At 66.3% G+C, this 56,397-nt stretch carries 54 protein-coding genes and 1 pseudogene (2 of these 55 running past the window's edge); 36 read left to right on the forward strand and 19 right to left on the reverse strand.

Annotation, left to right across the window (positions count from 1 at the left end):
* The 7 genes from eutB to NA2_RS07050 all read left to right on the forward strand — a co-directional run.
* Positions 1-906, forward strand: partial view of a hydroxyectoine utilization dehydratase EutB gene (gene eutB / locus NA2_RS07020; protein ID WP_008595782.1) — the 3' portion only. The gene continues 108 nt to the left of window position 1, outside the view; the window shows 906 of its 1,014 coding nt (coding positions 109-1,014); the start codon falls outside the window, past its left edge; the stop codon is at positions 904-906.
* Positions 896-1,888 (forward strand): cyclodeaminase, encoded by a 993-nt coding sequence (locus NA2_RS07025; RefSeq protein ID WP_008595784.1) that lies wholly within the window; start codon positions 896-898, stop codon positions 1,886-1,888. Before eutB ends, NA2_RS07025 begins: the two co-directional genes overlap by 11 nt.
* 2 nt (positions 1,889-1,890) lie before the next feature.
* Positions 1,891-2,379, forward strand: coding sequence for an Lrp/AsnC family transcriptional regulator (locus tag NA2_RS07030; protein ID WP_008595787.1), 489 nt, complete (start codon positions 1,891-1,893; stop codon positions 2,377-2,379).
* Positions 2,380-2,505: 126 nt separating this feature from the next.
* Complete coding sequence (locus NA2_RS07035) at positions 2,506-3,990, forward strand: NAD-dependent succinate-semialdehyde dehydrogenase (protein WP_008595788.1); 1,485 nt, start codon at positions 2,506-2,508, stop codon at positions 3,988-3,990.
* A 12-nt stretch (positions 3,991-4,002) separates the two neighbouring features.
* Positions 4,003-5,217 (forward strand): M24 family metallopeptidase, encoded by a 1,215-nt coding sequence (locus NA2_RS07040; RefSeq protein WP_008595789.1) that lies wholly within the window; start codon positions 4,003-4,005, stop codon positions 5,215-5,217.
* Between the two features lie 12 nt (positions 5,218-5,229).
* A complete protein-coding gene (locus NA2_RS07045; RefSeq protein WP_040677104.1) occupies positions 5,230-6,603 on the forward strand; it encodes an aspartate aminotransferase family protein in 1,374 nt (457 codons plus the stop codon).
* 82 nt (positions 6,604-6,685) lie between these two features.
* Positions 6,686-7,393, forward strand: coding sequence for a fumarylacetoacetate hydrolase family protein (locus tag NA2_RS07050; protein WP_008595793.1), 708 nt, complete (start codon positions 6,686-6,688; stop codon positions 7,391-7,393).
* A gap of 12 nt (positions 7,394-7,405) precedes the next feature.
* Here NA2_RS07050 and NA2_RS07055 read toward each other — a convergent pair whose 3' ends face one another.
* Complete coding sequence (locus NA2_RS07055; RefSeq protein WP_008595796.1) at positions 7,406-7,864, reverse strand: MaoC family dehydratase; 459 nt, start codon at positions 7,862-7,864, stop codon at positions 7,406-7,408.
* 369 nt (positions 7,865-8,233) lie between these two features.
* Here NA2_RS07055 and rirA point away from each other — a divergent pair, with 369 nt between their 5' ends.
* Positions 8,234-8,695 carry an iron-responsive transcriptional regulator RirA gene (gene rirA / locus NA2_RS07060; RefSeq protein ID WP_008595800.1) on the forward strand — a complete coding sequence of 154 codons (462 nt, stop codon included), beginning with the start codon at positions 8,234-8,236 and terminating at the stop codon, positions 8,693-8,695.
* 18 nt (positions 8,696-8,713) lie between these two features.
* Here rirA and NA2_RS07065 read toward each other — a convergent pair whose 3' ends face one another.
* From NA2_RS07065 to hemP, 5 genes are all read right to left on the reverse strand, one after another.
* The gene (locus NA2_RS07065) at positions 8,714-9,508 is read right to left on the reverse strand and encodes a heme ABC transporter ATP-binding protein (RefSeq protein ID WP_008595802.1); all 795 of its coding nucleotides are present in this window, start codon (positions 9,506-9,508) and stop codon (positions 8,714-8,716) included.
* Positions 9,508-10,614 (reverse strand): FecCD family ABC transporter permease, encoded by a 1,107-nt coding sequence (locus NA2_RS07070; RefSeq protein WP_008595804.1) that lies wholly within the window; start codon positions 10,612-10,614, stop codon positions 9,508-9,510. Before NA2_RS07070 ends, NA2_RS07065 begins: the two co-directional genes overlap by 1 nt.
* 1 nt (position 10,615) lies before the next feature.
* The gene (locus NA2_RS07075; RefSeq protein ID WP_008595805.1) at positions 10,616-11,536 is read right to left on the reverse strand and encodes a heme/hemin ABC transporter substrate-binding protein; all 921 of its coding nucleotides are present in this window, start codon (positions 11,534-11,536) and stop codon (positions 10,616-10,618) included.
* A 79-nt stretch (positions 11,537-11,615) separates the two neighbouring features.
* A complete protein-coding gene (locus NA2_RS07080; protein ID WP_040677033.1) occupies positions 11,616-12,674 on the reverse strand; it encodes a hemin-degrading factor in 1,059 nt (352 codons plus the stop codon).
* 14 nt (positions 12,675-12,688) lie between these two features.
* Positions 12,689-12,847, reverse strand: a complete 159-nt coding sequence (hemP, locus tag NA2_RS07085; protein ID WP_051011585.1) for a hemin uptake protein HemP — start codon at positions 12,845-12,847, stop codon at positions 12,689-12,691.
* Between the two features lie 312 nt (positions 12,848-13,159).
* On the opposite strand from hemP, the gene NA2_RS07090 reads away from it, so the two are divergent.
* From NA2_RS07090 to NA2_RS07115, 6 genes are read left to right on the forward strand one after another with little or no spacing between them, the layout of a single operon-like run.
* Positions 13,160-15,154, forward strand: coding sequence for a TonB-dependent receptor domain-containing protein (locus tag NA2_RS07090; RefSeq protein ID WP_008595811.1), 1,995 nt, complete (start codon positions 13,160-13,162; stop codon positions 15,152-15,154).
* A 6-nt stretch (positions 15,155-15,160) separates the two neighbouring features.
* Positions 15,161-15,622 carry a hypothetical protein gene (locus NA2_RS07095; RefSeq protein WP_008595812.1) on the forward strand — a complete coding sequence of 154 codons (462 nt, stop codon included), beginning with the start codon at positions 15,161-15,163 and terminating at the stop codon, positions 15,620-15,622.
* 31 nt (positions 15,623-15,653) lie between these two features.
* Complete coding sequence (locus NA2_RS07100; protein ID WP_040677112.1) at positions 15,654-16,367, forward strand: MotA/TolQ/ExbB proton channel family protein; 714 nt, start codon at positions 15,654-15,656, stop codon at positions 16,365-16,367.
* A 34-nt stretch (positions 16,368-16,401) separates the two neighbouring features.
* Positions 16,402-16,746, forward strand: coding sequence for a biopolymer transporter ExbD (locus tag NA2_RS07105; protein ID WP_244423599.1), 345 nt, complete (start codon positions 16,402-16,404; stop codon positions 16,744-16,746).
* 6 nt (positions 16,747-16,752) lie between these two features.
* Positions 16,753-17,160 (forward strand): ExbD/TolR family protein, encoded by a 408-nt coding sequence (locus NA2_RS07110; RefSeq protein WP_244423600.1) that lies wholly within the window; start codon positions 16,753-16,755, stop codon positions 17,158-17,160.
* Positions 17,157-18,101, forward strand: coding sequence for an energy transducer TonB (locus tag NA2_RS07115; RefSeq protein WP_008595821.1), 945 nt, complete (start codon positions 17,157-17,159; stop codon positions 18,099-18,101). Before NA2_RS07110 ends, NA2_RS07115 begins: the two co-directional genes overlap by 4 nt.
* A 160-nt stretch (positions 18,102-18,261) precedes the next feature.
* Here the strand turns inward: NA2_RS07115 and NA2_RS22455 are convergent, their stop codons facing one another.
* Together NA2_RS22455 and NA2_RS22460 are read right to left on the reverse strand one after the other, a co-directional pair.
* Entirely contained in the window at positions 18,262-20,553 is a 2,292-nt protein-coding gene (locus NA2_RS22455) for an L-glutamate gamma-semialdehyde dehydrogenase (RefSeq protein WP_420798700.1), read from the reverse strand.
* A pseudogene (locus tag NA2_RS22460) lies at positions 20,514-21,938 on the reverse strand (proline dehydrogenase family protein); the annotation flags it as partial. The pseudogene NA2_RS22460 and the gene NA2_RS22455, both read right to left, overlap by 40 nt.
* Before the next feature lie 100 nt (positions 21,939-22,038).
* On the opposite strand from NA2_RS22460, the gene NA2_RS07125 reads away from it, so the two are divergent.
* Positions 22,039-22,491, forward strand: coding sequence for an Lrp/AsnC family transcriptional regulator (locus tag NA2_RS07125; RefSeq protein WP_008595824.1), 453 nt, complete (start codon positions 22,039-22,041; stop codon positions 22,489-22,491).
* Here the strand turns inward: NA2_RS07125 and NA2_RS07130 are convergent.
* The 4 genes from NA2_RS07130 to NA2_RS07145 all read right to left on the reverse strand — a co-directional run bounded on the left by NA2_RS07130 (position 22,488) and on the right by NA2_RS07145 (position 26,717).
* A complete protein-coding gene (locus NA2_RS07130) occupies positions 22,488-23,699 on the reverse strand; it encodes a cytochrome-c peroxidase (RefSeq protein WP_008595825.1) in 1,212 nt (403 codons plus the stop codon). The two genes, NA2_RS07125 and NA2_RS07130, sit on opposite strands and share 4 nt — an antisense overlap.
* 2 nt (positions 23,700-23,701) lie before the next feature.
* Complete coding sequence (locus NA2_RS07135; RefSeq protein ID WP_008595827.1) at positions 23,702-24,121, reverse strand: FixH family protein; 420 nt, start codon at positions 24,119-24,121, stop codon at positions 23,702-23,704.
* A 120-nt stretch (positions 24,122-24,241) separates the two neighbouring features.
* Positions 24,242-25,699 carry an NAD-dependent succinate-semialdehyde dehydrogenase gene (locus tag NA2_RS07140; RefSeq protein WP_008595829.1) on the reverse strand — a complete coding sequence of 486 codons (1,458 nt, stop codon included), beginning with the start codon at positions 25,697-25,699 and terminating at the stop codon, positions 24,242-24,244.
* A gap of 73 nt (positions 25,700-25,772) precedes the next feature.
* Positions 25,773-26,717 carry an AEC family transporter gene (locus NA2_RS07145; protein WP_040677039.1) on the reverse strand — a complete coding sequence of 315 codons (945 nt, stop codon included), beginning with the start codon at positions 26,715-26,717 and terminating at the stop codon, positions 25,773-25,775.
* 345 nt (positions 26,718-27,062) lie between these two features.
* On the opposite strand from NA2_RS07145, the gene NA2_RS07150 reads away from it, so the two are divergent.
* The 6 genes from NA2_RS07150 (at position 27,063) to NA2_RS07175 (ending at position 32,550) form a co-directional block, all read left to right on the forward strand.
* On the forward strand, positions 27,063-27,614 hold the full coding sequence (locus tag NA2_RS07150) for a histidine phosphatase family protein (RefSeq protein ID WP_008595833.1): 552 nt from the start codon (positions 27,063-27,065) through the stop codon (positions 27,612-27,614).
* A gap of 108 nt (positions 27,615-27,722) precedes the next feature.
* Positions 27,723-28,001 (forward strand): acyl carrier protein, encoded by a 279-nt coding sequence (locus NA2_RS07155; RefSeq protein ID WP_008595835.1) that lies wholly within the window; start codon positions 27,723-27,725, stop codon positions 27,999-28,001.
* Between the two features lie 49 nt (positions 28,002-28,050).
* Complete coding sequence (locus NA2_RS07160) at positions 28,051-29,238, forward strand: beta-ketoacyl-ACP synthase (RefSeq protein WP_008595837.1); 1,188 nt, start codon at positions 28,051-28,053, stop codon at positions 29,236-29,238.
* 99 nt (positions 29,239-29,337) lie between these two features.
* The gene (locus NA2_RS07165) at positions 29,338-30,558 is read left to right on the forward strand and encodes a beta-ketoacyl-ACP synthase (protein WP_051011569.1); all 1,221 of its coding nucleotides are present in this window, start codon (positions 29,338-29,340) and stop codon (positions 30,556-30,558) included.
* 34 nt (positions 30,559-30,592) lie between these two features.
* On the forward strand, positions 30,593-31,621 hold the full coding sequence (locus tag NA2_RS07170; RefSeq protein WP_008595842.1) for a zinc-binding dehydrogenase: 1,029 nt from the start codon (positions 30,593-30,595) through the stop codon (positions 31,619-31,621).
* Between the two features lie 8 nt (positions 31,622-31,629).
* Positions 31,630-32,550: a lipid A biosynthesis lauroyl acyltransferase gene (locus tag NA2_RS07175; RefSeq protein WP_040677046.1), complete on the forward strand. Its 921-nt coding sequence runs from the start codon at positions 31,630-31,632 to the stop codon at positions 32,548-32,550.
* A gap of 25 nt (positions 32,551-32,575) precedes the next feature.
* On the opposite strand, the gene NA2_RS07180 is transcribed toward NA2_RS07175, so the two are convergent.
* Complete coding sequence (locus NA2_RS07180; protein WP_040677049.1) at positions 32,576-33,007, reverse strand: L,D-transpeptidase; 432 nt, start codon at positions 33,005-33,007, stop codon at positions 32,576-32,578.
* A 306-nt stretch (positions 33,008-33,313) separates the two neighbouring features.
* Here NA2_RS07180 and NA2_RS07185 point away from each other — a divergent pair, with 306 nt between their 5' ends.
* From NA2_RS07185 to NA2_RS07205, 5 genes are all read left to right on the forward strand, one after another.
* The gene (locus tag NA2_RS07185) at positions 33,314-34,597 is read left to right on the forward strand and encodes an acetylornithine deacetylase/succinyl-diaminopimelate desuccinylase family protein (protein WP_008595849.1); all 1,284 of its coding nucleotides are present in this window, start codon (positions 33,314-33,316) and stop codon (positions 34,595-34,597) included.
* A gap of 82 nt (positions 34,598-34,679) precedes the next feature.
* The gene (locus NA2_RS07190; RefSeq protein WP_008595850.1) at positions 34,680-36,161 is read left to right on the forward strand and encodes an ABC transporter substrate-binding protein; all 1,482 of its coding nucleotides are present in this window, start codon (positions 34,680-34,682) and stop codon (positions 36,159-36,161) included.
* A gap of 34 nt (positions 36,162-36,195) precedes the next feature.
* Complete coding sequence (locus NA2_RS07195) at positions 36,196-37,143, forward strand: ABC transporter permease (RefSeq protein ID WP_008595851.1); 948 nt, start codon at positions 36,196-36,198, stop codon at positions 37,141-37,143.
* Complete coding sequence (locus NA2_RS07200) at positions 37,140-38,012, forward strand: ABC transporter permease (protein WP_008595854.1); 873 nt, start codon at positions 37,140-37,142, stop codon at positions 38,010-38,012. The genes NA2_RS07195 and NA2_RS07200 overlap by 4 nt, the downstream gene beginning before the upstream one ends.
* Positions 38,009-39,649, forward strand: coding sequence for an ABC transporter ATP-binding protein (locus NA2_RS07205; RefSeq protein WP_008595857.1), 1,641 nt, complete (start codon positions 38,009-38,011; stop codon positions 39,647-39,649). The genes NA2_RS07200 and NA2_RS07205 overlap by 4 nt, the downstream gene beginning before the upstream one ends.
* Here the strand turns inward: NA2_RS07205 and NA2_RS07210 are convergent.
* Positions 39,638-40,000, reverse strand: coding sequence for a hypothetical protein (locus tag NA2_RS07210; protein ID WP_210161289.1), 363 nt, complete (start codon positions 39,998-40,000; stop codon positions 39,638-39,640). The genes NA2_RS07205 and NA2_RS07210 overlap by 12 nt on opposite strands.
* Positions 40,001-40,156: 156 nt before the next feature.
* Between NA2_RS07210 and NA2_RS07215 the strand changes: the two genes are divergently transcribed.
* From NA2_RS07215 to NA2_RS07225, 4 genes are all read left to right on the forward strand, one after another.
* On the forward strand, positions 40,157-40,942 hold the full coding sequence (locus NA2_RS07215) for a TSUP family transporter (protein ID WP_008595861.1): 786 nt from the start codon (positions 40,157-40,159) through the stop codon (positions 40,940-40,942).
* A 52-nt stretch (positions 40,943-40,994) separates the two neighbouring features.
* Positions 40,995-41,165, forward strand: a complete 171-nt coding sequence (locus tag NA2_RS22145; RefSeq protein ID WP_008595862.1) for a hypothetical protein — start codon at positions 40,995-40,997, stop codon at positions 41,163-41,165.
* 261 nt (positions 41,166-41,426) lie between these two features.
* Positions 41,427-42,203 (forward strand): helix-turn-helix domain-containing protein, encoded by a 777-nt coding sequence (locus NA2_RS07220; protein WP_244423601.1) that lies wholly within the window; start codon positions 41,427-41,429, stop codon positions 42,201-42,203.
* A 104-nt stretch (positions 42,204-42,307) separates the two neighbouring features.
* Positions 42,308-42,739: a VOC family protein gene (locus tag NA2_RS07225; RefSeq protein WP_008595865.1), complete on the forward strand. Its 432-nt coding sequence runs from the start codon at positions 42,308-42,310 to the stop codon at positions 42,737-42,739.
* Here the strand turns inward: NA2_RS07225 and NA2_RS07230 are convergent.
* Complete coding sequence (locus NA2_RS07230; protein WP_008595867.1) at positions 42,736-44,205, reverse strand: cobyric acid synthase; 1,470 nt, start codon at positions 44,203-44,205, stop codon at positions 42,736-42,738. The genes NA2_RS07225 and NA2_RS07230 overlap by 4 nt on opposite strands.
* 122 nt (positions 44,206-44,327) lie before the next feature.
* On the opposite strand from NA2_RS07230, the gene NA2_RS07235 reads away from it, so the two are divergent.
* Together NA2_RS07235 and mmsB are read left to right on the forward strand one after the other, a co-directional pair.
* A complete protein-coding gene (locus NA2_RS07235; RefSeq protein WP_008595869.1) occupies positions 44,328-45,494 on the forward strand; it encodes an isobutyryl-CoA dehydrogenase in 1,167 nt (388 codons plus the stop codon).
* A gap of 42 nt (positions 45,495-45,536) precedes the next feature.
* Entirely contained in the window at positions 45,537-46,430 is an 894-nt protein-coding gene (mmsB, locus tag NA2_RS07240) for a 3-hydroxyisobutyrate dehydrogenase (protein WP_008595871.1), read from the forward strand.
* Positions 46,431-46,676: 246 nt separating this feature from the next.
* On the opposite strand, the gene NA2_RS07245 is transcribed toward mmsB, so the two are convergent.
* Both NA2_RS07245 and NA2_RS22150 read right to left on the reverse strand, forming a co-directional pair.
* Positions 46,677-48,056, reverse strand: coding sequence for an aspartate aminotransferase family protein (locus NA2_RS07245; protein ID WP_008595873.1), 1,380 nt, complete (start codon positions 48,054-48,056; stop codon positions 46,677-46,679).
* Positions 48,057-48,104: 48 nt separating this feature from the next.
* Positions 48,105-48,230 carry a capsid protein gene (locus tag NA2_RS22150; protein ID WP_086005955.1) on the reverse strand — a complete coding sequence of 42 codons (126 nt, stop codon included), beginning with the start codon at positions 48,228-48,230 and terminating at the stop codon, positions 48,105-48,107.
* A gap of 155 nt (positions 48,231-48,385) precedes the next feature.
* Here NA2_RS22150 and NA2_RS07250 point away from each other — a divergent pair, with 155 nt between their 5' ends.
* Entirely contained in the window at positions 48,386-49,954 is a 1,569-nt protein-coding gene (locus tag NA2_RS07250; RefSeq protein ID WP_008595875.1) for a trimethylamine methyltransferase family protein, read from the forward strand.
* Between the two features lie 58 nt (positions 49,955-50,012).
* Entirely contained in the window at positions 50,013-52,610 is a 2,598-nt protein-coding gene (locus tag NA2_RS07255; protein WP_040677053.1) for a GcvT family protein, read from the forward strand.
* Here NA2_RS07255 and NA2_RS07260 read toward each other — a convergent pair.
* Positions 52,561-53,289, reverse strand: coding sequence for a phosphate/phosphite/phosphonate ABC transporter substrate-binding protein (locus tag NA2_RS07260; RefSeq protein WP_008595879.1), 729 nt, complete (start codon positions 53,287-53,289; stop codon positions 52,561-52,563). The genes NA2_RS07255 and NA2_RS07260 overlap by 50 nt on opposite strands.
* Positions 53,290-53,357: 68 nt before the next feature.
* Positions 53,358-54,371, reverse strand: coding sequence for a fatty acid desaturase (locus NA2_RS07265; protein WP_008595880.1), 1,014 nt, complete (start codon positions 54,369-54,371; stop codon positions 53,358-53,360).
* A gap of 202 nt (positions 54,372-54,573) precedes the next feature.
* On the opposite strand from NA2_RS07265, the gene NA2_RS07270 reads away from it, so the two are divergent.
* Positions 54,574-55,410, forward strand: coding sequence for a helix-turn-helix domain-containing protein (locus NA2_RS07270; RefSeq protein WP_040677118.1), 837 nt, complete (start codon positions 54,574-54,576; stop codon positions 55,408-55,410).
* A 113-nt stretch (positions 55,411-55,523) separates the two neighbouring features.
* Positions 55,524-56,397, forward strand: the 5' portion of a protein-coding gene (bmt, locus tag NA2_RS07275) for a betaine--homocysteine S-methyltransferase (protein ID WP_008595884.1). 146 nt of this gene lie beyond the right edge of the window; only the first 874 of its 1,020 coding nucleotides appear in the window; it begins with the start codon at positions 55,524-55,526; the stop codon falls past the right edge of the window.

Below are 56,397 nucleotides of genomic sequence, written 5' to 3' on the forward strand. Positions count from 1 at the left end.
GGCGGCCCTTTCCTGCTCAAGCTGGAGATCGGCCAGGCGACGGGCGCTTTCAAGCTGCGCGGCGCGGCCAACGCGGTGTTCAGCCTTTCCGACGACGCCACGGGGGTCACATGCTGTTCGACGGGCAATCATGGCCGGGCCGTCGCCTATGCCGCGCGGGCGCGCGGCCTCGGCGCGGTCGTCTGCATGTCGAGGCTGGTGCCGCAGGCCAAGGTCGACGGCATTCGCGCGCTGGGAGCGGAAGCCCGCATCATCGGCGGCAGCCAGGACGAGGCCCAGCTCGAAAGCCGGCGGCTGGCGGAAGAGGAAGGGTTCTGCGAGGTCTCCCCCTTCGACGATCCTCACGTGATCGCCGGACAGGGCACGATCGGCCTCGAGCTTCTGGAACAGTGTCCGGACCTCGCGACCGTTCTCGTTCCCCTGTCAGGCGGCGGCCTCGCTGGCGGCATCGCCGCCACCGTCAAGCAGATCAAGCCGTCGATCCGCGTGATCGGCATCACCATGGAGCGGGGCGCGGCCATGTACCAGTCGGTCAGGGCGGGACATCCCGTGCCGGTCACCGAAGTGGCCAGCCTGGCGGATTCGCTGGGCGGCGGGATCGGCGAGGACAACCGCCACTCGTTCGGGCTTTGCCAAAAATACCTGGACGAGATCGTCCTCGTCACCGAGGAAGAGATCTACCGGGCCATGCAGGCGCATTACTTCGAGGACCGGATCGTCTGCGAGGGAGCGAGCGCGGTCGGAGCCGCCGCCCTGATCGCCGGCAAGATCGGGCCTACGCTCGGCCCCGTGGCCAGCATCATCACCGGGCGCAATGTCGACATGGCCGTGTTCACCGACATCGTGTCCGGCCGCGACGTGACGCTCGGCGACTGGACCCTCAGAGGAAAACCCCATGCCGCATGACATTCTCGTCCTCACCGAGCCGGAACTGAAACGGGCCGTCGCGCTCGATCTCGACGCCATCGACGTGGTGGAAAGCGCCTTTGCCGCCCTTGCTTCGGGAAAGGTGGTCATGCCACCCATCCTGTCGATGGAGATCCCGGGCGCCAATGCCGAAGTGGACGTGAAGACCGCCTATATTCCGGGCTTCGACGGGTTTGCGATCAAGGTCAGCCCCGGCTTCTTCGACAATCCCAGGATCGGCCTACCGAGCCTCAACGGGCTGATGATCCTGTTCTCGGCGAAAACCGGACTGGTGGAGGCCCTGCTTCTCGACAACGGTTTCCTGACCGATGTGCGCACGGCGGCAGCCGGCGCCGTCGCCGCGCGGCATCTTGCACCGTCTGTCGTCACGACGGCCGGCGTGATGGGAACCGGTGTGCAGGCGCGCCTGCAGATGTTTGCCGCTCATCAGGTCCGGCCGTTCGAACGGGTCCTCGTGTGGGGGCGCGACGCCACCAAGGCCGCCGCCTGCGCTTCCGACATCGCCGGCCATCTCGGCATCGACGCGCGGGCGGAAACCGATCCGGCGCGGCTCGTCGCGGAAAGCCAGCTCGTGGTCACGACCACGCCGGCGCGCGCGCCTATCCTGAAGGCCGACTGGCTGCATCCGGGCCTGCATGTCACCGCAATGGGGTCCGACCAGGAAGGCAAGAACGAGATCGACCCCGCGGCGCTTGCCCGCGCCGACCTCTATGTCGCCGACAGAGTCAGCCAGTGCGAGAAGCTGGGGGAACTCGCCGCGGCGATCGGAGCGGGTGTCTGGAACGGAAAAACCCCTGCGGAGCTCGGTGAGATCGTTGCCGGCGCGAAGACGGGACGCACGGACGACAGCCAGGTCACCATCTGCGATCTGACCGGGACCGGTGCGCAGGACACGGCCATCGCGACGTTTGCGCGGCAGCAGGCCTTGACAGCGGGAGCCGGCACGACGATCCAGAGCTGACCATGCTCAAGCTCGACCACCGCGACATCAAGATTCTCTCGATCCTGCAGAAGGAGGGCCGCATCTCAAAGGCGGCGCTCGCCGAGCGGGTGAACCTGACGCCCGCGCCCTGCTGGGAAAGGCTGAAGCGGCTGGAGAAGGCCGGGATCATCACCGGCTACCGGGCCGAGATCGCCCTGTCGAAGGTCATGCCGTCCATCACCGTGTTCATGGCGGCGGAGCTGGAAGGACATCGCGCCGAGGATTTCCAGCTTTTCGAACGCAGCGTCCAGACCATCGATGCAATCGTCGGCTGCTGGGCTGTCGGCGGCGGCTTCGACTACATCGTGCAGATTATCGCCCGCGACATCGACGCCTACCAGCGGCTGATCGATCAGCTTCTGGAGGCGCGCGTCGGGCTGGCGCGCTATTTCACCTATATCGTGACCAAGCCGGTCAAGCAGCCCGGCGCCCTGCCACCGGGCCTTCTCGGCGCCGCGCCGAAGGAATAGCAGGCGAAGGGACGAAAGTTCGAACGATTCATTGGCGGCGGGGCGACGCTTCTGCGGAAAATTCTCCGCCGCGCCGGGCATGATCGGAGCAGTTTCCTTGACGAGACCTGCTTCGGGAGTGAGCCGATGTCCGCATTCGCAGCGCTGCAGAAAACCTCGCTTACAGATCTGGCTGACCCGCGCCTGTTCCGTGAATACGCCTATGCGGACGGCCAGTGGATCGCCGCGCCGGGCGACCCGGTGATCGACGTTCTCAATCCCGCCGACGGCGCGCGCATCGGCTGCGTGCCGGCGCTGTCCTCGGCACAGGTCGACGAGACCATCGCGGCGGCGCAGGCGGCCTTCCCCGCGTGGTCGGCCCTGCTGCCGCAGGAGCGCGCGCGCCTGCTGACGGCGTGGCACGGCTTGATCCTCGAGGCCCGCGAGGACCTGGCGCAACTGATGGTCCTTGAACAGGGCAAGCCCCTTTCCGAGGCGCGCGGCGAAATCGACTACGCCGCCTCCTTCGTGTCCTTCTATGCCGAGGAAGCAAAACGCGTCGCCATCGAAAGCGTGACCTCGCACCTGCCCGACGCCGACATGCAGGTTTCGCGGGAGCCGGTGGGCGTGGCCGCCCTCATCACACCCTGGAATTTCCCGAGCGCGATGCTGACGCGCAAGGCGGCGGCTGCGCTCGCCGCCGGCTGCACGGTCGTCGCCCACCCCTCATCCGAGACGCCGTTCTCCGCCCTGGCGCTGGCGGAACTCGGCGAGCGGGCGGGACTTCCCGCGGGGGTCTTCAACGTGCTGACGGGCAAGGCGGCCGAAGTGGTCGGCGCTATGACGGCCTCGCCGCATGTGCGCGCCCTCTCCTTCACCGGCTCCACCGAAATCGGCCGTCTGCTCTACGCACAATCCGCGCCGACGGTGAAGCGGCTGGTGATGGAACTGGGCGGCCATGCGCCCTTCATCGTCTTTGCCGACTGCGATCTGGAACGGGCCGTGGACAGCGCCATGTCGGCGAAGTTCGCGACATCGGGACAGGATTGCCTGGCGGTGAACCGGTTCTATGTCGAACGCCCGATCTACGATGCCTTCGTTGCAGCCTTCGCGCGCCGCGTCGAGGCGCTGAGCGTGGGGGCCGGGCTCGCCGATCCCGATATCGGCCCGCTGATCCACGAACGGGCCGTCGCGAAGCAGGAAGAACATGTGGCCGATGCGCTGAAGAAGGGCGCGCGGCTGGTTGCAGGTGGCGGGAAGGCGCCGCACGGGCCGAACTTCTTCCTGCCCACCGTCCTGGCGGATGTCCCCGAGACGGCCCTGCTGTTCCGCGAGGAGACCTTCGGTCCCGTCGCCGGTTTCGCGCCGTTCGATGGCGAGGACGAGGTTCTGCAGAAAGCCAACGCAACGGAAACCGGGCTTGCCGCCTATCTCCACACGCGCGATCCCGGCCGCATCGCCCGCTTCTCGCGCGGGCTGACCTTCGGCATGGTGGCGGTCAATCGCACCAAGATCACCGGCGCGCCGATCCCCTTCGGCGGGGTCAAGCAGGCGGGTCTCGGCCGAGAAGGGTCCAGGCATGGGCTCGAAGCCTTCACCGACATCAAATATGTCTGCCGCGATACGAACTGAACCGGGGCGCGCATGTTCGACAATCCCTTCAGCGACGCGGAATTGAGCGGCAGGCTCTCGGCGGTGCGCGGCGCGATGGCCGCGCGCCGGCTCGACATGGCCCTGCTGTCGACGCCGGAAAACATCTTCTATCTGACCGGCCTCGACCATTGGGGCTATTTCGCGCCGCATCTGCTTATCGTGCCCATGGAGGGCGAGATGATCCTCGTGACGCGGCAGATGGAGCGCGTGTCGATCGAGAAGCAGGTGCGCAACGCGCTGTTCCAGGGGCATGGCGACCACGAGACCGCTGCCGACCTGGCGGTGCGCGTGCTGAAGGATTCCTTCGCGGCGAAGGAGCGCTCGCGCGCCGTCCTTGAAACCGTGGTGTCGCAGATCGAGAAGCAGACCGCTGGCACGGTCCGCATCGGCGTTGAGACCTGGTCGTCGGGCCATTCCTACGGATTCGGCAAGGCGCTTCGCGACAGTCTGGATACGGTGGAGTGGGTCGACATCACGGAACTGGTCGACCATCTGCGGCTCGTCAAGTCGCCGGCCGAGCAGGCACTGATGCGCAAGGCTGCGGCGGTGTCCGACGCGGCGGCGGAAGCCGCCATCGCGATGATCGCCGATGGGGCGGCCGAACGCGACGTGGTGGCCGAATGCCATGCTGCGATGATCCGGGCCGGCGGAGAGGCTCCGGGTTTCGGTCCCTTCATCCGGCCGGGCGGGCGGCTCGGCGAGGAACACGCCACCTGGGGCAACGGCGCCTATCGCGACGGCGAGCCCGTGTTCATCGAGCTGTCCGGCTGCGTTAGCCGTTATCACGCCCCCCTCGGGAGGCTCGTTCATGTGGGCTCGATCCGCGACGAGGATGCGCGCATGGCGGAAACGGTTCTGAAGGCCTTCGATGCGGTGCTTCGCGCCCTGAAGCCGGGTGTCAGGGCGCGCGACGTCTATGCCGCCTGGCAGGCCGTCGCCGACGATGCGGGGCTTGCCGAGTATCGCCGCCACCATTGCGGCTACTGCGTCGGCATCGGATTCCCGCCCTCCTGGACCGGCGGCAACCGGGTGACCGGACTGCGCCACGACAGCGACCTCGAGATCCGCGAGGGCATGAGTTTTCACATTCTTTCCTGGCTGATGGGAACGGGTAAAGGTGACTTCTTCCTCTCCAATGCGGTGCTGCTTAGTGCCGACGGCGCGGAAGTGCTGACCCGGACCCCCAACGGCCCAACCATTCGATAGGAGGCAGACATGCTGTTGAAGAACGACCAGCTCGACCAGTGGGACCGGGAGAACTTCTTCCATCCCTCGACCCACCTCGCCCAGCATGCGCGCGGCGAGAGCCCGACGCGCATCGTGACCGGCGGCAGCGGCGTCCATATCGAGGACCGCGACGGCAACCGGCTGCTCGATGCCTTCGCGGGCCTCTATTGCGTCAATGTCGGCTACGGCCGCACCGAGATCGCCGACGCGATCGCCGAGCAGGCGAAGGAGCTGGCCTATTACCACGCCTATGTCGGGCACGGCACGGAGGCCTCCATCCGCCTGGCCAAGATGATCCTCGACCGGGCGCCCGAGACCATGTCCAAGGTCTATTTCGGCCTCGGCGGCTCGGACGCCAACGAAACGAACGTCAAGCTGATCTGGTACTACAACAACATTCTCGGGCGACCCGAGAAGAAGAAGATCATCTCGCGCTGGCGCGGCTATCACGGCTCCGGGCTGATGACCGGCTCGCTGACCGGCCTCGAACTGTTCCACAAGAAGTTCGACCTGCCGCTGGCGCAGGTTCTGCACACGGAAGCGCCCTATTACTACCGGCGCCCCGACCTCGCCATGAGCGAAGCGGACTTCACCGCCCATTGCGCCGCCGAACTCGAGGCGCTGATCGAGCGCGAGGGCGCCGACACGATCGCCGCCTTCATCGGCGAGCCGGTGCTGGGCACCGGCGGCATCGTTCCGCCGCCCGCCGGCTACTGGCAGGCGATCCAGAGGGTGCTCAAGAAGCACGACATCCTGCTTGTCGCCGACGAGGTGGTGACGGGCTTCGGCCGTCTCGGCTCCATGTTCGGGTCGCTGCACTACGACATCGAGCCGGACCTGATCACGATCGCCAAGGGCCTGACTTCGGCCTATGCGCCGCTGTCCGGTTCCATCGTCGGCAAGAAGATGTGGGACGTGCTGGAGCGCGGCACGGACGAGAACGGTCCCATCGGTCACGGCTGGACCTATTCCGCGCATCCCATCGGTGCGGCCGCCGGCATCGCCAATCTGGAGCTGGTGGACAAGCTCGGCCTCGTGAAGAACGCGACGGAGACCGGCGGTTATCTGCTCGACGCGATGCGCGACGCCCTGGGCAACCATGCGCATGTCGGCGAAGTGCGCGGCGAAGGCATGCTGTGCGCTATCGAGTTCGTCGAGGACCGGGATGCGCGCCGCTTCTTCGATGCCTCGCGCAAGATCGGCCCGCAGATGGCGGCGGCTCTGCTCGAACGCGGCGTCATCGGCCGCGCCATGCCGCAGGGCGACATACTGGGCTTTGCGCCGCCCCTGTGCCTGACGCGGGAGGAAGCCGACATCGTGGTCGATGCGACCGTGAAGGCCGCGAAGGCTGTGTTCGGAGACTGACCTGCCGCATCGGGCGGGCTGGACCTTGCCCTGAACCATCAATTCGGCCATGTCTCTCCGCATCGTCTTGTCGGAGAGCATCATGGCCGAATTTGCGTTTCCCCCCGCCCCCCAGCCCAGCGTGGCCATCGCCGGCAGCCCGGACCGCTTTCCGGTGCGACGCATCTTCTGCGTCGGGCGCAATTATGCGGCGCATGCGCGCGAGATGGGCGCGGATCCGAACCGCGAGCCGCCCTTCTTCTTCACCAAGCCGGCCGATTCAGTCGTCGGCGACGGCGCGACGGTCCCCTATCCGGCGCTGACGGAGGATCTGCATCACGAGATCGAACTGGTGGTCGCCATTGGCACGGGCGGGCGCAACATCGCGAACGCTGATGCGCTCGGCCACGTCTTCGGCTACGCGGCCGGCATAGACCTGACGCGCCGCGACCTGCAGGGCGAGGCGAAGAAGACCGGACGCCCGTGGGACTGGGGCAAGGCTTTCGACAACTCCGCCCCCTGCGGAGCCGTCGCCCCCGTCGGCGTCACCGGGCACCCGGCAAGCGGCGGCGTCTGGCTGAAGGTCAATGATGAGATTCGCCAGCAGGGCGATCTGGCGGAACTGATCTGGCCGGTGGCCGACGTCATCGCCATCTGCAGCCGCGCCATGGAGTTGAAGGCCGGCGACCTCATCTACACCGGGACGCCGGCTGGAGTCGGCGCCGTCAAGGCGGGCGATCGACTTTCAGGCGGGATCGACGGCGTCGGCACGATCTCCATCACCATCATCGGCGCGCGCCTGGCGGGCTGAGCGGGTTCATCCCTACTGATCGTCTACGATGAGGAGAACGATGGTCTCGGCGGCGAGCGCCGGCGTCTCCCCGCCTTCGATCTCGACTTCGCTGTGATGGCGGATCAGAAGGCGTCCCGGCGCCTTCTCCTCGACCCCGCTCAGACGGGCACGCAGGCGCACGCGGGCGCCGGCCTTGACGGGTGCCAGAAAGCGCAGCCTGTCGAGACCATAGTTGATCACCGTGCCCAGGCGAACCGGCCATGCACCGCTGTCGTAAGACAGGCTGGACAGGAGCGACAGGGTCAGGAAACCGTGGGCGACCGGTACGCCGTAAGGGCTTTCGCACCGCGCGCGCTCGCGGTCGACATGAATCCACTGGCGGTCGTTCGTGCAGTCGGCGAAACCGTCGATCATCGACTGATCGACCTCGACCCATTGCGAAACCGTTTCCGTGGCGCCGATATGCTGTTCCAGGACATGCGCGTTCATGGGATTGCCTTTCTGCCGTTTCGACGGACGGATGACGCCGCACGGCGCGGCCGTTGCCTACCGAGTTCCGCTCCCGCACCGTCCGGATCGCGATCCCTGGATGGCCGGGACTGAACGCAGGCGAATAGCGTCGAACTCACTCACATGCCGTTTTCGCAGCGCAGCGGCCGCTCCCATGGCGCGGCGAATATTGTGCATTGCAGCAGACTTGGCAAGAAAGAAGCGTGATCGGAGCAATCATGGGTTGCCGAATCGAGCAGACGGCAAACCACAAAAAGTTGATTTTTTTTCTCAGATTTTTTGCGCGACACTCTGGAATTGTTCTAAATGATAGGCCATAATACATGACAGTCATGCAAGAGGATCGTTATGCGGTTAACCAGACAGACCAACTATGCCATCAGAATCCTGATGTACTGCACGGCCAATGAAGGCCGCCTGAGCCGCATCTCGGATATCGCCGAAGCCTACACGCTCTCCGACCTTTTCCTGTTCAAGATCCTGCAACCCCTCGTGGAGCACGGTTTTGTGGAAACAGTGCGCGGCCGTCACGGCGGCGTGCGCCTGGCCAAGCCGGCGGAAGCGATCTCGCTTTTCGATGTGGTGCGGATCACCGAGGACAATTTCGCCATGGCGGAGTGCTTCGAGAACGACGCCGCCGACTGCCCGCTGGTGGAAAGCTGCGGGCTGAACGCGGCCCTGCGCGAGGCGTTGAACGCATTCTTCGACGTGCTCGCGCGCTACACGATCCGCGATCTGGTGGATGCGAAGCCGAACATGCGCGACCTGCTCGGCATCGACAACCTGCCCGAACGCGTCGCCGCCGGCTGAGACGCCGGAGCGCGGCGTTCAGGCCTGCGCCGCCTGCGGCAGGACGAACGGACCGCCGTTCGCGGGCGTCGCGCCGATCCTGATCCTGCATTCGAAGACGTCCGACACGAGCGCGTCGGTGAGGACGTCGGAAACCGACCCGGCCGCTGCAAGGCGGCCGCGGTGCATCATGGCGACGTGATCGGCGAACTGCGCCGTCAGGTTGAGATCGTGCAGGACCGCGATCACCCCCCCGCCCGCGGCGGCGAAGGCGGCAGCGATGTTCATGATGATCAGCTGATGCTTGATGTCGAGGCTGGAGACCGGCTCGTCGAGCAGCAGATAGCGCGGCATGCCGTCGAGCACCGGCCTCCAGACCTGACAGAGGACGCGGGCAAGCTGAACGCGCTGCTGTTCGCCGCCTGAAAGCTCCTGATAGTAGCGGCCGGCAAAGCCCGCCAGATCCACCCTGGCCAACGCCTTGTCCGGCAGGTGCACGGCCTCGTCGTCGCGAACGCCCGATCGGCCGCTCATCAGGCCGAGCCGGACGATCTCGCGAACGGTATAGGGAAAGGACAGGGTCGTCGACTGCGGCAGGACCGCCCGATGAACCGCCGCCTGCCAGGGCTTCATCGCGCTCAGCGCGACACCGTTGATGCGGATATCCCCGCTGAACGCCAGATCCCCGGCCAGGGCCTTGAGCAGAGTGGTCTTGCCCGAGCCGTTCGGCCCGACGATCGCCGTGAGCTGACCCGGCCGCGCCGTCAGACCGACATCGGACAGGATGGGCCGGCTGCCGAAGCTGACGGAAAGGTTGCTGATCTCGATCGACATCACAAATCCAGCAAGCCGCGCTGCCGCAGCAATATCCAGAGGAAGAACGGTGCGCCGATGGCGGCCGTGACGATGCCTATGGGAAGCTCGGCCGGGGCCACGATCATCCGGCTGATGGCGTCGGCGACGAGCAGCAGGCATGCCCCGAGCAGCGCCGAGGCCGGCAGAAGATAGCGATGCTCCGGCCCGATGGTCAGGCGCAGGAGATGCGGAACGACGATGCCGATGAAGCCGATGCCGCCGGCCACCGCCACGGACGCGCCGGTGGCCGCGGCGACGGCAACGATCGCCGCGTTCTTCACGCGCTGCACCGGGATGCCCAGATGGTTGGCCGAGGCCTCCCCCAAAACCATGCCGTCCAGCCCGCGCGCCAGAAAGGGCGTCGCGAGCAGCGCCAGAACGATGATCGGCCCTGCCGCCCAGATCTTGCTCCACGTGGAGCCGGCAAGCGACCCCAGCCCCCAGAAGGTCAGGTCGCGCAATTGCTGGTCGTCCGCCAAGTAGACCAGCACGCCGGAGAAGGCGCCCGCCATCGCCGCAAGCGCGATCCCGGCGAGCAGCATGGTCGCAATGGAGGTCTGGCCGCGCCGCGTGGCGACCCGATAGAGAAGGAGCGTCGACGCCAGGCCGCCGAAGAAGGCGGCGAGCGGCAGCGCATAGATGCCGGCCAGAGGGACCGCGGGTCCAAGGACCGTGCCTCCGAGCACGATCACCGTGATCGCGCCCAGTCCGGCGCCGGAGGCGACACCGACGATGCCCGGATCGGCGAGCGGGTTGCGAAACAGGCCCTGCATCACCGCGCCGGAAACGGCCAGGGCCGCGCCCACGAGGCTGCCGAGCAGGATGCGCGGCAGGCGGATGTCCATGACGATGATGCGGTCGCGCTCGGACAGCACGCCGGTTTCGGCGCCGCCGATGCCGAGCCAGCCGACAACCAGATCCCGGAGGGAGGCGTCCGACGCGCCGGAGGCAAGGCTCGCGGTGCAGATGACGCCGTAAAGTCCGATCAGAAGCAGGATCGCCACCCGTGCGCGCGCCGTGCGATCCCCTGGCAGGTGGATCGAAAGTCCGGCGGATGCCGGAGCCGTCTGCTCGCCTAACGCCATCTCATTCAGCTGCCGTCTTGATCTCCGCCAGCCGGGCCGACAGGTCGCGCACGGCATCCGCCGTGCGGGGCCCGAAGCCCAGAAGATAGGAGCCGTCCATGCGCATGATCGCCCTGTTTCGCCCGGCCGGCGTGCCGGCTATAGCCGGGTGGGCGAAGAGCTTCTCGTCGGCAAGTCCCGGACTGCCGCCCCGCTCCATCATCAACACCACATCCGGACGGGCTTCCAGCACCGCTTCTTCCGAAACCTGCCGATAGCCCTTGAAAGCACCCATGGCATTGACGCCGCCGGCCATTCCGATCACGCCATCGGCCCCGGTGTCGCTGCCTGCGGCCATGATACGTCCGCCCTGCATGCTGAGCACGAACAGCACTCGTTTGCCGCCGGAAGCGGATCGGGCCGCATCTTCGGCAGCCTGCAGGTCGGCCTCCACCTTGCGGGCAAGCTCCTCGGCCTTCTCGCTCACGCCCAGCGCCGCGCCGGTGATGCGGATCTTGCGCAGGATGGCGTCGCGGTCATACCCCTCCGGCACCAGGATCAACGGCACGGTGGCCTTTTCCAGGACATCCATCGTGGCGGGCGGGCCGCTGCCCTCCATGGCGAGCACGGCGCTCGGAGCGACCGACAGCACGCCTTCCGGCGACAGCGCGCGCATATAGCCCACGTCCGGCAGGGCTTTCGCCACCTCGGGATAGGTGCTGGTCGTGTCGCGCGCGATGAGCCGGTGCTCCTCGCCCAGCGCATAGATGATCTCCGTGATTGCCCCGCCAATGCTGACGAGGCGCGAAGCATCGGGAAAGCGCTCAGGGGTCTCGGAGGCAATGGCGACCTGCGCAGCCGCGCCGGCGGAAACGGCGATGGCGCAGGCAATCAGCCAGGCACGCGCACGGCGGACGGGCGTGCGAAAACGGGGTATGGGCACAACAAGGCTCCTTATGCGGCGCGAAAGATCAAAGTCCGGAACAAGAAGAAGTGCGGGCGCTTTCCGCCCGCACTTCTTCTCAGCCGGCTCTGGGCAGGGACTGCAGCCGTTCGACCATCAGCCGCCAGTCGGGCCGCTCGTCGTGTCCTTCGTGCCGTTCGCCGAAGAACTGCGCGATCAGCTCGCCGTCGGCGCCATAGGCCTCGATCGACGTGACATGACCTTCCTTGGTCGGCTTGCGCACGGCCCACAATTCGCTGACGTGGTCTGTCCGCAGATGCAGGTTGAAACCCGGATCGAGAATGTTGATCCATGGCCCCATCGGCTTGACCGTGTGAATGGTGCCGGTGTGAATCTGGACGCAACCGGGGCTTCCGACAAAGCACATGATCGGCACTTCGTCGCGCACCGCCTGATAGAGCATCGCCGTCAGCGCCTCGTTCTCGAGACGCCAGGCGTAATCCTCGCCGATCAGGTGAACGGCCTGGTGGCGGGTGAGCTTCAGCTTGCGCAGGATGTTGAACAGCTGGTGCACGTCCGTCATCGCGGCCCAGCGCTCGCGCAGGATCTCCGCCGAAGGCAGCGCCTCGGGCGCTTCCTGTACCGGCGGTTCGGCACGTCCCACGGTGATCGCTGCGCCCTGATCCGGCGAGACAAGCTCATCGATGAGCGCCCGGTAGGCCGCCTGATCCGACTGCGGGCGCAGGTGAATCTTGTGAACCGCCTCCCCCGCATGATCGAAGAACTGGAGGCTGTGACGCACCGCGCCGGACTCCTCGTCACGTTTCTCGACGGCGAAGCCGAAGGCCCAGCGCGACGGGAAAATGCGCAGGTCGATATCGGCGCCGAGCACGAGGGCATGTTCGGAGCCCGTCATCGTCTTCTCGTAGATGCCGACCTTCTCGTGCACGGCGCTCTCGTTGCGCGTCAGCGCCATGACTTCGCCGACAGCCTCCAGGGACGGCAGCAGATCGCTGACGCGCGGCTCGATCCGCGTGACGCCGTGGCCGACATGCGCCGCCAGCAATTCAGCCTCGGAAATACCGAGCTGCGCAGCGAGGTCGCGCTCGCGCATCTTCGGGTTCTCGCTCCTGGCGCGCCTGATCCCCTCAGGCGCGCGTCTCGCTTGAATGTTCATTCCTCATCCCTGTCCTACTTGTTCAAGATCAGCTTTCCCTGGCGCGTGATCTTCAAGCGGTAATAGGCACCGTGATGCTCTATTCCGATCTCCCGACGCCCGCAGAAAAGGTCGACGCTGGAAATGGTGCGGTCAGGCGTTATCCCGGCGTGAGCACCCGTCCACTGCTGCATGTCGGCCTGCCCCGTAGGGTCGATGGACATATACGTCTTCATGGAGAAACCCTCCTCTTTCAGTTCGGCTCGCATCGGCTGGCACAACGGTGCATTTTCGTATTCCGCTTTCTTGACTTTCATTATCATATTTTATAGCCACCGCAATACCGGAGTGGAATTCTCAAGAAAAAATTCTTAGCCGGTTCACAATCGGCAAGCCAGCGCCAGCCGATCAGGTTTCTTCTCATTTCGGGGAACGTTGTAATGTTGAGGTATATTGCGCGCAGGAACACCTTGCTCCTTTGCGGAACTGCGCTGGTTCCATTGCTGATGTCCGATTTTTCAAGCGCTCAGGAAGCGCAGACCTCGCCGGAGCGCATTGCAGCTCCCGGAGACACGACGACACTCGACCGGATCACGATCGTGAGCAGGACGGGAGAAACGCCGATCGAGACGATGGCCTCGGTGAGCCAAGTCAGCGGCGAGCAGCTGGCCCGCCGGATGGCCGCAACGCCGGGCGAGATTCTGTTCGGCGTGCCGGGCGTCAACATCTACTCCCAGGGCCGCCCGTCGGTGGCCAATGTCAATATTCGCGGCCTGCAGGACGCCGGACGCGTTTCGGTCATCGTGGACGGCGCGCGGCAGAATTTCCACAAGACGGGGCATGAGGTGTCCCGCATGTTCTGGCTCGACCCCGAACTGGTGAAGCAGGTGGACGTCATGCGCGGACCGAGCGCGAACACGTTTGGATCGGGAGCGATCGGCGGTGTCGTCTATTTCGAGACGAAGGATGCCGAGGATTTCCTCCGCGACGACGAGACCTATGCGCTTTCCACGACCGGACGCTACGATTCGAACGGTTCCGGCTGGACCGTCAGCACCACGGGGGCGTTCCGCTTCAACGAGAGCGCGTCGGTCCTGGGCAACATCGTCTGGCGGGATTTCGGCGACTACAAGGACGGCGGCGGCACCCGGGTGGACCATTCCGGCTTCGATGTGCTGAGCGGACACCTGAAGGGAACCGTCAGGCCGACCGAGTTCAGCAAGCTGACGCTCGGCTGGACCGGCGCCAGCAACGAGTGGTCCAGTTCGGCGATCCAGGACAACAGCCTGAAAAGCAACACCTTTACCGGCGCATTCGAAATCTCGGATGCGGAAGAGAAATGGCTGAATCTCAGCATCAAGGGCGCCGTGAACTCCATGGGCCTCGAGGAAGTACGGTCCGGCACCACCACCGACTACGATCTGCGCACCTCCAGCCTCGACGTGTGGAACACCTCCCATTTCGACACCGGTCCGGTCCAGCATCAACTGACCTTCGGCGGTGACTGGGTTTATGACGACTTCACCTCGCAGACCGCATCCGGCGGAGCGAACTTCTTCAATCCCAACGGCAAGAGAACGGTCTGGGGCGGCTACGTACAGGACAAGCTGCGCTACGACTGGCTCGAAGTCGTCGCCGGGCTGCGCTACGACGCCTATGATCTCGAAGGATCCTCGGAAAGCTCCGGCAGCCGCCTCTCGCCGCGTGTTTCGGTCGGCATCTCCCCGTTCAGCGAGGGGACCCTTGCGGGGCTGCAGGTCTACGGTTCCTATGCGGAAGGGTATCGGGCGCCGACCACCTCGGAAGCGTTCATCAGCGGCATGCACGCGGGCGGAGCGCCCTTCCCTTTCCTGCCCAATCCGGACCTGAAACCGGAAACGGGCAAGACCTGGGAAGCCGGCGTGAACTACGCGGCGGAAGGATTGATGTCGGCGGACGACACGCTGCGCATCAAGGCGGCGTATTTCCACAACGATGTGAAGGACTACATCACCTTCGCCCGCGTCAACGTGGTGCCGGGAACGTCGTGTTCCTTCTCCCCTATGGGGTTCTGCATGCAGAACCAGAACATCCAGTCGGCGGAGATCCACGGCTTCGAGCTGGAAAGCTACTATGACGCCGGCCGTTATTTCGGCGGCATCAGCGTATCGATCGTCGACGGCGAGGAGATCGACCTCAACGGCGTGCGCAGCGACCTGACCCGCATTCCCGCAACCAGCGTCACGCTCGACGGCGGAATGCGGTTCCTGGAGAGGCGCCTGACCGTTGGCGGCGAAGTGCAGTTCAACAAGGCGCCCAAGGGGTCGAGCTTCGCCGACGACTACACGCTGGTCAATCTCTACGCCAACTACCAGGCGACCGACAATTTGCGCTTCGATTTCCGCGTCGATAACCTGCTCGACGAGAAATACATGCTTCCCATGGCTGATGTCAGCGCAGGGAGTTACAACCAGCCGGGCCTCACCGTGAAGGTCGGCGCGACCATGAGACTGGGAGGCTGATCAGCCGTGTTATCGAATATCCCGTTCCGCTCGTTCGTCTCCGCCGCCGCCCTCGGGCTGGCGGCGGGACTGACCGTGACGACACCCTCGGACACGCTGGCGCAGGAAACCGCGCCGGCGAAGGCGATCAACCTGGAACTCAACGCGCTGGAACCGAGCGACAAGGGCTGCCGCATCGCCTTCGTGGTCCAGAACGGCCTGGCACAGGACATCGACAAGGCGGCGTTCGAGATCGCCCTGTTCGATGGCCAGGGCTTGGTCGACCGGCTGCTGGTTCTGGATTTCCAGGACCTGCCTGCAGAGAAGACCAAGGTGCGCCGCTTCGATCTTGCCGAAGCGGACTGCGCGCAGATCAGCCGCGTGCTGGTCAACGACGCCACCGCCTGCGAGGGCCAGGGCGTCGAGGCGGGGACCTGCATCGCCGCCCTGGCGCCCACCACCCGCACAAAGATCATCTTCGGCAAGTAGCACGCCGACCAACGCAACGGGAATGCTCATCATGATCGACGGTCTCGCCGCCTCAATCGGCTCCTTTCTCAAGCTCGGCGGCCCGGTCGTGGCGATCCTGCTGGTGCTCTCCGTGTTCGCCCTGGCGCTGGTTCTCCTGAAACTCGTGCAGTTCCAGCGCGAGCGCATCGGCCGGCACGGGAAGGCCAGGCGCGCGCTGCATGCGTGGTTCCATCGCAATCAGGGCGAGGCACGCGCTGCTCTGGCGACGGCGCGCTCGCCGCTCGAGGAGGCTCTGGCAGCCGCCATGCGGCTCGGCAGCGCCGGTGCGCCGAGGGACGCGGTCGAGAACGAGGTGGGCCGCATCGCGCTTGCCCGGCTGCACGAACTGCAACGCGGTTTCCGCGCCCTCGACGCCATCGTCCAGGTGGCCCCGCTGCTCGGCCTGTTCGGCACGGTGCTTGGCATGATCGAGGCCTTCCGGGAACTGCAGGCGGCCGGCAACGCGGTCGATCCGTCGCTGCTGGCCGGCGGCATCTGGGTGGCCCTGCTGACGACGGCCTGCGGGCTTGCGGTGGCGATGCCCGTTTCGCTGATGCTCACCTGGTTCGAAACCCGTCTGGAGAATGAGCGGGTGGCCATAGAGACGATGACCAGCGCCGCCCTGTCGCAGGCGCTGCCCCGCGATGCGGAAAGGACGGAGGCAACGACCGGCACGGCCCGCGACGCCCCCGCCGTTCTGCACGGAGCCCGCCATGCGCATTGAGGTGAATGCGATACGCAGGCGCAAACCCTTGTCCATGACCTCGCTCATCGACGTCATCTTCCTGCTGCTCCTGTTCTTCATGCTGTCGTCGACCTTCACGCGCTTCGCGAGGGTGGAGGTCTCCGGCGGGCCGGCTTCGGCCGCCGCGGGCGGAAAGACGCCCGACATTCTCATCCGAGTCGATGCGGCGAACGACTGGCGCGTCAACGGCATGGCGCTGCAGGAAGCCGCGGCGCTAGCGGAGCTGACGCGGCTCGATGCGTCCGGCGCCGACACCGCGGTTCTCCTGGTGCGCGGCGCGCTGACGTCGCAGGCGCTGGTGAGCGCCGTCGAGCAGATCCGCAAGAACACAACGCTAACCCTTTCGATCGCGAGGTAGACCATGATGCGCCTTGCCCGCCCTCGCGCCGCGCGCGAGCGTGAAAGCACCGTCACCCTGATCAACATCGTCTTCCTGATGCTGATCTTCTTCCTCGTCGCCGGCACGCTGACCCCGCCGCTCGACGGCGAGGTGACGCTGATCTCCACCACGGACGCCGAGCGGTCCGAGCCGCCCGGCGCACTCTTCGTCACCCGTGACGGCGCGTTGCGCGTCAAGGGCGCCGAGGTCGATGCCGCCGGCTTCGTCGCGCAGCGCCGGGCCCAAAGCGAAGCGCCGGACAGCGAAACGCTGGAAATCACGGTGGCGGCCGATCGCGACCTGCCGGCCTCACGTCTGGTCGACATCGTCGGCGCACTGAAGGCGGCCGGCGCCAGCAAGATCAGCATCATCACGGAACGCGCCGGACAATGAACGCCAGGGCATTGAAGTGGACGGCGGCGATCGTCGTTTCGCTCGGTCTGCACACCGCAGCAGGCGGCTTCGCCGTTTCGCGTTTTCCGGAGGCCGAAGTCGCCGGAGGCAGCACGACCGAGTTCGCCATCGCCGGCGATGCATTCGCCGACCAGGTGGCGTCGGGCGAAACGCTGGAGACGGTGGCCCCCGTCTCGCAAGACGCACCGGAAACGGTGCAACCGGACACCACCGCCGAGATCGCGCCCGAAGCCCCCGCAACGCTGGTGCGGAGCGACGTGGCGGAGGTCGCTCCGACCGTGACCGCGCAGGAAACGGCGATCCCGCAGCCTGCGGACACGCCGGAGCAGCCCGTCGAACAGGCGGAAACGGTCATGCCTGTTGAACAATCGGAAATGGTCGTCGCCGCACTCGATGCGCCGTTGCCCACGCCCCGGCCGGCCTACACGCCACCTAAGAAACCCAAGACCGCGAAGCAGACCGCGCCGCGCGAGACGCGCAAGGCGACCAGGAACACCCGCAAGCCGCCCAGTTCGGGATCGCGCGGCCGGGACGAGCAGGACGCCCGGCGCGGCAGCGCGACAAGCAGCCGGGACGCGGGAGAAACGGCGCGCGGACGGCAGACCGCGCGTGCCTCGCAAAGCGGCAATGCCCGGGTTTCGAACTATCCGGGCAAGATCATCGCCAAACTGCGCCGTGCACGGCGCTATCCGAGTGAAGCCAAGCGAGAGCGGCTGCGCGGTCAGGTGCGTATCAGCTTCACCGTCACCAGCGGCGGCGCGGTGAGCAGCATCCGCGTCTTGCGCAGTTCCGGCTCGCCGATCCTCGACCGGGCGGCGCTCGACACGGTGCGCCGCGCCGCCCCCTTCCCGCCGATCCCCCAGGAGGCCCGCCGCTCAACCTGGCCCTTCGACGTGCCGATCGACTTTTCGACGCGGTAGGAGAACGCGCAGGCACCAACCTGCGCGTGCCTCGCCTGGAGCGTTTGCAGTCAGGTGGAATCGCCCGACGCCCGCATAAACACGGAAAAACACGGAAAAACAATGAGATAGACCCGTTGTGCGTTTCGATGAAACGATGAACGGGTCTATCGGAGAGCTTTCAGACCGCCGCAAGCAGGCTGGCATTGCCACCGGCCGCCGTGGTGTCGACGCAGATCGCCCGTTCATGCACATAGGCCGCCGGATAGAGCGCTTCCGTGATGAGCGGCACGATCGGGCCACTGCGCCCGGCCAGAGCGAGACGCAGGGCTCGTAGCCAGCCATCGTCCCCGCCGGCGGCAACGGCATCGAGCGGCAGGGACTTCAGGCTTGCCGGGTCGATGACGCCATCGGCGGCAGCGACTGGCAGCCCCTGGCCAAGCAGCGGCTTCAGGATGCGGGATGCGTCGGGGTGCACGGCAAGCACGACATTGCCCACCGCCAGCGCCTGAACCGCCTGCGCGAGCAGCGCCGGCTCGTCGGCGCCGAGGCACAGAACCGCACCACGCGGCGTCAGCATCAGCGTGTTGCCCTCGCCCGTCGGTCCCGGCAGGTCGACCGGCCCCTGGTCGAGCGCCGCAGCCGCGGCCATGGCCTCCGTCGCCTTGCCGCGCAGGAGCCGGCGCAGCGCTGCGAGACGGTCGCTGCGCCCAACCCATGCCCCGTCGCGCTGCGGCATCAGGCTTGCGACGAAATCGGTGGACAGAACCGAGCCTTCCGCGCTTGCCACCGTGTCCGGAATGGCCCGGCGGAAACGGCGCAGATAATGGGGGCCACCCGCCTTTGGGCCGGTTCCGGACAGGCCCTCGCCGCCGAAAGGCTGCGAGCCGACAATGGCGCCGATCTGATTCCGGTTGACGTAGATGTTGCCGGCATGGACGCGGTCGATGATGTGCTGGGCGCGCGCGTCGATGCGCGTGTGAAGCCCGAAGGTAAGACCGTAACCCTTTGCGTTGACGGCTGAAATCACCTCGTCGATGGCATCGGCATCGAAGCTCGCCACATGCAGAACGGGGCCGAAAACCTCGCGTTCCAGCTCGTCGATGCCGGAAACCCTGAATGCTGCCGGCGCCACGTGTCGTCCACCCTGCGGCGCGTCGAGCGCGGTGATGAGACGCCCCTGGTCCGTCATCCGCCGGTTGTAGCCGGCGATGCCCTCCAGCGCCTCGCTGTCGATGACGGGGCCGACATCGGTGGAGATCTCCCACGGATCGCCGACCGTCAGCGCATGCATCGCGCCTTCCAGCATCTCAAGCACGCGCTTCTCCACGTCCTTCTGGACGTAGAGCATGCGCAGGGCCGAGCAGCGCTGACCGGCGCTCTGGAAGGCGGAGGCGACGATGTCGCGCACCGCCTGCTCCGGCAGCGCGGTCGAATCGACGATCATGGCGTTCAGGCCGCCCGTCTCGGCGATCAGCATCGCGTCCGGCGCGGCATTGCGGGCAAGCTGCCCCTCGATCAGACGGGCCACCTCGGTCGAGCCGGTGAAACAGACGCCGGCGATGCGCGGATCGGCGGTGAGCGGACCGCCCACCGTCGGGCCGTCGCCGGTCAGGAGCTGGATCACGTCCTGCGGGATGCCTGCCTCGTGCATCAATACCACGGCCCGCGCGGCGATCAGTGACGTCTGTTCGGCCGGCTTGGCGATCACCGTATTGCCGGTGACCAGCGCGGCGGCAATCTGCCCGGTGAAGATGGCGAGCGGGAAGTTCCAGGGGGAGATGCAGACGATGACGCCCCGCGCCGCGGTATCCTTCTCGGCCTGCCTCGCCTCATTGGCGTAGTAGCGCAGGAAGTCGACCGCCTCGCGCACTTCGGCGATGCCGTCAGCCAGCGTCTTGCCCGCCTCGCGCGTCGCCAGGGCGAAGAACTCCGCCGCATGGGTCTCATACAGATCGGCGATGCCGCGCAGGATCGCCGCACGCTCGCCGACCGGCCGCGCCGCCCAGGCGGGTTGCGCCGCTAGCGCGAGGCCCACAGCCTCGGCCGCCTGTTCCTCGGTGGCGTCGCGCACGGTGCCGACCTGCTCCGACACGCTGGCCGGATTTGCAACGGGACGCGTCGCGCCCTTGCCCTTGGCCCGGGTGATCGGTTCGGCCTGCCAGGCGTGCGGCGCGGCAAAGGGCGCGCGCGCGCCGCCTCGAGCGCGGCCAGGGTCAGCGGATCCGTGATGTCCCAGCCCCGGGCGTTGACCCGGCCGGCGCCGAAAATCGCCTGCGGACGCTGGATCGCGGGATTGGTGGCGGGCTGTCCCTCGAGGCTCGCGAAGGGATCGCGGGCAATCGTCTCGGCGCTGACCGCCGTATCGACGATCTGGTGCACGAAGGAAGAGTTGGCGCCGTTCTCCAGCAGCCGGCGGACCAGATAGGCCAGCAGGTCCTGATGCGCGCCAACCGGCGCATAGATGCGGCAGCGCGTGCCCTCCCGCTTGCGGACAGCCTCGTGCAGCGCCTCGCCCATCCCGTGCAGGCGCTGGAACTCGAAAGCGGCGCGGTCGGGCGCCATGGCGAGGATCGCCGCCGCCGTATGGGCGTTGTGGGTGGCGAACTGCGGGTAGATGCGGTCTGTCATGCCGATCAGCTTGCGCGCGCAGGCAATGTAGCTGACATCGGTGTTCACCTTTCGGGTGAACACCGGAAAGCCGTCCAGCCCCATCACCTGGGCGCGCTTGATCTCCGTGTCCCAGTAGGCGCCCTTGACGAGACGCACCATGATGCGCCGGTCGAGCCGCTCAGCCAGTTCGTAGAGCCAGTCGAGCACGTAGGGGGCGCGCGGCCCATAGGCCTGGACGACGACGCCGAAACCGTCCCAGCCGGCCAGCGCCTCGTCGGCCAGAACCGTCTCGATCACGTCGAGCGACAGGTCGAGCCGGTCCGCCTCCTCCGCGTCGATGTTGAGGCCCATGCGGGCGTCGCGCGCCGCCAGCGCGAGGCTTTTCAAGCGCTCGACCATGACCGGCAGCATCCGGGCCTTCTGTGCCTCCTCATAGCGCGGATGAAGCGCCGATAGCTTGACCGAGATGCCGGGATTGGCCCGGATGTCGTCGCGGTTCGAATGCCGCTTCAGGGCCGCGATCGCGTCCGCATAGGCCTTGTGGTAGCGCAGCGCGTCCGCTTCGGTGCGGGCCGCCTCGCCCAGCATGTCGTAGGAATAGGAATAGCCCTTCGCGACCATGGACTGACCGCGCTTGATCGCCTCGTCGATGGTGCGGCCGAGGACGAACTGCTCGCCCATCTCGCGCATCGCCTTCGATACCGCCTTGCGGATGACCGGCTCGCCCAGCCGACGCACGAGGCCGCGGAGGGTCGCCTCGACGCCCTCGCCTTCCTCGTCCAGGACGCGCCCGGTCAGCATCAGCGCCCAGGTGGAGGCGTTGACGAAGATCGAGGCCGATTCACCCGAATGCGCCGACCAGTCATGCGGCGCGATCTTGTCGCGGATCAGGTCGTCCATGGTCTCGGCGTCGGGGACGCGCAACAGCGCCTCGGCGAGGCACATCAGCGCGACGCCCTCGCGCGTCGACAGCCCGTATTCCGAGAGGAACGCCTCCATCAGATGCATGTCGCCCGAGCCACGCACGGCGCGCACCAGCTCGGCGGCGTCCGCCGATATCGCCTGCCGGTCGGCCTGCGACAGGGCCGCGAGCCGCACCAGATCGTCCACGGCCCGCGCCTCGTCGGCCAGGTAATGGGCGCGGATGGTGTCTCGTCTTCCGGCAGGGGCAGTGTTTGGCATGGGGACCTCGAACGATTTTTGCGGGCCGCGCGGACTGCACGGCACTGGTTTCGGCCGCAACATAACACAGCCGCTGCACCGCTTCGGGCTGTATGATTGCGCATGGCAGGTAATTTGGACTAAGTTTTGGACGCAATCATTCTCAATGAGACCTCATTTCCCCATGTCAACAGAACGAATAGACCGCATCGACCGCAACATTCTCGACGCGCTGACGCAGGACGGGCGCCTGTCCATCGCGGAACTGGCGCGCCGGGTCGGCCTGTCCAAGACGCCGGTTCAGGCGCGACTGCGCCGGCTGGAGAAGGAAGGCTATATCCGCGGCTATTCCGCGATCATCGACCGGGCGCGCATCGGCGAGGGTCACATCGCCTTCGTGCAGGTGGAACTGTCCGACACGCGCTCCTCGGCGCTCGCTGCCTTCAACAAGGCGGTGCTCGCGGTGCCGGAGATCGAGCAGTGCCACATGACCGCCGCCGGCTTCGATTATCTCCTGAAGGTGCGCACGCGCGACATCGCCAGCTACCGGAAGATTCTCGGCGAGAAGATCTCCGCCCTGCCGCACGTGGCGCGCACATCGACATTCGTCACCATGGAAACGGTCAAGGACCGCTAGGGTATCGGGTCGAGGGTCTTCAGGAAGGCGATCAGGGCCTTGCGGCCGCGCTCGGTGAAGACCACGCCGCGCAGCTCGCTCGTGCCGGACGGCGCATCGGGTGCCCGGCTGTAGTGATCGATCACCGCGTCGAGCGTGGCGATCTGGCCGGCATGCATATAGGGCGGCCGGCTCGCGGCACCGCGCAGCGACGGGGTCTTGTAGGCCCGCTCCATCGCAGGATCGTCGGACCGCATGAAGCGGAGCGCGGTGCAGGCCGCCGCCGGTGCATCGCTGAAGGTGCCGAAGCAGTTGAACGGATCGGCGGCCAGTTCCGCGACGGCCCCGGCGCGGCCCCGATCGGGCGGCGCGCCGGCAAGCGCCGGCACGCCCGTATTGTGAAAATGATCGTCGGTTAAGCGCGGCCCGTTGTGGCATTCAAGGCAGTTCGCCTTGCCGATGAAGAGCCTTAGCCCCTCGCGCTCCAGCGGCGTGAAGGCGGCGATGCCTGCCGGCTCCTCCCCCTTACCCACCGCCTCGGCGAACAGGTCGAAGCGTGTCCGCGGCGGATGGATCGTCCGTTCGAATGCCGCGAGCGCCTTGCCGATATTGGCGAAGACCCGATCCACCGCCCGGCGATCCTCCTCGGACATCGCCTGCCAGGCGGCCTGCTGGGCGGGCGAGCCTTTCGGCCCCGCCTCGGCGGGAAGATGCGCCAGCGGCGGCAACGGGCCGAAGATCGCGCCATAGCGATCCCCGTGGGCATCGGCGACATGGTGGGCGAACGCGGTTCGATTGCCCGCATGCTCGCGCGGGTCCTCGAGGGGCGCGAGCGCCTGCGCCCAGAAACTGTCGCGCCGTCCGTCCCAGAACAGGAACGGGCTCCAGCCGACGCCGGCGAGCGGCATGGTGCGGCGGTCCGTCCGCGCGACCCCGACGCCGCGCGGCAGGTGGTCCTGAAACTGGCGCTCGGCCTTGTGACAGGTGGCGCAGGAGATGTCGCCGCCGCCGCTCAGCCCGGCATCGAAGAACAGGGTTTTGCCAAAAGCGGCTGCCGGCGGGTCGTCCGCGAAGCGGTTGCTCGGATCGTCCGGCAGAGGCGACAGCTCGGCGAGCGACAGGGAGCGGATGATCTTCCTTTCGTCGTCGCTGAAATCATCCGGCCCGCAGGCCGCCAGGATCAGGCTCGCCAGCAGCGCCGCGACAGCCGCTCCCGCGCGCGGCGCCATCGCTACAGCTCGAGATTGAACACCGCCGAATCGTCGCCCGGCGGCGCGCTGATCGCGATGCGGATCTCCCAGTGGCCGCCCATGTTGAAACGCATGCCTTCAATCCGGTAGCGGCCCTCGCCGAGATTCTCTGAGACCTGCGGCGCGGTCGGGAGGCCATGGCCGTGCGCCGGCATCCCGCCATCGATCAGGATGGTCGCGTCGCTGACCGGCGCGCCCTCCGGGGTCGTCAGGCTCAGCACCCACGAATGGGTCTCGCCGACCGGGACCGGCTCGACATCCGTCTCGAACATCACCTGATAAAGCCCGTCAGCGCTGACCGTGTTGTACGAAACGTCGATCTCGGGCGGCGGCGGCGCGAGCAGTTTCCAGCCCGCATAGACGGCAAGCACGGCGACCAGAACGCCCAGAACGGACCTCATGACACGGCGGCTTCCGGTCGCTGGCTGCGCTGGCATTCTCATCCTCCGATTCGCTCAGGCGTCATCTAACCCAGCGTCAGGCGAATAGGCCATAGAGGTCCGGCAGGAAAACGCTTCCGTTCAGAGGCCGAGGCCGCCGATGCAGACATATTTGGTGTCGAGATAGTCATCGATGCCCTGGTGGCCGCCCTCCTTGCCGAGACCCGATTCCTTCAGGCCGCCAAAGGGCGCCTCCACCGTCGTGATGATGCCTTCGTTGACGCCGACCAGGCCGTATCTCAGCCCTTCCATGACGCGGAAGGCACGACCCAGATCACCCGTGTAGAAATAGCAGGCCAGGCCGTACACCGTATCGTTGGCGAGACTGACCGCTTCTTCCTCCGTCTCGAAGCGGAAGACGGGCGCGACGGGGCCAAAAATCTCCTCCTGCATGAAGCGCATGTCCGGCGTGGCATCGGAAATCACGGTCGGCTGGAAGAAGGTGCCGCCCAGTGCATGGCGCGCGCCGCCGGCCACAACCTTGCCGCCCTTTTTGGTGGCATCGCCGATCAGTTCCTCGACCTTGGCGACCGCGTTGTCGTCGATCAGCGGGCCCTGCTGCGTCCCCTCGTCCATGCCGGGACCGACGCGTAGCTTTTCGGCCTCCGCCGCCAGCCGCTCGACAAAGCGGTCGTAGATGCCGGCCTGCACGAAGAAGCGGTTCGTGCAGACGCAGGTCTGGCCGGAATTGCGGTATTTTGCGGCGACGGCGCCTTCGACCGCCCGGTCGATATCCGCATCGTCGAAGACCAGGAACGGCGCGTTGCCGCCAAGCTCCATCGAAACCTTCTTCACCGTGCCGGCGGTCTTCCGGATCAGCGTCTTGCCGACCTCGGTCGAGCCGGTGAAGGTGATCTTGCGCACGAGCGGGTTTGTGCAGAGTTCATCGCCGATCTCGGAGGCCGAACCGGTGACGATGTTCACGACGCCGTTCGGAAAGCCCACCTCCTCGCACAGAACGCCCCAGGCGAGCCCCGAATAGGGCGTCTGGGAGGCGGGCTTGGCCACCGCCGTGCAGCCTGCGGCGAGCGCCGGCCCGAGCTTGCGGGCGAGCATGGAGGACGGGAAATTCCATGGCGTCACGGCGCCGACGACGCCGACCGGTTCGCGGGTGACGAGGATACGTCGGTCGGCCCAGGGAGACGGGACCAAATCGCCATAGACCCGCCTGCCCTCCTCGGCATACCAGAGCACATAGGCGGCCGACATGCCGACCTCGCCCTTGGCCTCGGCGAAGGACTTGCCCTGTTCGAGCACGAGAAGCTCTGCGAGCGCTTTCTGATTGTCCATGATCGCGTCATGCAGCTTGCGCAGCAGCTTCGCGCGGTGATCGGCGGACGTCTTCTTCCATGAGTGGAAGGCGCGCTTTGCCGCCTCGATGGCGCGCCGGGTTTCGGCCTCGCCGCAGCGCGGCACCGTGCCGATCGCCGATCCCGTCGCCGGGTTCACCACATCGATGGTCGCGCCCGAATCGGCCCCGACCCAGTCGCCGTCGATGAAATTCGCCTGACGCATGAAATGACTGATCTTCTGCAGCATGGACTTCTCCTTCCGATCGTGGGGCCTTCGTGCGGAGCGCTTCTCCCTCGGGCGCCCGGACGGTCCGCCCCGCTTAAGGATAGACCCAATGAACCGCCGACAGCCAGAAAGCCGTGGTGACGACGGCAAACAACGTTCCGATGGTCATCGAATTGCTGGCGAGCGCCTGCCCCGTGCCGAAGCGGTTGGCGATCAGATAGGGGTTCACCCCGGACGGCAGGGATGCCGCCGCAACGACCACCTGCGCGCTCAACAGCGGCAGGCCAAGCATCTTGGCCATCGCCAGGGCAACGGCCGGCATCAGGAAAAGTTTCAGCCCCGCGATGACGAGCGCCGGGCGGATGTCGCCCGAGATGCCGAACTTGCGCAGGCCGAGCCCCATGGCGAACAGCGCGGTCGGGCCGGCGATGTTGGCCAGCGCATCGACGAAGCGGGTGCCGAGCGCCGGCATTTCGAGGCCGGAGAAGCGCCAGGCCAGCCCGGCGAGGATGCCGATGATCAGCGGGCTGGAGAAGAGATTGACGACGAACTCGCGCGCCAGCTGCAGGAAACCGCCATTGCCGCTGCGTCCGACCAGCGCGAACAGCAGGATCGACATGCCCATCATGATCGGCAGATGGATCGAGATGATCAGCGACAAAATCTCGAAGCCGCTCTGGCCATAAACGCCGAGCATGAAGGGAATGCCGAGCAGCACCAGGTTCGAGAAGCTGGTGGACAGGCCGGCGACGACACCCGCCCGCGCGTCGCGGCCGAAGACGCGTGTGATGATCAACTGCCCTGCGATCCAGGCCACCGCGATAGCGCTGAAATAGGCGATCCACAGATGCCAGGGCACATGGCCGTCGAAACCGGCGCCGGCCATGGTCCGGAACAAGAGCAGCGGTACGGCGACGGAGATGGCGAAATCGGTCAGCGCATCGCCTACCTGCGGCTTCAACAGGCCGATCCAGCCGGCCAGATAGCCGAATGCGACGAGACCAAAAACGAAGGAGACGGTTTCAACCAATGGAGACATCGGACCGGCTTACCGCATCGCCGGTCAAATCGGTACCGGTTTTCATGGGACAGGAACCGCCGATGCGATGATCCAGGGTCCTTCACCGGAACGTCTTCCGTCTGGTCTAGCTTAGTTTCGCGCGCGGTGCATGCGGAGCTGGCCGCGCTGCGGCGGCGTCCTGCGTGGTTCGACAGGCTCACCATGAGGAGGTGTGTGGCTGCAAGCTCGTCCACACGCAGGATGAGCCTGTAGAGCCACGCACCGGGTCAGCGCAACGCGGCGAAGCGGCCGGGAACCACACCGCTTCTTTCATGAATCGGTCAACTGCCTATATGCTAGGGAACATAGTTTGAGGATTGCCGAATGCTTCGTATTGTTATCGCCCTTGCCCTCGTTCTCGCCGCCATGCCCGCGCAGGCGACGGAAGCCGGCTGGGCGCTCCTGCGCAATGGCGGCCAGGTGGTGCTGATGCGCCATGCGAATGCGCCGGGCAATGGCGATCCGGCCAATTTCGACATCGAGAAATGCGGAACCCAGCGCAACCTCTCCGAGCGCGGCAGGCAACAGGCGCGGCGCATCGGCGCGCTCTACGACGCCCGCGCGGCGCCGGTCGAGAAGGTCCTAACCAGCCGCTACTGCCGCGCCCGGGACACGGCAGTGCTGGCCTTCGGGGCCGGTCTGGTCGAGCCCTTCCCGGCGCTGGACATCGCCCCCGACGCCGACGCGCTGGAGGCCCAGAAGGCCGAAATCCTCTCCACGATCGACGGCTACACCGGCTCCGGAAACCTGGTCATGGTGACCCATCTCGCGATCATCGAGGCGCTGACCGGCGGGTCCGCGCGCGAGGGCGAGGCCATCATTTTGTCACGAGCGGGCGACAGTCTGCACGTCGCCGCGCGCATCACCTTCAACTGATCGCAGGCTCAACCACCATGGATCACCCCTTTTCCTGTCGGTAAAAACCGATTAGAGACCCCACGATCATTCGCTAACAGAGAATCTCCCCAGACCGAGGGCCCCCAAGTGACGACATTCGACAAGGTTGCCGACATCATCGCCGAGACGAGCGAGATCGACCGCGAGAAGATTACGCCCGAGAGCCACACCATCGACGACCTGGGCATCGACAGCCTCGATTTCCTCGACATCGTGTTCGCGATCGACAAGGAGTTCGGCATCAAGGTGCCGCTCGAGAAATGGACCCAGGAAGTCAATGACGGCAAAGCTTCGACGGAAGAGTACTTCGTCATGAAGAACCTTTGCGCCAAGATCGACGATCTGGTGACCGCCAAGGCCGGCTGAGCCCGGACCCGCGCAAAAGTGTCTTTGAAGCAGAGCTGATGAGGATAGTATGAGCCCGCGCGACGTTGTGATCACCGGCATGGGCATCGTCTCCTCGCTCGGCGAAGGCGTGGATGCGCACTGGCAGGCGCTGACCGCTACGGCGCCGGCGCCCGTTCTCGACCGCGAGCGCTTCGCTCCCTACACCATCCACCCGCTGCCGGAGATCGACTGGAGCCAGCAGATCCCGCGGCGCGGCGACCAGCGGCAGATGGAGACCTGGCAGCGGCTCGGCACCTATGCCGCCGGACTGGCGCTGGACGATGCCGGGATGAAGGATGACGAGGCGCTTTGCGCGTCGATGGATCTGGTGGTGGCCGCAGGCGGCGGCGAGCGCGACGAAGCCGTCGATCAGGCGATCCTCGACGCGTCGCTGACACGCAACGATCACGATGTCCTTCTGAACGAGAAGCTGACCACGGAGCTGCGCCCGACACTGTTCCTGGCACAGCTCTCGAACCTGCTCGCCGGCAACATCTCCATCGTCCACAAGGTCACCGGTTCCTCGCGCACCTTCATGGGCGAGGAAGGCGCCGGCGTATCGACAATCGAGACCGCCGCCGCACGCATTCGCGCCGGCCAGTCCTCCCATGTTCTGGTGGGCGGCGCTTTCCAGACCGAGCATTCGGACATGCTGCTGGCCTATGAGTTGGCCGGATTCCTGCACCGGGACGACTGGAAACCGGTCTGGGAGCGCGCCGACAGCGAGGGCGGCGGCGTCGTCACGGGATCGGGCGCGGCCTTTCTCGTGCTGGAGGCGCGCGAACACGCGGAGAAGCGCGGGCGCAAGGCCTATGCGACCGTGGGGCCGATCGTCTCGCGGCGCAGCCGGCGCAACAGCGAACCGCTCGCCGACGGCATCGATGCGATGCTCGCGCAGCTTCCCCTGCCCGAGGGACCGCTGCTGACCCTCTCCGGCGCTTCGGGCGCGCATCAGGCAACGCAGGCCGAGGAAGAGGCTCTGGCCAAGCGGGGCACGCTGGTCGCGCGCGGCTTCTCCTCGCTGACCGGGCATATGAAGGAAGCGCAGTTTCCCTTCGCCATGGCGCTCGCCGCGCTGTCCGTCTGGCACGGCAAGGCCTACCCGGCCTTCGATGCGGACAGGGAGCAGGCCTTCGAGGGCGCGCCGCAGGCTGTGCTGGCGACGGCGATCGGCTATCATTGCTTCGAAGGAATGGGACTCGTCACCAAGGCCTAGGGCGCGGCGGAAAGCCGCCCTTCCCGGCCCGCAGGATAAGAGATCGATCAGGTGAAAACGACCGACAGTTTTGGAAGACCCGTGGTTGCCGTGACCGGCATGGGCGTCGTCACGTCGCTGGGCCAGGGCCGCGAGGACAATTGGAAAGCCCTGATCGGCGGGCGTTCCGGCATTCATCCGATCACACGCTTCCCGACCGAGCATCTGGCGACGACCATCGCCGGCACGGTCGACTTCCTGCCCTCCAGCAATGACGGCGCCAGCGCGCTGACCTTCGAGCTCGCCGATCTGGCGGCGGCCGAGGCGGTGGCGCAGGCAAATGTTACCGCCGGCGATTTCGCCGGCCCGCTGTTCCTGGCGGCCCCCCCGGTCGAACTGGACTGGCGCCACCGGCTTTCGCTCTATGCCGGCGCACGCGAGCACAACGGCGCGATGAGCCTGATCGAGGCGGCGCGGACAGCCCACGCACTGCAGCTTTTCGGCGAAAGCCAGTTCGCGACCATCGCCGACCGGCTCGCCGAACGCTACGGCACGCGCGGCCTGCCGATCACGCTGTCGACGGCCTGCGCCTCCGGCGCGACGGCGATCCAGCTCGGCATGGAGGCGATCCGCCGGGGCGAATGCGACCGGGCTCTGGCCATCGGCGCCGACGGTTCGGCGACCGCCGAGGCGCTAATCCGCTTCTCGCTGCTTTCCGCGTTGACCACGCAGAACGACGTTCCCGAAAAGGCCTCGCGCCCCTTCTCGAAGGACCGCAGCGGCTTCGTTCTGGCCGAAGGCGCCGGCGCGCTAGTGCTGGAATCGCTCGAAAGCGCGCTGGCCCGCGGCGCCGAGATCCTCGGCATCATGCGCGGCTGCGGCGAGAAATCCGACGATTTCCACCGCACGCGCTCGAAGCCGGACGGCTCGCCGGCCATCGCCGCGGTCCGGGCCGCCCTTTCGGATGCCGGCATGGCCGAGGATGCGATCGAGTACATCAACGCGCACGGCACCTCGACGCCGGAAAACGACAAGATGGAGCATCTCTCCCTGTCCACCGTGTTCGGCGAGCGGATCAGGGACGTTCCCGTCTCCTCGAACAAGTCGATGATCGGTCACACCCTTTCGGCAGCGGGGGCGGTGGAAGCGGTGTTCTCGCTGATGACCATGCGCGAGGGCGTTCTGCCGCCGACGATCAACTACGACACACCCGACCCGGCGATCGAGCTCGACGTGGTGCCGAACGTGATGCGCGAAGCGCAGGTTTCCAGCGTTCTTTCGAACTCCTTCGGCTTTGGCGGCCAGAACACCTGCCTTGTCATGGCGCGCGAACCGGTCTAATCGACCCCTCCAATTGGCAGAACCGGAAGATCTCATGCGCGCATTGCAACTCGTCGCGGATCGTGACCTCAAGATCGTCGATCTCCCGCCCCCGCCCCCGCCCGGCCAGGGCGAGGTGACGGTGCGCATCCGCGCGGTGGCGCTCAACCATATCGACGTCTGGGGCTGGCGCGGCATGGCCTTCGCCAAGCGCAAGATGCCGCTGGTCGTCGGAGCGGAAGCTTCGGGTGAAGTGGAAGCGGTCGGCGCGGGCGTCGGCAACCTGCTGCCCGGCCAGCTCGTCTCCATCTACGGTGCGCGCACCTGCGGACTGTGCCGCCCGTGCCGCGAAGGCCGCGACAATCTCTGTGAGCACGTTTCCGGCGTGCATGGGTTCCACCTCGACGGTTTCGCGCAGGAGAAAATCAACCTGCCGGCGCGCCTGCTGGTGCCGGCCCCGCCCGGCGTCGACGAGATCGGCGCGGCGGTCGCGCCCGTCACCTTTGGCACGGTCGAGCACATGTTGTTCGACAACGCGAAACTGGAACCGGGCGAGACGATCCTCGTTCAGGCCGGCGGCTCCGGCATCGGCACCGCCGCAATCCAGCTCGCCAAGCGGATCGGCTGCACCGTCATCACGACGGTCGGCTCGAACGACAAGATCGAGAAGGCGAAGGCGCTGGGCGCCGACCATGTGATCAACTACCGCGAGGACCGGTTCGAGGGCGTGGTGCGCAAACTGACCAGGAAGCGCGGCGTGGACGTGGTGTTCGAGCATGTGGGCGCCGACACTTGGGCCGGCTCGATGCTGTCGCTCAGGCGCGGCGGCCGCCTCGTCACCTGTGGCTCGACATCGGGCGTCTCGACCAACATGAACCTGATGCAGCTCTTCCAGCAGCAGCTACGGCTCATCGGCTCGTTCGGCTGCCGCATGGAGAACATGGCCGACGCGATGCAGAAGATGGCCGCCGGCCTCGTCTCCCCCGTCGTCGATACCGAAGTCGATTTCGACGGCATCGACAAGGCGCTGGCGCGCATGGAAGGCCGCGACGTGTTCGGCAAGATCATCCTGCGCGTGGGTTGACCGGCGCGATGCAGCGCTTCCTCATCCGTTTCGCGCGGCGTCTGAAGACCGCCGAGTACTGGCTGACCGGCAAGATCGTCATTTCCGTTCTGGCGCTGCTGCGCCGGCTGCCGCCAGAGAAGGCGCTGGGGCTGGCGGAGACGATCGCGCGGCGCGCCGGCCCCTGGGTCGGCCGGCACCGGCTGGCGGTCAGCAATCTGCGCCACGCCTATCCCGAGAAAACGGAAGCCGAGATCGAGGCCATCGCCTCGGACATGTGGGCCAACATGGCGCGGCTCGCGGCGGAGTATGTCTTCCTCGACAAGCTGTTCGATCTCGACACCGATGCCGCCACGCCGGGCCGGGTGGAGGTGTCGGGCCGCGACCTGTTCCTGCTCCTGCGCGAGGAAAAGGACACGCCGCACATCTTCTTCACGGCGCATCTGGGCAATTTCGAGTTCCTGCCGATCGCCGCGTCGAACTTCGATCTCGCCATCACGTCGCTGTTCCGTCCGCCGAACAATCCCTATGTCGCCGACTACATCCTGCAGACGCGGCGCGGCGCGATGGGCGGTCTCGTGCCGTCTCAGGCGGGTGCCGCGCTCCAGCTCGCGCGGGTGCTCGACGACAAGGGCAATGTCGGCGTCCTGGTCGACCAGAAATTTCAGAAGGGCGTGCGCACGACCTTCTTCGGCCGCCCGTGCCTGACGAACCCGCTCCTGCCGAAACTGGCGCGGCAATATGGATGCGATGTCTATCCCGCACGCTGCGTCCGCCTGCCGGGCGGACGCTACCGGCTCATCATCGAGGACAAGATCACCCTGCCCCGCGGCGCGGACGGCGTGATCGACATCGCCGCCAGCGCGCAGATGCTGAACGACATCGTCGAGGCCTGGGTGCGGGAGGATCCCGGCCAGTGGATGTGGTTCCACAAGCGCTGGGCACTCTGACCCCGCCCCCGGTCGGCGCGCGGTTTCAGTCCGTCACGACGATGCGCGTGTTGCGCGGACCGATCTTTTTCACCAGCGCATAGAGCCGCGCGGCATTGGCCGTATCGAGCCGCACGCAGCCATGCGATGCCGGGCGCCCAAGCTTGGAAACGGCATTCGTGCCATGGATCGCGTAGCCGCCATGGTAGAAGATCGAATAGGGCATTGGCGACATATCGTATTTGCGCGAATGCCACATGCGATGCATGCGCTTCGGCCGCCACTGGCCGCGCGGCGTGACATAGCCGCGCCGCGCCGTGGACACGCGCCAGCGGTGCAGCACGCGCCCGCGATGCGTGACGGTCATCGTCTGTTTCGAGACACTGACGCGCGCGACAAGGCTCGATGCAAAACCTTCAGGAACCGCGCCGACCAGAAGAAGGCCGGCCACGGCCAGCGAACAAAGAAAGTGTTTCATGAGCGCCCCCCGCTCTGACGCACCAGCCTCCGGAAACCTGTCACGGATTCCTGCAGGCATGATGCATTCGTTTCAATCAACGGAGCATCCCGTCGCGCCCGAAAGCGCTTGCGACACTCCGTACCGTGCATCTTGCAGGCCGTTTTTCTTGCTTCTGCACGGGTCAGGCTAGTCCAAATTCATAACAAAACCTGAAACGGACCGCGTTTATTGAGCACCGCGCCCGCCGCTGGTGCAAGATTGGCACACTCACAATCGCGTGTGGACGACCTTGCCAAGCGTCCTTCGCGAAGGTCTATTGCGTTCATGAACGAACAGCTTGCCCGGGCCGTTCGAGGCCGCGTCGACGACCTCGTCGCTCTCACCGCCGATCTCATCCGCTTCCCGACCGTCAACCCGCCGGGCGAGGCCTATACGCCGTGCGCCGAATACATCGCGCGCCGGCTCGCCGGACGGGGCTTTGCCACGGAACTCATTCGCGGGACGGGCACGCCGGGCGATTCGGACCGCTATCCGCGCGCCAATGTCGTGGCCCGGCGCGAAGGCAGGGGCCCCGGCGCGACCGTCCATTTCAATTCGCATATCGACGTGGTCGAGACGGGCGAAGGCTGGACCGTCGATCCCTTCGCCGGCGTCGTGCGCGACGGCAAGGTGTTCGGCCGCGGCGCCTGCGACATGAAGGGCGGGCTGGCCGCCTCGATCATCGCCGCGGAGGCGTTCATGGCGGTCTATCCGGATTTTCCCGGCGCCATCGAGATATCCGGCACGGCGGACGAGGAGTCGGGCGGGTTCGGCGGCGTCGCCTATCTGGCCCGGAAGGGCTATTTCTCGAAACCGCGCGTCGATCACGTGATCATCCCCGAACCGCTCAACAAGGACCGCATCTGTCTCGGCCATCGCGGCGTGTGGTGGGCCGAGATCGAGACCCATGGCGCCATCGCCCACGGGGCCATGCCGTTCCTTGGCGATTCGGCGATCCGCCATATGGGCGCGGTGCTGACCGCCTTCGAGGAAGAACTGTTTCCAGCACTCGACCGCAAGCAGACCGCGATGCCGGTCGTGCCGGAAGGCGCGCGGCGCTCGACGCTGAACCTGAACTCCGTGCATGGCGGCCAGACGGAGGATTTCTTCCCCGGCCTGCCGGCGCCGAACGTCGCCGATTCGTGCCGCATGGTCCTTGATCGCCGCTTCCTGATCGAGGAGGACATCGCCGAGGTGAAGGGCGAAGTGGTCTCCATCCTGGAACGGCTGAAGCGCGAGCGCCCGCGCTTCGACTACGAATTGCGCGACCTGATGGAGGTCCTGCCCCTGATGACCGACCGCGACGCGCCGGTGCCCACGGCGATTGCCGCCGGCATCCGCGAGGTGTTCGGCAAGGAGCCGGAATACATCATCTCGCCCGGCACCTACGACCAGAAGCACATTGCCCGCATCGGCCATCTGCACGACTGCGTCGCCTACGGACCGGGCATACTCGATCTGGCGCACCAGCCCGACGAATGGGTCGGCATCGAGGACATGGTGCAGTCGGCGACGGTCATGGCAATGAGCCTCGACGCGCTTTTGCGCGGCGCCAGGCCGCCGGGCTGAGCCCTGTTTCAAGACGGTGATTTACTCGCGCGAGAAATCGCGCTTCAATCCTCCAAAATCGAAGGTTTCCCGGGAGAGACGCATGAAAACGATCAAGTCCGTCATCGGTGGCGCGGCGCTGTTGCTGGCAGCCGGCACCGCCGCCCTTGCGGCGCGCACAGACCTGGTGGTCGGCGTCGTCCTGGAACCGCCGCATCTCGACCCGACGGCGAGCGCCGCGGCGGCCATCGACGAGATCGTCTATGCCAATCTCTTCCAGGGACTGACCCGCATCGGCCGCAACGGCGAGGTGCTGCCCTCCCTCGCCGAAAGCTGGGAGGTCTCCGACGACGGCAAGGTCTACACATTCAAGCTGCGCACAGGCGTGACCTTTCACGACGGCAGCGCCTTCGACGCGGAAGACGTCAAGTTCTCGCTCGACCGGGCACGCGCCGAGGATTCGACCAATGCGCAGAAGCAGCTTTTCGCCGCCATCGACACGGTGGAAGCCGTCGATCCGGCCACGGTGAAGGTGACTCTGAAGGCGCCGCAGGGCTCGTTCCTCTACAATATGGGCTGGGGCGATGCGGTGATCGTGGCGCCCGAGACCGCCGACGCCAACAAGGAAACGCCCGTCGGCACGGGACCGTTCAAGTTCGACGGCTGGGCCAAGGGGTCGGCGGTCAGGCTGGTGAAGAACACCGACTACTGGGGCGACGCCGTCGCCCTGGAGAAGGCGGAATTCCGCGTCATTCCCGACGCCGCCGCCGCCATCCCCGCCCTTCTGTCGGGCGACGTACAGGCTTTCCCGCAGATGCCGGCCGGCGACGCGCTGGCGCAGATCGAGAGCGATCCACGCTTCACCGTCAAGATCGGTGCAACCGAGGGCGAGACGCTTCTGTCCACCAACAACGGCAAGGAACCGTTCAGCGACATCAAGGTTCGCCAGGCGATTGCCCATGCGCTTAACCGCGAGGAAATCATCGCCGGAAATGGCTCGGGCTACGGCACGCCGATCGGTTCGCATTTCTCGCCGGCCAACGAAGCCTATGTCGACCTGACCGGCACCTATTCCTACGATCCGGAAAAGGCCAAGGCGCTGCTTGCCGAGGCGGGCTACGCGGACGGCTTCAAGGCGACGCTCAAGCTGCCGCCGCCGCCCTATGCGCGCCAGGGCGGAGAGGTCGTCGCCTCGCAGCTGCGCCAGGTGGGCATCGAGCTGGAGATCATTCCCGTGGAATGGGCGCAGTGGCTCGAGCAGGTGTTCAAGAACAAAGATTATGACCTGACGGTCATCTCCCACACCGAGCCCAACGACATCAACATCTATGCGCGCGATGACTATTACTTCGACTACGACAACCCGGCTTTCAAGGAGGTCATGAACACGCTCGAAGCGACCGCGGATCCGGCGAAGCGCATCGAGCTGTACAAGACGGCGCAGAAGATCATCGCCGAGGATGCGGTGAACGGGTTCCTGTTCCAGCTGCCGAAGGTCGGCGTGTGGGACGCCAAGCTCGAGGGCATGTGGGAGAACTCGCCGATCCAGGCGAACGACCTGACCGAGGTGCGCTGGGCCGACTGACGGTCCCCGCATCGCCCGCCTGCCGCGCGCCGCCATGATCGCCTACCTCATCAAGCGGATCGCCATCGGTCTCGTCACGCTCGCCGTGGCGTCGGCCGTGGTGTTCTGCGTGCTGGAGATCGTGCCCGGCGATCCGGCGCTCCTGATGCTGGGCATGAATGCCGAGCCGGAAGCGCTGGCGGCGCTGCGCGACGAGATGGGGCTGAACCAGCCGGTCCTGCTGCGCTATGTGGACTGGGTTTCCGGCATGATGGTCGGCGATTTCGGCCGCTCCTACACCTATTCCTCGCCGGTCATCGACCTGATCGCCGAACGGGTGCTCGTCTCGCTGCCGCTCGCCCTCATGGCGCTCTTCCTGTCGACCGCGATCGCCCTGCCGGTCGGCATCTTTTCCGCCGCGCGGCGCGGGAAGGCTGCCGACACCATGGTCATGGGGGCGGCGCAGGTGGGCGTGGCGATCCCCAATTTCTGGTTCGCGCTGCTCCTGATCTATCTGTTCGCCGTCTGGCTGAGGCTGGTGCCGGCGGGCGGGTTTCCCGGCTGGGGCGCCGGCGTCTGGCCGGCGGTCAAGGCGCTGATCATGCCGGCGGTGGCGCTGGCCCTGCCACAGGCGGCGATCCTTGCCCGCGTCACGCGCTCGGCGATGCTCGAAGTGCTCGGAGAGGACTATATCCGCACGGCGCGCGCCAAGGGCATGCCGCGCCGCATCGTGCTGTGGCATCACGCGCTGCGCAACGCGCTGATTCCGGTTCTGACCATTCTCGGCCTGCAGTTCGCCTTCCTGCTTGCCGGCACGATCATCATCGAGAACGTGTTCTACCTGCCGGGCCTCGGGCGGCTGGTGTTCCAGGCGATCACCCAGCGCGACCTGATCGTCGTCGAGGGCGTGATGATGCTGCTCGTCGCGACGGTGGTCCTCGTCAACATCCTTGTCGACATCGGCTACGCCATCGTCGATCCGCGCCTGAGGACACGGCGATGAGCATGGATCCGACCATTCCCGGCGCGCCGCCCGAGCGCGGCTTCCTGCGCCTGGCGCTCGCCAACCGCTCCTTCCTGATCGGTTGCGCCATCACGCTGGCCGTTGCCGGGCTGGCGCTTCTCTCCTTCTTCTGGACGCCCTACGACATCACCCACCTGACCGTCGCCGACAGGCTCAAAGGCCTCTCGACGAACCATCCACTCGGCACGGATCATCTCGGCCGCGACATCCTGTCGATGATCATGATCGGTGCGCGCAACTCGATCGCCGTGGCCATCGTCGCCGTCCTGATCGGCATGGGGATCGGCGTGCCGCTCGGCGCCTGGGCCGCGGCGCGCGGCGGGCTGGTGGACGAGGTGCTGATGCGCTTCAACGACCTCGTCTTCGCCTTTCCCGCCCTGCTCTCGGCGATCATGATCACCGCCATCTTCGGGCCCGGCGCGCTCAACGCCATCATCGCCATCGGCATCTTCAACGTGCCCGTCTTCGCACGGGTGGCGCGCGCCGGCGCGCTGTCCATCTGGCCGCGCGAATTCATCCTGGCGGCGCGCGCGGCGGGCAAGAGCAGGACGCTGATCACCATCGAGCATATCCTGCCCAACATCACGGCGCTGCTGCTCGTCCAGGGCACGATCCAGTTCGCGCTCGGCATCCTGGCGGAAGCGGGCCTCTCCTATCTCGGCCTCGGCGCGCAGCCGCCGATGCCCTCCTGGGGCCGCATGCTGTTCGAGGCGCAGACACGCATGATCGTCGCGCCGCATCTGGCCCTCTTCCCGGGGCTTGCCATCGTCGTCACCGTGCTCGGCCTCAATCTGCTCGGCGACGGGCTGCGCGACCTGCTCGACCCGAGACTGAGGCGCGAGCGATGAGCCTCCTGTCGATCGAGAACCTGTCCCTCGACATCGGCGGCACGCCGATCCTGAAGGACATCGACCTTCAGATCGCCCCCGGCGAGGTCCTGGGCCTGGTCGGCGAATCCGGTTCCGGCAAGTCGATGACGGCACTGACCGTGATGCAGCTCCTGCCGGAGGCCGCGCGCGCACGAGGCCGCGTCACCTTCGACGGAATCGACATTCTCGCCGCGCCAGAGGACGCCATGTGCCGGCTGCGCGGCGACGATCTCGGTATGGTGTTCCAGGAGCCGATGACGGCGCTCAACCCCGTCAAGCCGATCGGCGAGCAGGTGGCGGAGGGCATACGCTGGCACACCGGCGTCAGCCGCGCGGACGCCGAGGCGCGGGCCCGCGCCATTCTCGACCGGGTCGGCCTTCCCGAGGCGAAGTTTCCCCTGTCGCGCTATCCGCACGAGCTTTCGGGCGGCCAGCGGCAGCGCGTGGTGATCGCCATCGCCTGCGCCCTGAAGCCGAAGCTGCTGATCGCCGACGAGCCGACCACCGCGCTCGACGTGGTGCTGCAGGCGCAGATCCTCGACCTCCTGCGTGATCTGGTCGGCGAGAACCGGATGGGGCTGCTGCTGATCTCGCATGACCTTGCGGTCGTGGCAGAAATGGCGGATCGGGTGACGATCCTGCGGCATGGCGCGGTGATGGAGAGCGGACCCACCGGCGCGGTGCTCAGCGCCCGGCGTCACCCCTACACGCGGCAACTGGCCGAAGCCTCGACCCACGTGCCGGCGCGGCCGCGCGACCCCTCTGCCAAGCCATCAGGGCCTCCCCTGCTCGAGGTCCGCGACCTCACGCGCGACTATCCGGGCCGCCGCACGGGGCTGTTTCAGCATGAAAAGCCGTTCCGCGCCGTGGACGGCGTCAGTTTCTCCCTGCCCGCCGGCCACACGGCAGCACTGGTCGGGCGTTCGGGATGCGGAAAGTCGACGCTTGCCCGGATGATCCTCGCCCTCGACCGGCCGACCGCCGGCTCGGTCAGCCTGATGGGCGAAACGCTTGAGGGCAAAAGCGAAGCGCAGTTGCGCGGCGCGCGGCGCAACATGCAGGTGGTGTTCCAGGACCCCTACGGTTCGTTCAATCCGCGTCACCGCGTCGAACGGCTGGTGGCGGAGCCGCTGCACCTCTTCGACAAGCGCCCCGATGCCGGCGAGCGGCGTGAACGGGTGGCGCAGGCGCTTGACGATGTCGGGCTGGCGGCCGCGGACATGGACAAGTATCCGCATGAATTCTCGGGCGGCCAGCGCCAGCGCATCTCCATCGCGCGCGCCATCATCACACGCCCCAAGCTGATCGTCGCCGACGAGCCGGTCTCGGCGCTGGACGTCTCGATCCGCGCGCAGATCCTCGATCTTTTCGCCGATCTGAACCAGCGGCTCGGCCTCACCTATCTGTTCATCACCCACGACCTGACGGTCGCCCGGGCGATCACCGACGAGGTGATGGTGATGGATGAGGGCCGCATCGTCGAGCGTGGCCCGACGAGCGACGTCCTCAGGCATCCCACGACTCCGGCGGCACAGGCGCTCGTCGGCGCCGCGCCGGATCTGGAACAGGCACTGGCGCGACGGCTCAGCGCGGAGCGCTCCGGTTCACCGCTGTAGCGCCTGCGCCGCGAGATCCTCCATCTCCTGCGGCGCCAGTCCCAGGATCTCGCCGACACGGGCAGCCAGCCTGTGGGCGCGCGGCGCGAGCGTCGCATCCCTGGCGACAAGGTCGAACAGGAGGCGCGCAAGGAGCCATGCATGACCCCGGCTGTCCTCGCGGAGCGACAGGCGTGCTGCGGCGACGTCCCGCTGTGTCGCGATCCCGTCGAAGGCCGAGAGTACTTCGGCGACGTCCTCCGCGCCCAGACCAAGAACCTTCGCCGCCCCCTCGAGCGCGTCCGCCTCGCGCCGCCCGAAAGCCTCATCGGACAAGGCCAGGCGCAGCAGCAGCAGCAGCTCGGCCGTCATCACGTTGCGCGGTTCCGGTTTCGGCGTTGGCCCTTCCCTGCCGGGAGACGGCGTTTGCGACATTGCGTGTTTCCTGTTTCCCGCATACTAGACGTGGCTGCATCCGGATCAATCGGCCGGCGCAGCATTTTTTGCCTCCAGTGACCGGTTCCCCCGATGTTTGAAGCAAGCCTCGAAATCCTCGCGCTCCTGGCGCTCATCGCCTTCCTGGCCGGCATCATGGATGCCATCGCCGGCGGCGGCGGTCTCGTTACGATACCGGCCCTGCTGCTTGCGGGCTTTCCGCCGGTCGAGGCGCTGGGAACGAACAAGCTGCAGGGATTGTTCGGAACGGGTGCGGCGGCCTACAGCTACGCCAAGGGCGGGCATGTCGATATCAGACGGCAGTTCATGCCGGGTTTCCTGGCCTTCGCGGCATCCATCGCCGGCGCGCTGATCGCCACCCTGCTTCCGGCCGAGCTGCTGCGCGGAATGATGCCGGTGCTGCTCATCTCCGTCGCGCTGTACTTCGCCTTCAAGCCGAACCTGAACGATCTCGACCGGACCGAACGCATGTCGCCGCTCCTGTTCGGCCTGACCATCGCGCCGCTTCTCGGCCTCTACGACGGCGCCTTCGGACCGGGCACGGGATCGTTCCTCATGCTGGCCTTCGTCAGCCTGGCCGGCCATGGCCTTCTCAAGGCGACGGCGCACACCAAGTTCCTGAACTTCGCCTCCAATGTGGGCGGCTTCGCCGCCTTTGCCGCGGTCGGCGCCATTTCCTGGAAGACCGGGCTGGTGATGGGAGTGGCGCAGATCGTCGGCGCGCGGCTCGGCGCTTCCCTCGCCATGCGGAAGGGATCGGGGCTGATCAAGCCTCTTCTGGTGCTGGTCTGCCTCGCGCTGGCGGTGCGCCTCCTGATGGAGTCCGACAACCCGCTGCTGCGATCTATTGGCCTATAAGCCCTTTCGACGCTACCTTCATCCTTGCACAAACACTTATCGCGAGGATCAGATGGTACTCAACGCTCCGACAAAACTCATTTTTCTCCTGAGCTTGATCATCGCCGTGGTCGCGCTGATCGCTGCGTTCAACGTCCTCTCGTTCATACCCGTTGCGGCGGTCTGGATCATGACGATCGCCTATCTCCTGCTGGCTGCAGGCGTCCTGTTCAAGGGACTTTAGATCGGCGCATCACGGAAATGCTGAAGCGATTGATCTCCTTGTCCTTATCCGCTCATGCGGCCACCAGTTGATTGCATCCGACCGCAGGACGCCGTGATTCCCCTCCCATTTGTCCGGTTGCGCGACTCCGGTCGCGTAACAGCGCGGGGTATTTCGCCGCCATGCGGAATGCGTTAACTTCGGGGAATGCTGGATTGTCCTGCTGATCCGTGGAGAGCTTCGGCAACAGACCCGGTTCCGCCGGTGCCGGACGGTTTCCTGATGAGCCGACGGGCTTCCCGGCCCGCCTACCGGCATGCGGTGGAGGATTTCATCGCCTATAAGGAAGCGCGGGCCGGACATTTCCGGCAGCGCGAGGCGGCGTCCCTGGTGGTGCCGCTGATCATCAGCTTCGGCGCGCCGTTCAACATCGCGCTGGGCCGCGCGCCGGGCCCCGACGAGCGTTTCGAAACCTTCGTCGCTGGCCTGTTCGCCGGACCGGTGGTGATCGATTCCTTCGGCGCATCCGCCTGCATCCAGGTCAACTTCACGCCGCAGGGCGCGCGCCAGTTTTTTGGCCTGCCGATGCATGCGCTGACCGGGGAAATGGTACCGCTCGATGCGGTCCTGGGGGCGAGCGCCGGGCGGCTTCGTCAGCTTCTTGGAGAAGAATCCGACTGGCTGAGGCGCCTCGATCTCGTGGAGGCGCTGGTCTATCGGCGACTTGATCGGCATGCCGTGCCCACGCCCGCCATCCGCCAGGCGTTTCGCCGGCTGACGGTCGCCGAGGGGGCCGTGCGCATCGCGGACCTTGCCGACGATCTGGGCTGGAGCCGGAAACATCTGGCGCACCGTTTCCGCGAGGAGATCGGACTTGGTCCGAAAACAATTGCCCGGATGATGCGCTTCCAGCGGGTTCTGCGGCTGGCGCGCACCGGCGCGGCGCAATGGGCCGACATCGCCGCCCAGTGCGCCTATGCGGACCAGGCGCATCTGGCGCGCGAGTTCGCCGAATTTGCCGGAGAAACGCCTTCGGAGTGGAAAGCCCGCCTCGTCTGAGAGAGGCCTTATCGGCGCGCCGGCGATGGAGGTAACATTCCTTCAAGACCGGATGGCGCCCAGCTGTCAGATTGCGCTTCTGACAGACAAGGAAGGAGCTTCTCATGGTACAGGATTCCCCTGTTGAACCGCCCTGCATCTATCCCACATTCCGTTACCGGGACGCGGCGCGGATGGTGGACTGGCTGGTCGGGGCCTTCGGCTTCCAGGTTCATGCCAGACACGAGGACGAGGGACGCGTCACGCATGCCGAGCTGACGCTCGGTTCCTCGATGATCATGCTCGGCGAGACCGCGGATGATTCCTATGGCGAGATGGTCGGCGGGCCGGGCCAGGCGGGCGGCAAGTCGGTCTACATCGCCACCCGGGACCCCGACGCGGTGTTCGCACAGGCGCAGGCCGCCGGCGCGAAGATCCTGGAGAAGCCGACGGACCGCAACTATGGCAGCCGCGACTTCATCTGCGCCGATCCCGAAGGCAATGTCTGGTGCTTCGGGACCTATTGGCCGAAGACGGATGAGAAGCGCAACGGTTAGCGCGCTGCCGCGAGCAACGCATCGCAGTCGAGATGGGTTTCGAGCTGTGCGGCGATGTCGTCGAGCGCTGCCTCCACCTGCTCACGGTGGTTGACCCCGCCGGTCTCGACGCCGAAATCGCGCAGGAAACGGGAGCGGAACGCGTCGCTTTCGAAGAGGCCGTGGATATAGGTGCCGCTCACCCGTCCATCCTCCGATATGGCGCCGTCGGGCCGCTCGCCGATCATCGCCACGGGCCGGGCGCAATCCGGCCCGCCGGTGCGGCCGATATGGATCTCGTAGCCGGTAACGGGCGCATCGTAGCGGGGAGAACGGGCGTTCACCTCACGCACCGCCTTCTGCGGCTGCATGAGGGTCTCGATATCGAGCAGGCCCAGCCCCTCCACCCGGCCGGCCGCGCCCTCGATGCCGGAGGGATCGTCGATGAAGCGGCCGAGCATCTGGTAGCCGCCGCACAGGCCGACGATGCGGCCACCGCTCGCCCGATGCGCAGCAATGTCGTCGGCCCAGCCCTGCCGGCGCAGAAACGCCAGATCGGCGATGGTCGACTTGGAGCCGGGGATGACGATCAGGCCCGCATCGCGCGGCAGGCGCTCGCCCGGCGGCACGAACACCACCTCCACATCCGGCTCGGCCGACAGCGGATCGAGATCGTCGAAATTGGCGATGCGTGACAGCATCGGCACCGCGACCCGGAGCTTTGCGGCGGTCGGGCTGGCGCGCCGCGCCAGCGTCACCGAATCCTCGGGCGGCAGCCGCGCCGCGTCGGCCAGCCACGGGACGACGCCGAACGAGCGCCAGCCGGTGAAGCGCTCGATGGCTGCCAGTCCTTCATCGAACAGCGAGATGTCGCCGCGGAACTTGTTGATGATGGTCCCGACGATCATCCGCCGGTCTTCCTCATCGAGGATGAGATGCGTGCCGGCAAGCGCGGCGATCACCCCTCCCCGGTCGATGTCGCCGACCAGCACCACCGGAACGTCGGCACGCGTCGCAAACCCCATATTGGCGATGTCGCGGGCGCGCAGGTTGATCTCCGCCGGCGAACCGGCGCCCTCGACGATGACCAGATCCGTGTCCTCGCCAAGTCTCGAGAAGGATTCGAGCACGTTGCCCAGCAGTTCGCCCTTGCGCGACTGATAATCACGCGCCTTCGACGAACCGCGTGCCAGTCCCTGGACGACGAGCTGGGCGCCCATGTCGCTCTCGGGCTTGATCAGGACGGGGTTCATGTCGACGGTCGGAGCGACACCACAGGCCAGCGCCTGCAGCCATTGGGCACGGCCGATCTCGCCCATCTCCGTGGTGCCCGGAATGGCCGCCACAGCCGCGTTGTTCGACATGTTCTGCGGCTTGAAGGGACGCACGCTCAGGCCACGCCTGCGCGCCACGCGGCACAGGCCGGCCACGAGGACCGACTTGCCCACATCCGACCCCGTTCCCTGCAGCATGATGGCGCGTGCCATGACCCCGTCCGTATCGTCATCCGTGTTTGATGCAAAGCGCCTGTGCCACGCCTCGCATTGCGCGGCACACTCAATGCACTAAACTTGAGGGACAGGAAAGAACAACGTCTCGGGAGGACGTCATGGATGCCAGTGTTTCGCCGGCGGCGGATCAGTTCGAACTAAACGCCGATCAACGCGCCATCCAGGAAATGACGCAGAACTTCGCTGCCGAGCAGGTGGCTCCGCACGCGCTCGACTGGGACCGCGACAAGCATTTTCCGGCCGATGTGGTGCGCCAGACCGGACCGCTCGGCTTCGGCGGGATCTATATCGGCGACGATGTGGGCGGCTCCGGCCTCGGGCGGCTCGACGCCGTGCTGATCTTCGAGGCACTGGCGGCCGCCTGCCCGGGCTTCTCCTCGTTCATCTCGATCCACAACATGGCGGGATGGATGATCGACACGTTCGGCAGCGAGGAGCAGCGGCAACGCTTCCTGCCGCGGCTGACATCCATGGAATGGCTGGCGAGCTACTGCCTCACCGAGCCGGGTTCCGGCTCCGATGCGGCCGCCCTGAAGACGCGCGCCGTGAAATCGGGCGGCGACTACGTGCTGAACGGCTCCAAGCAGTTCATCTCGGGGGCCGGAGACAACGACATCTACGTCACCATGGTGCGTACGGGCGACGATGGCCCGAAGGGCGTCTCCACCATCGTCGTGCCGAAGGACGCGCCGGGCCTTTCCTTCGGGCCGGCGGAGCACAAGATGGGCTGGCACATGCAGCCGACCCGGCAGGTCATCTTCGACGACTGCAAGGTGCCGGCCGACAATCTCCTGTCGAGCGAGGGAGCCGGTTTCGGCATTGCCATGGCCGGCCTCGACGGCGGTCGGCTGAACATCGCCGCCTGCTCGCTCGGCGGCGCGCAATCGGCCCTCGACAAGGCCCTGACCTACACTGCCGAGCGGCAGGCCTTCGGCCAGGCGATCAACCGCTTCCAGGGGCTGCAGTTCAAGCTGGCCGACATGGAGACCGGCATCCAGGCGTCGCGCATGATGCTCTATGCCGCCGCCGCCAAGCTGGATGCCAAGGCGCCCGACGCCTCGAAATGGTCCGCCATGGCCAAGCGGTTCGTCACCGATACCTGTTTCGACGTGGCGAATGACGCGCTGCAGCTGCATGGCGGTTACGGTTACCTGCACGAATACGGCGTCGAGAAGCTGGTGCGCGATCTGCGCGTCCACCAGATCCTCGAAGGCACCAACGAAATCATGCGCGTGATCATCGCGCGGCATCTGGTGGGGCGCTGACGACCAGCGTCAGCCGCAGCCGGATCGGGAGGAAGGACTGACATGGCGACGATCGCATTCATCGGCCTGGGCAATATGGGCAACCCAATGGCCGCCAATCTGGTCAAGGCTGGACACACGGTGCACGGCTTCGACCTGGTCACCGAGAACCTGGAGACGGCGGCCAGCAACGGCGTCACCATCATGGCGAGTGCGGGCGCCGCCGTGAAAAGCGCCGAGACCGTCATCACCATGCTGCCCGCGGGCAAGCATGTGCTGTCGGTCTATCGCGACATCGCGCCGAAGGCGGCGAAGGGAACCCTGTTCATCGATTCCTCGACGATTGACGTGGAGTCCGCCAAGCAGGCCCATGCCATCGCGGCGGAGCACGGGCTCCTGTCGATTGACGCGCCGGTGTCCGGCGGCGTGGGCGGCGCGGAAGGCGGCACGCTGACCTTCATGGCGGGCGGATCGCAAAAAGCCTTCGGCAAGGCAGAGCCGATCCTGCAGCCGATGGCGGGCCGCGTCGTGCATTGCGGCAATGACGGTGCGGGACAGGCAGCGAAAATCTGCAACAACATGATCCTCGGCATTTCGATGATCGCCGTCGGCGAGGCCTTCGTGCTGGCCGAGAAGCTCGGGCTGTCGCATCAGGCGCTGTTCGATGTCGCTTCCACCTCTTCGGGCCAGTGCTGGTCGCTGACCAGCTATTGCCCGGTGCCGGGCCCGGTGCCCGCCTCGCCCGCCAACCGCGACTACAGGCCCGGCTTCGCCGCCGGCCTGATGCTGAAGGATCTGCGGCTGGCGCAGGAGGCCGCCCAGAGCGCAGGCGCGGCAACGCCGCTCGGCGCCGAGGCGACGCAGCTTTACACGCTGTTCAACGCCATGGGACATGAAGGCACGGACTTTTCCGGCATCATCAATTTCCTGCGCGGCCATCCCGATCAGAAAAAATAGGGCCCGATCAGAAAAAATAGAACGCCGGCAAAAAAATTCGATTTTAGATATCCCGCTAACTTCCCGGTAACCATGACCCGCTAGAAAGGGGACGAGGCAGACATCAACGGCCTCCCCGGCCCCGGATAAGGTCTCGCGTACCGGAGCGGGAAGCCTTCGCAGCGTAAGTGTTACGCGAAGGCGTGTCAGAGTAACGTAAAACCGCGTCTCTTCCCGCCCGAAGAAGCGCGGTTTTTCCTTGCGGGCCTACCCCTTGCGCAGATCCTTCTCGGCCCGGTCGAGCGCCGTAACGATGCGGTCGCACGCCATGTCGATGGTGTCGCGCGTCCAGATCAGCGGCGGCGACAGGATCATCGTGTCGCCAACGGCGCGCATCATCAGGCCGCCTTCGATCGCATGATCGCGCAGGGTGACGGCCGCCGTCCCCTGACCGGGAAAGCGCTCGCGCGTCTCCTTGTCGGCGACGATCTCGATCGCCCCCATCAGGCCGAAGGCGCGAACCTCACCAACGATGCCGTGACCGGCGATCCGTTCGTTCAGGGCGTTGGCGAAATACGGTCCCGTGTCGTCGCGGACGCGCTCGACCAGCCCTTCCCGCTCGATGATCTCGATGTTCCTGAGCGCCACCGCGCAGGCCACCGGGTGCCCCGAATAGGTGTAGCCATGGTAGAATTCCCCGCCCTTCTCCACCAGCGTCTTCGCGATGCGGTCACCGACCAGCAGCGCGGACAGGGGCTGATAGCCCGAGGTCAGAGCCTTGGCGGTGGTGATCGTGTCGGGTTCGAGCCCCAGCCTTTCGGCGGCGAACCAGGCGCCGGTGCGACCGTAACCGGTGATCACCTCGTCCAGCATCAACAACACGTCGTGCTTCTTGCAGATGCGGTCGATTTCCGGCCAGTAGCTTTCCGGCGGGATCTTGACGCCGCCGGCGCCCATGACCGGCTCGCCGATGAAGGCCGCGACATTGTCGGCGCCGGCCTCGAGGATCGCATCTTCGACCGCCTGCGCGGCGCGCAGGCCGAAATCATGATCGCTTTCGCCCGGACGCCGCAACTCGAAGGCGTAGGGTGGCATCACATGCGCGATGTTCGGCACCGCGCCATACAGCTGATCGTGCATGCCGCCCATGCCGCCGAGCGACGTGCCGGCCACCGTCGAGCCGTGATAGGCCCAGTGGCGGGAGATGATGCGGTTCTTCTGCGGCCGGCCCTCCAGCGCCCAGTAGTGGCGCACAAGGCGCAGGGCCGTGTCGTTGGCCTCCGAACCGGACGAGCCGTAAAAGACCTGGTTGACGTTCTTCGGCGCGCGTTCGGCGAGTTTCTGCGACAGCAGCACCGGGGTCGGCGTCGAGCAGCGGAAGAAGGAATTGTAGTAGGGCAGCTCCTTCATCTGCTCGTAAGCCACTTCGGCAAGCTCGTCGCGGCCGTAACCGACATTCACGCACCACAGGCCGGCCATGCCGTCGAGGATCTCGCGCCCCTCGGTGTCGTAGACATAGGGTCCGCTGGCGCGCGTGATGATGCGCGAACCCGCGGCGCGCAGATCCTTGTGGTCGGTGAAGGGATGCAGATGATGCGCCGCATCCATCGCCTGAAGCTGGGCAAGCGAAAAATTCTGGTAAGTCATGGTGTTGTTCTCTCCGGTTGAACGCTCCCGGCAGGGCCGGACAATGCTTCAGGCGGAGACGGGCGGCGAATAGCCGATGCGCGCGCACAGCCGCAGAAGCTCCGTGTGCCGCGTGCGCGGCGACGGTTTTGCGGCCGGGAATGCAGGCCAGTGCGTGTGGCGTGGAGCGCTCATATGCCGAGTTTAGCCGTGACTCCCGCGCCCGCACAAGCGCGACCGGCACCCCGGAAGATGTGTCGCATCTGTCGCGCTAGGGGTCGCCAGCCCGGCCTAACCGGTCCGGTTTTGCGGTCATCATGGTCACCCCTGAGGCAGCGGGAAGGAACGCCATGACGGAGGACCTCGCCACAGCAGATGCGCTTCCGGGCCGCGCGCGGCGCGGCGGACGCGCCGGCAAGCGCAGCGGTTCGGCGACGTTCGAGCAACCCGCCTTCCGGCAACTGGTCAATCCGTTCGAACCGACGAAGATCGTCTCGGACGACGCGCTGGAAGCGATCCACGAGGCGTCGCTGCGGGTGCTCCGGGACATCGGCGTCGAGGTGCTGCACGACGAGGCACGCGCCATCATGAAGGCGCATGGGGCCGATGTGCGCCCGGACACGCAGCGCGTGCATTTCGATCCGGCGCTGATCCTAGAGCTGATCGTCCATTGCCCGAGCGCATTCGAGGTGCATGCCCGCAACCCCGCCCACAATCTGCGCATGGGCGGGCGGAACCTCATCGTCGCCGAAATGGCCTCGGCGCCCAACTGCTCCGATGCCGACCGTGGACGCCGACCCGGAAACCGGGAGGATTTCCGCAACTTCGTGAAGCTCTCCCAGATGCACAACATCATCCAGTGCCAGGGCGGCTATCCGGTCGAGCCGGTCGACATCCATGCCGGCATACGGCACCTGGAATGCCTGCGCGACATCGTCACGCTGACCGACAAGGCGTTCCACATCTACTCGCTCGGCAAGGAGCGCAATCTCGACGGCATCGAGATCGCCCGGATCGCGCGCGGCGTGAGCCGCGAGCAGTTCGCGAACGAGGTGTCCTGCTTCACCATCATCAACACTAACTCGCCGCTGAAGCTCGACGTGCCGATGATGGAAGGAATCATCCAGATGGCCAGGCACGGACAGGCCGTCATCGTCACCCCTTTCACGCTGGCCGGCGCCATGGCGCCCGTCACCATCGCCGGCGCGGTGGTGCAGCAGAACGCCGAGGCGCTGGCCGCCCTCGCCTTCGCGCAGATGGTGCGCAAGGGGGCGCCGGTCGGCTATGGCGGCTTCACCTCGAATGTCGACATGCGCTCGGGCGCGCCGGCCTTCGGCACGCCAGAATACATGAAGGCGCAGCTCCTGGGCGGACAGCTCGCGCGGCGCTATGCGATCCCCTATCGCAGCTCGAATGTCTGCGCCGCCAACACGGTCGACGCGCAGGCCGCCTATGAAAGCGTCTTCTCGCTGTGGGGCTGCGTCCAGGGCGGCGCCAACATGATCAAGCATGCCGCCGGCTGGCTGGAGGGCGGGCTGTGCTGCTCCTACGAGAAGATGATGCTCGACATCGACCTTTTACAGATGATGGCCGAGTTTATGGCGCCGCTCGACCTGTCGGAGGACGCGCTCGCCGTCGAGGCCATCCGCGAGGTGGGTCCGGGCGGTCACTTCTTCGGCTCGCCGCACACACAGGCGCGCTACAAGACGGCGTTTTACGCGCCGATCATCTCCGACTGGCGCAATTACGAAAACTGGGCGCAGGGCGGTTCGCCGACGTCCATCGACCACGCCAACCGGCTCTGGAAGGAGCGGCTGGCAATCTATGAACCGCCGCCGATGGACGAAGGCATCCGCGATGAGCTGAACGATTTCGTCGAACGCCGCATCCGCGAAGGCGGTGCGCCGACGGATTTTTGAGCGCGGCGCGCCGCACCTTAAAACCTGTTCAACTGATTCATGAAGCGGGAACAACCCCATGAAATCTCACGCAAAAGCGGTGGTTATCGGCGGTGGCGTCGTCGGTTGCTCGGTGCTTTACCATCTGGCGCGGGCCGGCTGGCGCGACGTGATGCTGATCGAGCGCTCGGAGCTGACTTCGGGGTCGTCCTGGCATGCCGCCGGCGGCTTCCATACGCTCAATGGCGATCCGAACGTCGCCAAGCTGCAAGCCTATACCGTGCAGCTCTACAAGGAGATCGAGGAACTTTCCGAGCAATCCTGCGGCTTGCATCTGACCGGCGGCGTGATGCTGGCCGACAGTCCCGAGCGCATGGATTTCCTGCGGCTCGCCCATGCCAAGGGCCGCTATCTGGGCATGGAGACGGAGCTGATCACGCCGTCCGAGGCCAAGGCGATGTTCCCGCTGATGGATGAGCGCCATTTCGTCGGCGCGATGTGGGACCCTGTCGAGGGGCATCTCGATCCCTCCGGCACGACCCATGCCTATGCCAAGGCTGCGCGCAAGCTGGGCGCGGAGATCGTCCTCAGAAACCGAGTCACGGAACTGACGCAAGAGCTTGACGGCACTTGGAATGTCGTCACCGAACAGGGCACGGTCAAAGCCGAACACGTGGTCAACTGCGGCGGGTTGTGGGCGCGCGAGGTGGGCCGAATGGTCGGCCTCGAACTGCCCCTTCTGGCGATGGAGCACATGTATCTCCTGACCGAGCCGATGCCCGAGGTGGAGGCGTTCAACCGCGAGACCGGCCGCGAGATGATCGGCGTCATCGACTTCAAGGGCGAAATCTACACCCGGCAGGAGCGCAACGGCATCCTGCTCGGCACCTACGAGAAAGCCGCAAAGCCCTGGTCGCCGCGCGAGACGCCGTGGGATTTCGGCCATGAGCTGCTGGAGCCGGACATCGACCGCATCGCGCCATCTCTGGAGGTGGGCTTCCGCCATTTCCCGGCGCTCGAGAATGCCGGCATCAAGCAGGTCATCAACGGGCCATTCACCTTCGCGCCGGACGGCAACCCGCTTGTCGGGCCCGTGCAGGGGCTGACCAATTTCTGGTGCGCCTGCGCGGTGATGGCCGGCTTCAGCCAGGGCGGCGGCGTCGGGCTTGCGCTGTCGAACTGGATGGTCGACGGCGATCCGGGTTTTGATGTCTGGGGCATGGATGTCGCCCGCTTCGGCGAATGGGCGAGCCTGCGCTACACCAACGCCAAGGTCCGGGAAAACTACTCCCGCCGCTTCTCGATCCGCTTCCCGAACGAGGAACTGCCGGCCGCCCGCCCGGCCCAGACGACGCCGCTCTACGACGTCATGACCCGCGACAACAATGCCGTGATGGGCGACAGCTGGGGGCTGGAGACACCGCTCTGGTTCGCGCCGCCAGGCATGGAGGCGAAGGACATCGTTTCCTTCCATCGCTCCAATGATTTCGCGCATGTGGGCAATGAGGTGCGCGCCGTCCGCGAGCGGGTCGGCGTGACGGAGATCGCCAATTTCGCCAAATACGAGATTGCCGGGCCCGGTGCCGCGGCGTTTCTCAACCGGCTGATGACCAACCGCATGCCGAAACCCGGACGGATCGTGCTGACGCCGATGCTGAACGAGACCGGCAAGCTGATCGGCGACTTCACCATCGCCAATCGCGGCCCCGACGGTGCCGGCGAGCGCTTCATGGTGTGGGGATCCTCGGCGGCGCAGATCTATCACATGCGCTGGTTCGAGAAGCATCTGCCGGCGGATGGCTCGGTGCGGATTCACCGCTTCGACCAGACCCTGGTCGGCCTGTCGATCGCGGGGCCGCAGGCGCGCGCGGTTCTAGATCAGCTTGCCGATACCGATGTGTCGAAGGAAGCGTTCCGGTTCATGGACTTTCGCGAGATGGCCGTGGCGGGCGCGACCTGCATGGTCAACCGGCTGAGCTATACGGGCGACCTCGGCTACGAGATCTGGATGCCGCCGGCCTATCAGCGCCGGGTCTACGAGGCAATCAAGGATGCGGGCAGCGCACATGGCATCGTCGATTTCGGCATGCGCGCCCTGCTGTGCATGCGACTGGAGAAAAATTTTCCAACCTGGTTTCGCGAGCTGCGGCCGATCTACGGCCCCTTCGAGGGTGCTATGGAGCGCTTCGTCAAGCTGGAGAAGAACGATTTCATCGGCCGGGAGGCGGCGGCGTGGGAGAAGGCGGACGGGCCGAAGCTGCGTCGCGTGTCCTTCATCGTCGATGCGGGCGATGCGGACGTGATGGGCGACGAGCCGATCTGGGCCAGGGTCGGCGACACGGATTACGGCACGGTGGAGAAACTGCATGGCTATGGCGCGCCGCGCTTCGATGCGAGCGGCCGTGCGATTTCGGGCGGCGGCGCGAATGGCCGTGACGCGGACGCTGCAGCCGTTCGCGGCATCAGGGACGGCGCGTGGCGCGTCGTCGGCTGGGTCACCTCAGGCGGCTATGCCCACCATGTGAAGCAATCCATGGCGCAGGGCTATGTGCCCGCCGCGCTCGCGGAGGATGAGAGCGACGGCCTGTTCGAGATCGAGATTCTCGGCCAGCGCCGCCCTGCGCGCATCAACACGCTGCCGCCGTTCGATCCCGATGGGGCGCGGATGCGGAGCTAGTCGCGGCCACCTGGCGCAGAAGCGCCACGGCGTCGGCCGGTGTCGCGCGGCTGGTGATGTAGGGCAGACCGGGACGCAGCGCCGTCCAGCCGACCACGCGCATCTGCCGGGCGGCCGGCTCGAACGCCTGCGCCAGCATCCATGAGCGGCAGTCCACCGAGCAGACATCGGCCTTCCGCGCCGCGACGCAACGGATCGCCGCGCGGTGCGCGCCGGTCATGATGCGCGCGGAGAATATTTCGAGGCCGGCACCCATGGCCTCCAGGTCGTTGGACAGGGCAAGCAGCCCCGACACGGAAAGTGGGTCGTTGTAGGCAAAGCGCTTGCCGCGCAGCCGTTCGACGCAGATGTCGGCCTTGCCGTCGGCCGGCGCAGCGATCTGGTCGCCTCCCTCCTCCGCGCGCATCAGAATGGCGCTCGAATAGAGCACGCCCGCCCCGCCCTCGCAGTCGGAATAATCGGGCTGGCCGACAAGCTCGACATCGTCCTGCAGGCCGGCCTGCATCGGTCCCCAGCAGGTCTGCCCAAGCAGGAGCTGCGGGTCGCGCCAGACGGCGTGCAGATTACCGGGCGGACGGGTCAGCTCGCCGGGTGCGTCGAGACCGGCGGAGCGCAGCGCATCGCGCAGGCCATGCCACTCGGCATCGACCTCCGCCCGGCGCTCGGGCCAGTCATACATGGGCAAGGTTGCGATCAGGGAACTCATGGAACCATAACGGGCGATAATCGACGTGATGGCAAGGAAAACTATTCCTTCGCCGGACGCGCCGGCACCGCGACGCCGCCGGCGCTGCCGAGGGAACGGCCGCGCGCGCGGGGGCTGAAGGCCCGCGGCTTCTCCCGGGCGCGGCGCAGGACCGGATGCGGCACCGGCTCCTTCGGACGGAAGGCGAAATCCTTCAGCAACGCCAGGTAGCCGGGATAGGCGTAACCGCCGTTCATCCGCAGCCACTCGGCGCGTTTCGCCCGGTATAGCGAGGGCAGTCTGTACCAGGGGGCGGACGGCATCTTGTGATGCACCAGATGCAGGTTGTTGTTGAGGAACAGGAGCGCGAGCGGCGAGCGCTCGACGATGATGGTCCGTCCGTCCGGGCGCTCCGACCATTGATGCTCGGCGAAGGTCCGGACGGAGATCAGGGACTGCCCGAGCCAAGCCGGCACAAGCACATAAAGCCACAGCGGCATGGAGAACCCGTAGGCGACGAGCGGCAGGACGACCGCCAGCCCGGCGACATGGAACCCCCACGCCCGACGCACCGCACGGTCGCCCTCGCCGATCAGCTTCGCCTCGGCGGCGAGGAAGCCGATGTTCATGATGACGGGTCCGAGCACGAAGCGGCCGGCCATGGTGTTGTTCACCGCGAGGATCGCCCGCGCCCAGCGCGGCAGTTCCTCATAGCGCCACAGCGCCTTGTAGTAGCTCTCCGGGTCCTCGAACGGATCGGTCAGGCGCTCGTCGGCATGGTGGCGCAGGTGCAGTGCCTTGAACCGGCGATAGGGATAGACCAGACCGATCGGCAGAAACACCAGGGATTCGTTGAGCCTGGCGTCGCGGGTCGGGTGACCATGCAGGCATTCATGCATGAGCGAGGATTGCAGCGCGATGGCGATTGTCAGGAGCGCCAGCGCGGCGAGCGGCCATTGCGGCCACAGAAGAATGCCGGCGGCCAGCCAAAGGCCGTAGCAAGCCACGATCAGAATTAGTGTAGGCCATTCAATCGATAGACGGCCGCCGCCCCGGCGCTTTCCCGTGATGCGCATTCTGTCCCAGTTCCGCGCCGCACCCAAACCCGACATGGCGGCGCTGTTGATTCCTGACAGAAGAGTGTCAGGAGCACCCGCAGGGCTCAACGCGAGACTGCGCACAGAATGTTGACAATGATATCCATGCCCATCATTTGTTTATTAAACGCATCATTTATTGCGACAAATGAACGATTTCGACTTCGAAGGAGCATCCGGCATGGACAAGCGCGACCTTTCCGGCACCTTTCGCGACCGCCTGAAAGGCCTCCTGCAGCGCTCGGGACTGAACCAGTCTGCCTTCGCCGCGGCCGTCGGCATCGACCGGTCCGCCCTTTCGCAACTGCTCTCCGGCGCCTCGGCGCGGCTGCCGCGCGCCGAAACCCTGCTCAGGATCGCGGCGGAGCACCAGGTGTCGCTCGACTGGCTTCTCGGCCTCAGCCAGGACGAGGGCATCACCGGCGAACTGCGCGAGAGCCTCGAGATCACCGAGGCGCGGGGCGGCTTCAACGATACGCTGCTGGCGAAATGGCATGCCGAGGCCGTCGGCACGAAGATCCGCTACGTGCCGGCGGGCATTCCCGACCTGCTGCGCACGGAGGCGGTGATCCTCTACGAGGCGGAGGCGATGCCTCAGAGCCGCACTGCGCAGCTCAGCGAGGCGCAGTACCGGGTCGACTACAACCGGCGCCCGGAGACCGACATGGAAGTCTGCATGCCGCGCCAGACACTGGAACTGTTCGCCAAGGGCGAAGGCATCTGGCGCACCCTGCCCGAGCCTGTGCGCGCCGAGCAGATCGTTCACATGGCGCAGCTGCTGGACGATCTCTACCCGACGTTCCGCCTGTTCCTCTACGACGGGCGCAAACGCTATTCGGCGCCCTACACGGTGTTCGGCCCCTACCGGGCGGCGCTGTATATGGGCGGCATGTATCTGGTGCTGAGCGCCACCAGCTCCGTCACCACGCTGACGCGCCATTTCGACGGGCTGATCCGCGGCGCCGAGATCAACGCGCATGAAGCGGCTGACTTCGTCAAGAGCCTGCGGCTCGGATAGGGTTTCCGGGGGCGCGACCGGCACCCGACCGTGCCGCCGCATTGACCCGCCGTGCAGATTTCTTCATAGCTTTCCCTGCAGGTCATTCTCCCGACAGAAGCGAGGCCACCGCCATGCACAACCCCATCGACGCGCTGATCGCCGAAAAGGGAATTCTGCTTGCGGACGGGGCGACGGGCACCAATCTGTTCGCCATGGGCCTCCAGTCGGGCGACGCACCGGAACTGTGGAACACGGAAGCGCCGGAAAAGATCGAGGCGCTGCACCAAGGGTTCGTGGATTCAGGCGCCGACATCATCCTCACCAACTCCTTCGGCGGCACGCGCCAGCGGCTGAAACTGCACCATGCGCAGGACAGGGTCTTCGAACTCAACAAGAAGGCCGCGGAGATCGCCTGCAACGTGGCGGCGAAGGCCGGACGCCGCGTCATCGTCGCCGGCTCGGTGGGTCCGACGGGCGAGCTTCTCGTGCCGCTCGGCGCCATGACCTATGACGAGGCCGTGGACGCCTTCGCCGAGCAGATGGAAGGGCTGAAGGCCGGAGGGGCGGAAGTCGCCTGGATCGAGACCATGTCGGCGCCGGACGAGATTCGCGCGGCGGCGGAGGCGGCGATCAGGGTCGGCATGCCCTACACCTATACCGGCTCGTTCGACACGGCGGGCCGCACGATGATGGGGCTGGCGCCGAAGGACATCCATGGCGTGGTCGACGGGCTGGCCGAGGCGCCGCTGGCCGTGGGCGCCAATTGCGGCGTCGGCGCTCCCGACATCCTGGCGGCCCTGCTCGACATGTCCGAGGCGAAGCCCGAGGCGACCATCGTTGTCAAGGGCAATTGCGGGATTCCGGAGTTCCGCGGCACGGAAGTCCACTATTCCGGAACGCCTGAACTGATGAGCGAATATGTCCGCCTCGCCGTGGACGGCGGCGCCAGGATCATCGGCGGCTGCTGCGGCACGTCCTTCGAGCATCTGGCCGCCATGCGCGCGG

The sequence above is a fragment of the Nitratireductor pacificus pht-3B genome, from assembly GCF_000300335.1.
GTDB classification, from domain to species: domain Bacteria; phylum Pseudomonadota; class Alphaproteobacteria; order Rhizobiales; family Rhizobiaceae; genus Nitratireductor; species Nitratireductor pacificus.

Coding starts and splice junctions, on each gene's coding strand:
- NA2_RS07025 (WP_008595784.1), top strand. CDS start 896: ATGCCGCATGACATTCTCGTCCTCACCGAGCCGGAACTGAAACGGGCC.
- NA2_RS07030 (WP_008595787.1), top strand. CDS start 1,891: ATGCTCAAGCTCGACCACCGCGACATCAAGATTCTCTCGATCCTGCAG.
- NA2_RS07035 (WP_008595788.1), top strand. CDS start 2,506: ATGTCCGCATTCGCAGCGCTGCAGAAAACCTCGCTTACAGATCTGGCT.
- NA2_RS07040 (WP_008595789.1), top strand. CDS start 4,003: ATGTTCGACAATCCCTTCAGCGACGCGGAATTGAGCGGCAGGCTCTCG.
- NA2_RS07050 (WP_008595793.1), top strand. CDS start 6,686: ATGGCCGAATTTGCGTTTCCCCCCGCCCCCCAGCCCAGCGTGGCCATC.
- NA2_RS07055 (WP_008595796.1), bottom strand. CDS start 7,864: ATGAACGCGCATGTCCTGGAACAGCATATCGGCGCCACGGAAACGGTT.
- rirA (WP_008595800.1), top strand. CDS start 8,234: ATGCGGTTAACCAGACAGACCAACTATGCCATCAGAATCCTGATGTAC.
- NA2_RS07065 (WP_008595802.1), bottom strand. CDS start 9,508: ATGTCGATCGAGATCAGCAACCTTTCCGTCAGCTTCGGCAGCCGGCCC.
- NA2_RS07070 (WP_008595804.1), bottom strand. CDS start 10,614: ATGGCGTTAGGCGAGCAGACGGCTCCGGCATCCGCCGGACTTTCGATC.
- NA2_RS07080 (WP_040677033.1), bottom strand. CDS start 12,674: ATGAACATTCAAGCGAGACGCGCGCCTGAGGGGATCAGGCGCGCCAGG.
- hemP (WP_051011585.1), bottom strand. CDS start 12,847: ATGCAGCAGTGGACGGGTGCTCACGCCGGGATAACGCCTGACCGCACC.
- NA2_RS07090 (WP_008595811.1), top strand. CDS start 13,160: ATGTCCGATTTTTCAAGCGCTCAGGAAGCGCAGACCTCGCCGGAGCGC.
- NA2_RS07100 (WP_040677112.1), top strand. CDS start 15,654: ATGATCGACGGTCTCGCCGCCTCAATCGGCTCCTTTCTCAAGCTCGGC.
- NA2_RS07105 (WP_244423599.1), top strand. CDS start 16,402: ATGACCTCGCTCATCGACGTCATCTTCCTGCTGCTCCTGTTCTTCATG.
- NA2_RS07110 (WP_244423600.1), top strand. CDS start 16,753: ATGCGCCTTGCCCGCCCTCGCGCCGCGCGCGAGCGTGAAAGCACCGTC.
- NA2_RS07115 (WP_008595821.1), top strand. CDS start 17,157: ATGAACGCCAGGGCATTGAAGTGGACGGCGGCGATCGTCGTTTCGCTC.
- NA2_RS07125 (WP_008595824.1), top strand. CDS start 22,039: ATGTCAACAGAACGAATAGACCGCATCGACCGCAACATTCTCGACGCG.
- NA2_RS07130 (WP_008595825.1), bottom strand. CDS start 23,699: ATGGCGCCGCGCGCGGGAGCGGCTGTCGCGGCGCTGCTGGCGAGCCTG.
- NA2_RS07135 (WP_008595827.1), bottom strand. CDS start 24,121: ATGAGGTCCGTTCTGGGCGTTCTGGTCGCCGTGCTTGCCGTCTATGCG.
- NA2_RS07140 (WP_008595829.1), bottom strand. CDS start 25,699: ATGCTGCAGAAGATCAGTCATTTCATGCGTCAGGCGAATTTCATCGAC.
- NA2_RS07145 (WP_040677039.1), bottom strand. CDS start 26,717: ATGTCTCCATTGGTTGAAACCGTCTCCTTCGTTTTTGGTCTCGTCGCA.
- NA2_RS07150 (WP_008595833.1), top strand. CDS start 27,063: ATGCTTCGTATTGTTATCGCCCTTGCCCTCGTTCTCGCCGCCATGCCC.
- NA2_RS07160 (WP_008595837.1), top strand. CDS start 28,051: ATGAGCCCGCGCGACGTTGTGATCACCGGCATGGGCATCGTCTCCTCG.
- NA2_RS07165 (WP_051011569.1), top strand. CDS start 29,338: ATGGGCGTCGTCACGTCGCTGGGCCAGGGCCGCGAGGACAATTGGAAA.
- NA2_RS07170 (WP_008595842.1), top strand. CDS start 30,593: ATGCGCGCATTGCAACTCGTCGCGGATCGTGACCTCAAGATCGTCGAT.
- NA2_RS07175 (WP_040677046.1), top strand. CDS start 31,630: ATGCAGCGCTTCCTCATCCGTTTCGCGCGGCGTCTGAAGACCGCCGAG.
- NA2_RS07180 (WP_040677049.1), bottom strand. CDS start 33,007: ATGAAACACTTTCTTTGTTCGCTGGCCGTGGCCGGCCTTCTTCTGGTC.
- NA2_RS07185 (WP_008595849.1), top strand. CDS start 33,314: ATGAACGAACAGCTTGCCCGGGCCGTTCGAGGCCGCGTCGACGACCTC.
- NA2_RS07190 (WP_008595850.1), top strand. CDS start 34,680: ATGAAAACGATCAAGTCCGTCATCGGTGGCGCGGCGCTGTTGCTGGCA.
- NA2_RS07195 (WP_008595851.1), top strand. CDS start 36,196: ATGATCGCCTACCTCATCAAGCGGATCGCCATCGGTCTCGTCACGCTC.
- NA2_RS07200 (WP_008595854.1), top strand. CDS start 37,140: ATGAGCATGGATCCGACCATTCCCGGCGCGCCGCCCGAGCGCGGCTTC.
- NA2_RS07205 (WP_008595857.1), top strand. CDS start 38,009: ATGAGCCTCCTGTCGATCGAGAACCTGTCCCTCGACATCGGCGGCACG.
- NA2_RS07210 (WP_210161289.1), bottom strand. CDS start 40,000: ATGACGGCCGAGCTGCTGCTGCTGCTGCGCCTGGCCTTGTCCGATGAG.
- NA2_RS07215 (WP_008595861.1), top strand. CDS start 40,157: ATGTTTGAAGCAAGCCTCGAAATCCTCGCGCTCCTGGCGCTCATCGCC.
- NA2_RS22145 (WP_008595862.1), top strand. CDS start 40,995: ATGGTACTCAACGCTCCGACAAAACTCATTTTTCTCCTGAGCTTGATC.
- NA2_RS07220 (WP_244423601.1), top strand. CDS start 41,427: ATGAGCCGACGGGCTTCCCGGCCCGCCTACCGGCATGCGGTGGAGGAT.
- NA2_RS07225 (WP_008595865.1), top strand. CDS start 42,308: ATGGTACAGGATTCCCCTGTTGAACCGCCCTGCATCTATCCCACATTC.
- NA2_RS07230 (WP_008595867.1), bottom strand. CDS start 44,205: ATGGCACGCGCCATCATGCTGCAGGGAACGGGGTCGGATGTGGGCAAG.
- NA2_RS07235 (WP_008595869.1), top strand. CDS start 44,328: ATGGATGCCAGTGTTTCGCCGGCGGCGGATCAGTTCGAACTAAACGCC.
- mmsB (WP_008595871.1), top strand. CDS start 45,537: ATGGCGACGATCGCATTCATCGGCCTGGGCAATATGGGCAACCCAATG.
- NA2_RS07245 (WP_008595873.1), bottom strand. CDS start 48,056: ATGACTTACCAGAATTTTTCGCTTGCCCAGCTTCAGGCGATGGATGCG.
- NA2_RS22150 (WP_086005955.1), bottom strand. CDS start 48,230: ATGAGCGCTCCACGCCACACGCACTGGCCTGCATTCCCGGCCGCAAAA.
- NA2_RS07250 (WP_008595875.1), top strand. CDS start 48,386: ATGACGGAGGACCTCGCCACAGCAGATGCGCTTCCGGGCCGCGCGCGG.
- NA2_RS07255 (WP_040677053.1), top strand. CDS start 50,013: ATGAAATCTCACGCAAAAGCGGTGGTTATCGGCGGTGGCGTCGTCGGT.
- NA2_RS07260 (WP_008595879.1), bottom strand. CDS start 53,289: ATGTATGACTGGCCCGAGCGCCGGGCGGAGGTCGATGCCGAGTGGCAT.
- NA2_RS07265 (WP_008595880.1), bottom strand. CDS start 54,371: ATGCGCATCACGGGAAAGCGCCGGGGCGGCGGCCGTCTATCGATTGAA.
- NA2_RS07270 (WP_040677118.1), top strand. CDS start 54,574: ATGGACAAGCGCGACCTTTCCGGCACCTTTCGCGACCGCCTGAAAGGC.